This is a genomic window from Streptomyces sp. NBC_01166, assembly GCF_045039765.1.
Lineage (GTDB): Bacteria > Actinomycetota > Actinomycetes > Streptomycetales > Streptomycetaceae > Streptomyces.
The window spans coordinates 3358022-3415692 of the sequence record NZ_CP108613.1; the positions used below are offsets into that span (position 1 = coordinate 3358022).

The window sequence follows — 57671 nt, forward strand, 5'->3', positions numbered from 1 at the left end:
CGGGGAGGCCTGCTGGACGAGGAGGCCGAGGCGCTCGCGCCGGGCCCGGCGGAGCCGGACGCGGCGGCGCCGTCCGCCGGAGGGGCCACCACGGTGCCCGAGGCCGAGGCGGAGGCGCTGGGCGTCGCTCCGGGGCCCTCGGACACGGCGGCGTCACTCGGAGCGGGCCGCACCTCGATCTCTTCCGCGCGCTTCTCCTCCTGCCCGGAGAGCGGCAGCCAGGGAGCGCTGGAGTTCCCTCCGAGCACGGCGACCACGAGGGTCACGGCGTACACCGCGCAGATCGCGGCGAGCACCCAGCCCACACGCCTGTACGTCTTGCTCCGGCGACCGCTCTCGTCGACGAAGACCGGACCGTCGGACGGGACCGGAGGGCCGGGTTCGACCGGTAGTTCGGAGAGCTGACGCCCGAGCCCGTCCAGTTGGACGGTGACGTCGTTCGGCTCGTGCGTGTGCCCGGTCCGGGTACCTTCGCGCCAATTTTCCACAGGTGATCGCACTTCCCCCACTCAATGAAACAGGTGCGCGGGGAATGACTGGAATCGTGCCATCGGACCGGGCCCCCACCCCGTCCGCGCCACCTGCCACCGAGCACCCGAAACCCCGAATGTAGCGCACGCCGGCGACCGGAAGAGGGCCGTATCACCTGTTGTTCAAGAACAGTGACTCATAAGTGACACATCGGCTTCCGGTAGCCACGATGTCGGTGGCCGTACCATCCATCCTTCTGTCGCGGCGAGTTCGGCCGCTGCCGCACGCAATGCGGAGAGGCCGGGATGGTTGAGCCCCTTGCGCCACACCATCAGCAGCGGCGACAGCGGCACCGGCCGCACGAGCGGGCGCAACACCGTGCCCGGCAGCGGCGGGAAGCCCGCGACGGCGAGCACGGGGTTCCCGGTCTTCGCCATCACCCGCTGGAATTCGGCCACCCCGACGGCGAGCGGCGCAGGTGGGGCCAGGACGACGCCCCACTCCGCGAAGAGCGCGGCCGCGAGATCCGTCCACTCCAGCGTGCGCGCATTGCCCGCCCCGGCGTAGACGGTTTCACCGGTCAGGTCACTCATGGCGACCTCTTCCCGCCCGGCCAGAGGATGACCGTGCGGCAGGAGGACAGCCATCGGTTCGTACCGCACCGGCTGTACGGAGAGCTGGGCGAGCACCCCGGGACCGAGCCCGGCGGCCCGCCCGAAGGAGACGTCCAGCCGCCCGGCGAGCACCTCACCGGCCGCCCAGGTCAGCCCGCTCTCGAAGCGCGCCATCAGCTCGCACTCCGGCGCGAGCTCCCGCGCGCGGGCCAGCACCCGGGCCGCCGTCATCCCGTCGGTGTTGAGGTCGACGAGCAGCGGCCGGTCCGCCGGGTCCGCGAAGGCGGCGGAGAGCGCGGCATGCGCGTCGAGCACCCGGCGGGCGTACGGGACGAGGCGTTCCCCATCGGCGGTGAGCGACACCTGCCGGGTGGTGCGGACGAAGAGCTCCCGGCCCAGCTCCCGCTCCAGTCGGCGGATGTCCCGGCTCAGCGCCTGCTGGGCGACGTAGAGCCGGGCGGCGGCCCGGGTGAAGTGCAGTTCCTCCGCCACCGTGACGAAGGCGCGGAGGAGACGGGGGTCGGTGTCGGTCGCGGCCACGGGGCCAATTTACAACAGAAGTGCGTCAATGGGTTCCCATCAGGTGTTGGACGCCGCGGGCCGCTCGATCCGAGGGTGGACGCGTGCCTCATGAAACCGCTGCCCCGGCCCCGCCCGCCCTCGCCCCCTCCAATCCCTACCTGCGGCTCCTCGCCACCCCCGGAGCGCGCGCGTTCACCGCGGGCAATCTCCTCGCCCGGCTCCCCATGGGCATGTTCAGCGTCAGCGCCGTCATCATGATCGCCGGGGCACACGGCTCGTACGCCCTGGCCGGGGCCGTGACCGCCACCGGACTGGCCGCGACCGCCGTGGTCGCTCCCTGGACGGCGCGCCTCGTCGACCGGTACGGGCAGGCCAGGATCGCGGTGCCCGCCACCGCGGTCGCCGTGCTCGGCTCGCTGTCCCTGGTCCTCTGTGTGCACTACGACGCACCGGTCTGGACGCTCTTCGCCGCCTACGCCGCCACGGCCACCACCCCGAACACCGGCGGCATGTCACGGGCCCGCTGGGCCCATCTGCACCGGGGCGACCCGGCGGCCCTGCACACGGCGAACTCCTTCGAACAGGCCGCCGACGAGCTGTGCTTCATGCTCGGCCCGGTCCTCGCGGCGTCCCTGTGCGGGGCGCTCTTCCCCGAGGCCGGCACGCTCACCGGCGCGATCCTGCTCATGACCGGCGTCCTGGTCTTCGCCGCGCAGCGTGCGACCGAACCGCCGGTGGCCCCCCGCACACGGTCGGCCTCTCCCCTGCGCACCCCGGGCATTCCCGCCCTGCTCGCCGTCTTCCTCGCGACGGGGGCGGTCTTCGGCGCGATGGAGGTCGTCTCGATCGCCCACGCCGGAGGCGCGATCCTCGCACTCCAGGCCGGCGGCTCCTGCGTCGCCGGGCTGCTGTACGGGTCGCTGCGCCCGGCGGCGGCCGTCGGACGCCGGCTGCTGCTCTGCCTGACGGGGATGACCGCGCTGATGTCGCTCCCCCTGATCGCCTCGGCCACGACCGACTCGCTGCTCGTCCTGGCGGGCTGCCTGCTGCTCGCGGGGGCGGCCACGGCTCCCACCATGGTCACCGGCATGACGCTGATCCAGCGGCTCACCCCGCAGGCGCAGCTCAACGAGGGCATGACGCTCGCCGTCACCGCGCTGCTGGGCGGTATAGCGGCGGGGTCGGCGGCGGGCGGCTGGACGGTGGAGCACGCCGGGACGGTGAGCGGTTACGCGGCGCCGGTTTGCGCGGCGGCCCTCGCCCTGGCCGTGGCGTCCGCGGGCACTCGCAGAGCCTGAAGGGCACCAGAGTAAAGAACGAGGACCCGAAAAAACGAGGACCCCGCTGCCAGGGGCAACGGGGTCCTCGTTCACATGGGAATTGTGGAGATGGCGGGAATCGAACCCGCGTCCAACGGTGCGGAACCAGGGCTTCTCCGAGTGCAGTTCGCTACGCTTTTCTCGGCCCCGGAGGTCACGCGAACAAGCCTCCGACAGGCCCAGTCACTGTTTGATTTCCTTCCAAGCCCCGTGACCGGGCTTAGAAGTTTAGATCCCTAGTTGATGCCAGGATCCGGGTCGGGATCAACCCCGGGCTGACACTCCGCAGAGTCTTCGCTTAGCTGCTAATTAGGCAGCGAGGGCGAAGGCGGAGGAATCGCGCTTGGAATTGGCGATTATTGTTTGCGACATATGGTTTACGAGATCATTGCCGCTTCCTCGACTCGCTTCCCCTGCTTCGACATCCGCTGTCGAAACCGATCATCCCCATGTTGTTTTTTCAAATGTGCACACCCTCTGTGGGGTGCACGGCCCATCGTACGTGACCAACGCACGCGGATGCCACTGTATTCCGGCGAGCTCCGGGGCGCGGGCCCCGGCCACGCGCCGCGCCGGCCCGGCTACGCGCTGCGCTGACGCCTGCGGGCCGCCGAGATCGCGCGGTTGGTCTCCCGCGTGTCCTGCTTCTCGCGCAGCGTCTGGCGCTTGTCGTACTCCTTCTTGCCCTTCGCGAGCGCGATCTCGACCTTGACGCGGCTGTCCTTGAAGTACAGCGCGAGCGGCACGATCGTGTGGCCCGTCTCCTGCGACTTGGACGCCAGCTTGTCGATCTCGGCCCTGTGCAGGAGCAGCTTGCGCTTGCGCTTGGCCGAGTGGTTGGTCCAGGTGCCCTGGACGTACTCCGGGACGTGGATGTTGTGCAGCCACGCCTCCCCGTTGTCGATCTGGACGAAGCCGTCGACCAGCGACGCCCTGCCCATCCGCAGCGACTTGACCTCCGTGCCCATGAGCACGAGACCGCACTCGTAGGTGTCGAGGACGTGGTAGTCGTGCCGCGCCTTCTTGTTCTGCGCAATCATCTTGCGCCCGGTGTCTTTTTCCTTGGCCATAGTGCGGTCATTTTCGCACTACGACCCACCCCCGAGGCCACTCAATACCGTTTCGCCCCGCTGCTGGGCCTCCGGACCCGCTCCGACGTCCGGCGTGATGCCGCTCCCCTCGACGGTGCGGCCCGCCGGGGTGCGGTAGTGCCCGACGGTCAGCTCGGCCACCGAACCGCCCGGGAGCTTGCTGGGCAGCTGCACTGAGCCCTTGCCGAAAGTGCGTGATCCCACGGTCACCGCCCTCCCCCGGTCCTGCAGCGCCCCGGTCAGCAGCTCGGCGGCGCTCATCGTGCCGCCGTCCACCAGGACGACCACGGGCCGGCCGGTGTCCCCGCCGGACTCGGCGTACAGGGCGTGCTGCTCACCGTGCACGTCGTAGGTGGCGACGAGCCCGCCGTCCAGGAAGGCCGAGGAGGCGGTGACGGCCTCGCTGACCAGGCCGCCCGCGTTGGCCCGGAGGTCCAGGAGGATCCCGGCGTCCCCGGGCGCCTCGTCCACGGCGTCGCGGACCGCGGTGCCGGTGCCCTTGGTGAACGCGGCGACCTTGATCAGGACAGCGGCGGAGGGGTCCCGGCCGAGGCGCCGGACGCTCACCGGATCCGTGCTGAGCCTGGCCCTGCGCAGGCTCGTGTCCCAGGAGTGCCCGTCCCGGCTCAGTCCGAGGACCACGGAGGAGCCTTCCGCCGCCTTCGTCCGGTCCCCGCGCAACAGCGCGACCACCTCGGCGACGGGGCGCTTCTCGACCGGACGGCCGTCCACGGTGCGCAGCAGGTCGCCCTTGCGGACCCCTGCCCGTTCCGCCGGTCCGCCGGTCCGGACCCCGGTCACGGTGACCTCGCCGCGGGCCGAGCGGCGGGCGGAGATCCCCACCCCGGTGTACGAGCCGTCGAGGGCCTGCTCGAACTCCTCGTACTCCCGCTCGTCGTAGACCGCGCCCCAGCGGTCCCCGCTGCGGCTGACGACCTCCTCGGCGGCATCCGTACCGGACTTGCCGTCGGCCTCCGCCTCGGCGACCGCGTCCGCGATCTCCTCGCGGTCCACGGAACCGACGTCGGAGGACACCGCACGGGCCTCTATGTCCGTGCCCGCACCGTCCTCACGGGGCAGGGACCCGGTGGCCGCGGCGGTGGCCAGCACGCTCGCGAAAACCAACGTCAGGGCCGCCCCGCGGCAGAGACCGCGGGGTTTCAAATGGTACGTAAGGCCCGGCATGTGGCCGAGTGTAGGACAACGCCCCGGCCGCACACGGTCCGTTGGCCGCATGCGGGACGGGGCGCTCGTCACACCTTGAGGTACTTGCGCAACGCGAAGAGAGCCGCAACGGCGGGCATCAGCAGCCCGATCGCGAGGACCAGCGGGAGCTTCGTGAGAACCGCTTCCCAGCCGATGAAGTCGATCAGGTTCAGCTTCTCCTGGAGCGCGAGTCCGCCGTCGATCAGGAAGTACCGTGCCGCTATCAGGATCACGCAGGCGAGCAGCCCGCCGATCAGGCCGGCGAAGGCGGCCTCCATGATGAACGGCATCTGGATGTAGAAGCCCGAGGCCCCCACCAGCCGCATGATGCCCGTCTCACGTCTCCGGCTGAACGCCGAGACGCGGACGGTGTTCACGATGAGCATCAGCGCAATGACCAGCATCAGCCCCATCAGGAAGATCGCGGCCACATTCATGCCGTTCATCAGCCCGAAGAGGTTGTCCAGGATGCTCCGCTGGTCCTGGACCGACTGCACCCCGTCACGGCCCGCGAAGGCGGTCGCGACGACCTTGTACTTCTGCGGGTCCTTCAGCTTGACGCGGAACGACTCCTGCATCTGGTCCGGCGTGATGTTGCCGGCCATCGGCGAGTCGCCGAACTGCTCCTGGTAGTGCTTGTACGCCTGGTCGACCGTCTCGAAGAGGACCGGCTTCTCGACGGCCTCCATCTTCTCCAGGTCGGCCTTGATCTCCTTCTTCTGCTCGGCCGTGACGGCGCCCTTGGCGCACTTGGGCACGTCCTTGGCGTCGTTCTTGTTGCAGAGGAAGATCGAGACGTTGACCTTGTCGTACCAGTAGGTCTTCATCGAGCTGACCTGCTCGCGCATCAACAGCGCACCGCCGAACAGGGCGAGCGAGAGGGCGACGGAGATCACGACCGCGAAGGTCATCGTGAGGTTACGACGAAGACCGACGCCGATCTCCGACAGGACGAACTGGGCGCGCATGGCGTCCTTTCAGTACTCGATGCTCAGTGCTGGTAGCCGTAGACGCCACGCGCCTGGTCACGGACGAGACGGCCCTGCTCGAGCTCGATGACGCGCTTGCGCATCTGGTCGACGATGTTCTGGTCGTGGGTCGCCATGATCACGGTGGTGCCGGTCCGGTTGATCCGGTCCAGCAGCTTCATGATGCCCACGGAGGTCTGCGGGTCGAGGTTTCCGGTCGGCTCGTCCGCGATCAGCAGCATCGGGCGGTTGACGAACGCCCGCGCGATCGCGACACGTTGCTGCTCACCACCGGAGAGCTGACCGGGCATACGGTCCTCCTTGCCCCCGAGGCCCACGAGGTCGAGAACCTGCGGCACGGCCTTGCGGATCTCACCGCGCGGCTTGCCGATGACCTCCTGCGCGAAGGCGACGTTCTCGGCGACGGTCTTGTTGGGGAGGAGCCGGAAGTCCTGGAAGACCGTGCCCAGCTGGCGGCGCATCTGCGGCACCTTCCAGTTGGACAGCCGCGCGAGGTCCTTGCCGAGCACATGGACCATGCCCTGACTGGCGCGCTCCTCGCGGAGGATGAGCCGCATGAAGGTGGACTTGCCGGAGCCGGAGGAGCCCACCAGGAAGACGAACTCACCCTTCTCGATGTCGAGTGAGACGTCCCGGAGAGCTGGACGGCTCTGCTTCGGGTAGGTCTTGGAGACGTTGTCGAATCGGATCACGGATGCACCACGGTCGGCCGGGAGTAGGTGAGCGTGACCATACGCGAACCGGACTCACGCGTGCAGTCGGCGTCCGGCAATGGGCGTTATGTAACGGAACGCGACGGCGCACGAACCGGGGCGTGCCGGACCCGCACCCGCGAGCCGCGCCGAAACCCCCGCGACCTGGCACAGTGGTAGGGGGAACGGTTGGGTTCCCCGGAGCGTTGTGCGGAGAGAAAGCGTAGGCGGCTCCGCCGCGCGGGAGGAGGAAAGCGCATGACCTATGACCGACTGGTGTGCGCGAACTGCGCGGCTCCCGTCAGTGAAGGCCGGTGCAGCGTCTGCCGGGCGAGCCGGGAGCGCATGCAGGAGGACGGCCCGTTCGCAGGGCTGAACCCGGCGATGCTCATCGCCCTGATGGTGATCCTCACGGCCGCCCTGGCCCTGCTCGTACACCAGGCCGTGTGACCGGGCGGTCGCACCCGGTCACTAATCCTTCTCACTCCTCTGCCGCGAGCACCCGCGGGAGCACCTGCTCCAGCAGCTCGGCGGCCCGCACCTTGCCCGTCGGGCTGTACGGGATCGACGCGACCGGCAGCACATGGGCGGGCAGGCAGGGCACCCGGCCGGCGCAGGCGGCCCGGACGGCCCGCCGGCCCCCGGGCTCACGCTCCGCGGAGACCGGGACGAAGGGCACCACCAGCGCGTCACCGAGCGTGGGCAGGTCGACACGGAGGACCACCGTGTCCCGCACGCAGGGCAGGTCCATCAGGTCGTACTCGAGACCGAAGACGTTCACGTCCAGCGGCGCAGTCTCGTCCACCTTGGAGACACCGTCCGTACGGCCGGTGAGTTCGAGGTGCCCCTGTGCGTCGAGCACCCCGCTGTCGCCGGTGAGCAGGAAGCGCCGTGGTCCGTCGCCGTCGCCCGGGTCGAGGTCCAGGAACACGGGCTGCGCGTTGGCGTAGTCGTCCATGAGCTGGTAGCTCGCGATGGCGACACGGCCCCGCACGCCCGGCGGGAGCAGATGCCCCTGGGAGTCGACCACCGCGAGGGTGCTGCCCTCCCAGGCCCGCCCGGCCCTGCCGGGGACGGTGTGCAGCTCGTCCGGGGTGATCAGGGTGTTCAGACCGGTCTCGGTGGTGCCGTAGTACAGGTGCAGCACCGGCCCGAGGCGCTCCCAGGCCCTGCCGATCAGCCACCGGTTGAGCTGCCGCCCGCCGGAGAGCACGAACCGCAGCCGGGACGTGGCGGCCAGGTCCTGGGAGTCGGGGTGCGAGACCAGCGACGCGAGAACCGGCGGAACCATCAGGCTGGTGGTGACACCCTCCGTCCGGATCAGCCGGGCCATGTCCGCCCCGTCCCCCTCCGGGCACAGGACGATTCTGCCGCCGAGCGCCAGGAAGACCCGCGCCCAGCCGGGCCCCGAGGAGTGGTAGAGCGGGACCGTCACCAGATGCACGTCGTCGGGGCCGAACGCGAATTGGTCGACCAGCGCGGTGAGTCGGCGTTCCTCGAAGGAGAAGTTCCGGATCACCATCTTGGGCGTACCGCTCGTACCCGAGGTGAAGCAGTAGGTCGCGAACGGCTGTTCCACGGGCTTCACTTCGCGTGGGCCGGTGGCCGCGAGGGAGGCGTACGTCGGGGCTCCCTCGGTGGAGCCGTCCAGATGGACGGTGAGCACGTCGTCACGGTCGAGGTCGGGTACGCCCGCGCTCTCCAGGAGCGGCCGGCACCTGGTGGTGCTGATCAGCACGGTGGGCCGCAGTTGCTCCAGGGCGCGCGCCGTCGCCTCGGGGGAAGCGGTGTAGTCGAGGCCGACGCAGGGGATGCCGAGGCTCGCACAGGCGGCCATGACGACCACCAGCTGCCAGCTGTTCTCGGCGACGAACGCCGCCCGGGCCGGGCGGCCGGGAGGCAGGACCGCGTGCAGTCCGGCCGTCACACGGGCCGTCCGGTCCTCGAACTGCTGCCAGGTCAGCCGGTCCCGGCCGTCGACGATCGCTGTGTCGTCCGGGCGCCGGGCGGCGTTCCTGCGAATGTCCGCGAGTTTGAGCATCTGTTCACTCCATATCCGCTGTGGCCGCCGTGTCCGCCGTTCCGCCGAGGGGGGCGACCGCCGCTGTGCGTCCCTGGCGCAACGTGTAGATCTCGACCCCGCTGGTGCGCAGCGCGTCGAGCTCGCCGCGGGTCCGGTCCGAGAGCTTCTCGCCGGGCACGGTGATCGGGATGCCCGGCGGGTACGCGATGATGAAGTGCTCGGCGACATCCCCCGCCAGGGCCTCGGAAGCGGCCCGGTAGGTGCGCTGGACGGTGCGCAGGGCGTCCAGCAGCCGCAGGAGTATTCCCTCGTCGACGCCGATGTGGACGTGGAAGACGACGGCGTCGCCGCTCTCCCGCGCGACGTACAGGGCGTACTCGTCGAACAGGATGCGGCGGAACTCCGCCGCGGTGATACCCAGCGCGCCTATGTCCACCAGGACGCGGGTGGGGTCGTCGTGGACCAGCAGGCCCGGTTCGCCCAGATGTCCCTCGGGTCCGAGCGTGCGGTAGGCCGAGAGCCGGGGGTCCGTCCGGATCTCGGTGCGCAGGGTTCTGGCCAGGTTCAGCGAGCGGTCCAGCAGGGCCTCGCCCTCCACCTCTGCCTGCAGCCTGGCCAGGTCGAGGCTGGCCAGCACGGGCCAGCTCGGCGAGGTGGTGTGGAACTGGAACAGCGTCTGGGCGATCCGCTCCTGCATCTCGCCGTCGCCCATCAGATGCAGGTACGAGCCCTGCCGCAGCGCCGACATGGACTTGTGTGCGGAGTGGGTGACCGCGACGGTCATCGGCAGCCCGGGGTCCGACTCGCGCAGTTGCCTCACCGCCTCCAGGGCGGTCAGCGGCTGGAGCCGCGGATGGTAGCGGTGGACGGCGCCCCAGGCCTCGTCGACCAGGACGGACACGGCGGGGTGCAGTTCGGCCAGGGCGCCCAGCAGCGCCGGCATGTCGTAGCGGACGCCGTCGTAGGAGACGGCGGACAGCACGACCGTGTCGTACGGCACGCCTTCGGCGACGGCGAGGGCGAACATGTCGAGCAGCTGCCGCAGGTCGGCGAAGGTCCGCGGGCAGTCGGCGCAGCAGCGGCGCATCGGCGCGTACTCCGTCGTTGCGTTCATGTCCCCGAGCGCGAAGTGCACGGACTGGTGGCAGCTGCGGTCTGCGAGCACCCGGCCGCCGGGCGGCACCAGGGCGCCGAGCGCGACCCGGTTGGCGGTGCTGGTCCCGGCGGACAGGAAGATGGTGGAGTCCGCACCGAAGCTCGCCGCGGCGAGCTGTTGGGCGGCGCGCAGCGGTCCGCGCGGCCGGAAGAACGAGTCGAGCATCGTGCCGCTGTACGACACCTCCGAGGCGAGTTGCGCCTGCCCGAACAGCGCCTCGTAGACATCACGGATCTTCGAGTTCCTGATGGAACCCCCGTGCGACAGGGGAAGGGCGTGGAACGAGGCGATGTCCCGACGGGCGACGGAGAGCACCGCCTCGGCGAGCGGTGCACCGCTCGCCGAGGCGGGCAGGGCCCCGGGCCCCGGACGTACTGCGGTACCGCTGCCGGCTTCTGGCATGGCAGTGCTCCAGGAGGTGAGGGAACACCCGCGAGGGTGCCGTGGACCCACTCTGCGTAAGCCCGCCGGGGTGCGACAGCGCCGCGGCCCGGCCCCGTCAGATGCGGGTGACTTCGTCAGGTGTTCCGTCACTTGCTCCGTCACCTCGGCAGCGGGAGTGGTGGTCACACCACACCCCGCCGGGCCGCAGCTCGCGGGTTCGGGGCCGCGGAAAGCCGGGGTGGTGGTGGTCCGCCCACCATCACCGGGAGCGATCTGGTGCCCGGCGCACCTCGTCGGCCACCACCTTCAGGGGCCACCGTTGACGTATGAGTGGAGACCTGGAACAGACCAAGGATGTGTTCGCCGGATTCCCGGACGGCGCCGAGCCGTCCGATGTGGTCTCCGAACTCGCCGCCGCGGTGTTCTCCGCCTCGCTGCGGAGGAGGGACCAGCGCGCGAAAGGGGAGCAGTACCTGCGCGGGCTGCTGACCGTGGGCGGGCGCAAGACCATGCGCAACATCGCCTCCCTCGTCGGAGGTTCGGCCGCCGAGCAGAGCCTCCAGCACTTCATCTCCAGCTCCACCTGGGACTGGGCGCCGGTCCGGGAGGCGCTGGCCTGCTATGTGCAGCGGACCGTGCCGCCGCAGGCGTGGGTGCTGCAGCAGATGTCCATCCCCAAGGCAGGTGACCAGTCGGTGGGGGTGACCGCGGGTCCGGCGGCGAGCGGCGAGGCGCCCGGACAGCGGGCCTTCGGCCTGTGGTTCGCCTCGGAGGAGATGAGCGTCCCGGTCAACTGGCGGCTGCATCTGCCGGAGTACTGGCTGCAGGACAGCTCCAGGCGCCGGCGCGCGGACATTCCCGCGGAGACCGTCGCGGAGTCGCCGGACGAGTGCGCGGTCGCGACGGTCCTGGAGACGATGAACCGCTGGCCGGTGCCGCGCAGGCCGCTGCTGCTGAACGCCTGTGGGCACGACCTCCCCATGCTGATGCGGGAGTTCGGCGACTCCGGTGTCCCCGTGCTGGCCAGGATCGGTCCGTCGAGCCGGCTGGCCGTGGCCGATCCCGCACTCCCCGGCTACGGCGCCGGCGCGGTGTCGGCACAGCAGATCGTCGAGGCGGTCAAGGGCCTGCGCCACGCGGTGCGCCGGGACGGATCGGGCGCGCTGGTCGTCGCCGTGCCCGTGGCGTTCGCGCAGCGGGCTCCCTTCGCCCGGACCGTCGTGCCGGGGCGGGGGCAGCGCAGCCTGCTGCTGCTCGGGGTGTGGAACGATCCGCTGCGGCCGGCCGGGGAACTGCTGCTCACCGACATGACGCAGGCCCCCGTGCCCGCGCTCCTGCGGATGAGCAGGCTCGCCCGCCGCGTCTCGCGGGACTTCACCGAGGTCGGGGAGCGGGTCGGGCTGCGGGACTTCGAGGGCCGCTCCTTCCGCGGCTGGCACCGGCATATCACCCTGGCCTCCGTGGCCCACGCGGCGGCACTGCTGGGCGGGACGGGCTGGGCCGAGGACACGCTGCGGGCGCCTTTCCCCGTCGCCGCGCCCACCCCGGTCACGATGCCCCACCAGACCTGGTCACGGGACCAGTTGCACTCCACGGGGCCCACGCTGGTGCCCTCCGTCTCCCCCGTGCCGGGGCAGGTCCGCACGGTCCGGCCGGGGCGTATGCCCAGCCCCTATGTCGCGGGCGCCTCGGCGTGAGGCGGCGCGCCGCCCTTGCGGAGCGTGTGCCGGGCGCGGTGCAGCCGTAGGGCGAGCTGGACCTCCAGGGCTCGCACGGGCTCCTGCCAGCCCGCGCCCAGGAGATCGGTGATGCGCTCCAGCCGCCGCGAGACGGTGTTGGGGTGCACATGCAGACTCTCGGCCGCGCGGGTGGGGCTGCTCCCGGCGGCGAAGTAGGCCTCGAGGGTGCGCACCAGCTCGGTGCACTGCTGGGTGTCGTAGTCCAGCACGGGCCCGATGGTGAAGGCGATGAAGGCGACGGTGTCCGGTTGCTCGGACAGGAGCATGCCAAGAAAACCCAGCTCCTGCGGCGACGCGGTGGCGCCGTCACCCCCCAGCGCGGTCAGCGCGTCCAGACAGCGCCGCGCCTCCCGGTACGTCTGGACGATCGTCACGGCGCTGGTGATCGGCCCGGCGGCACCTGCCGTCACCGGATGGCCGAGGACCGAGGACAGCTCGCTCGACACCGCGCGCGCCGCCGCCCCCGGGTCCGTGCCCGGCAGCAGCAGGACGATGCACCCGCCGTCCGTGGTCTTCAGGCCGGAGAGCCGGTAGGCGTACGAGGAGGCCCACACGACGGCCTTGCCCTGCGCCCCGCCCTCCGGGCGTGCCACCACGGCCACATGAGGCTCCGTCAGGTCGACGGCGAGCCTCCGGGCCCGCTCGGCGAGCTGATCCGGTGTGTAGCGCGAGGAGCTGAGCAGCTCGTGGAAGAGCTGGTCCCGCATGTGCCCTTCGGCGGCTGCCGCGCTGCGCTGCACCTGCAGCTGTACGGCGATGGCCTGGGCGACGATCCTCAGCAGCTGGGCGGTGATGTCGGTGGCCGCCTCCCGTGGTTCGAAGACGAGGGTGGCGAGGATCTCGTCACCGGCGGCCGCGGGGCAGCACCAGAGGCCCTCGGCCGAGCGGATCGGAGCCCGCTCGGTGTGCGCGTCGAGGACCGTCTTGAGCAGCGCGTCCTCGTCGAGGGCGGTGACCGCACCGGTGGCCGCCAGATCGCGCCCGGCGACGTCACGCACCAGCAGGGTGCCGTCGAGCGCCCCGGCAGCGGCGGCGGTGAGCTCGTGCAGGTCACGGCCGCGCAGCACGAGGTCGATCAAGCGGCTCTGGGTCTCCCGGAGATGGCGGGCCGCCGAGAAGAAGTCCATGGCACGGGAGGAGTCGAGCTCCAGCTCGGATATCTCGTCCCTGGCCTGGGCGAGCAGCCGGGCCTTCTTGATAGCCACGGAGACCAGGTCGCCGAGCGAGGACATCTGGGTGATCTCGTCGGGCGCGAAGTGCCGCACCTTCCGGTCGGCGACGTACAGCGCCCCGAAGACGTGGTCGCCGTCGTGCAGCGGCACCGACATCAGGGCCCGCAGCCCCTCGGCACGCACCACGTCGTCGATCGCCCCGGAGTGCGGGAAGCCGTCGTCGTCCAGGTAGTCGGGTGACCAGAACGGGATGGACTGCGACCTGGACCGGTTGCCGAGACCGCCGGTCCCGGGGATACGGAAGCCCACGGTGATCGCGGAGGCGTGCCCGTCGGCGGCGCGGACGTACGAACAGTCCTCGGCCGGATCGTGGAAGCTGATCCACGACATGTCGAGGTTGAGCAGCAGCCGGGCGCGGCGGGTGATGACCTTGAGCAGCACGTCGAGCTCGTAGGGCAGGGTCAGTTCCCTCGCGGTGTCGACCAGGGCGGCGAGCCCGGCCTCGCGCTGGTGCCGGCGGGCGAAGAGACTGTGGATGTCCAGGGCGAGGCCCCTCGCCCTGTCGAGCAGCGCGGCCGACTCGGTGTCCGCGGGGTCGGGCAGCGCGGTGCGGATCACTTCCTCGAAGCGCTCCGGGGGTGCTTCCGTCGCCAGTAACTCGAACAGCCTGAACAGAGCCTCACGTACTGAAGGGTCCTCGCTCGGCAATGGTCGTTCCCTCCCCCAGGGCCGCCCCAGGGTCTCCGGGACGAAGGACCGCGAACATCCTTCCGTGAACCTAAAACCTGCGAGCTGGTTCGGTCAACCATCCCAGGGCGGAAGTCAAGCCCCTGGTCAGAGCGGGTCGGGGGTGACCGGGTCACCGCTCCGGTCACCGAGGCTGTGACCGGAGCACCTTCCTGCGGCGATCCGGCCGAAGGCATGGTCATGACCGGGGCGCCGCACCGGGCGCCCGACCGATGACGGACCGGAACGGGGACCCAGGGTGACACAAGCCGGAACACACGTCGTGACACAGGCCGTGCCACGAGTCCAGTGCCACGAGAGATCGTTGCAGCGCAGCCGGGACTCCCTCACCCGGGAGGACCGGCCCGTCGTCTTCCGCATGGCCGGCCATGAGTGGGACCTGATGGACGAGGTGTTCGCACCGGTCTTCTCACCGTCCACGGAGACGGCGCTCGGGTTCCTGGGACTGGCGGACGGACCGCCCGAAGCCCCGAGCGGTTCGTTCCTGGAGATCGGCTGCGGTACGGGGGTCATCGCCGTGCTGAGCGCGCTGGCCGGCTGTACGCGGGTGGTCGCCGCCGACATAAGCCGGCCCGCCGTACGGAACGCGGAGATGAACGCCGCGCGTCATGGCGTGCGGGAGCGGCTCGACGCCGTGCACAGCGACCTGTTCTCCGGGCTGGGCGGCGAGCGGTTCGACACCGTCTTCTGGAGCTCCAACTACGTGCGCGCCCCCGACACGTACTCCTACGGGTCGATCCACGAGGCGGCGTACGTGGATCCGGGCTACCGCGCCCACCGCCGCTTCCTGACCGACGGCCCGGACGCCGTCGCCGCGGACGGCAGGGTGCTGCTGCACTTCAGCGACCGCGGCGACGTCGCACGGCTGTACGAGATCGCCGCCGAGTGCGGTCGCGAGCTGCGCACCGTCGCGAACGAGCGGATCACCGAGGGCGAGTACGGCAGCGACGTGGTGGAGCACATGCTGCTCCAGGTCGTCGCCGCGTCCGGCTGAGGACGGAGCAGGCGTCCTGAGGACGGAGCAGGCGTCCTGAGGACGGAGCGCCCGGCCGGGTCATCCGGCCGGGCGCTCCTGCCTCACCGGGCCCGTGTCCTCCCGGCACTTCTCGCCGAGGACCCGGAACACCTCCGTCATGTCGATGCCCACCTCGTCGAGGGCCGCGAGGGCGGCCCGCCCCGCCTCGTCCGCCTTCAGCAGCGTGTCGCCGTTCGGCACCCCGTGGGCCACGGCCTCCTCCAGTACTTCCACGGACACCGCCTGCGCGGTCCGCCACCCCACCAGTGCGGTCAGCCGGTGCGGCAGGGGCGCCGTCCACACCAGTCGGGGCGGCCGCGCACCGGCGGCGCGGAGCACCCGCCACCACTCGTCGCCCAGCCGCTCCTCACGCATCCGGAACGCCAGCCTGGCGACCGCCAGCGCCGCCGAGCCCCGATGCCGCAGGGCCTCCGGCGACGCCAGCCGGGCCAGCCGGGCGTCGACCTCCGCGTCGATCTCCCCCACCGGCACCGAGATGACGGCGGCCAGCCGGCGCAGGCTCAGCCCCGCGGCGAGAGCCAGCTCCAGTCCGCTGAAGTACGCGTCCATGGCCTCGACACAGCTGTCCAGCGAGCGGACGGGCGACACGTCGACGCCGAGCCCGGCGGCGACCGTCGCGGTGACCGCCCGGAGGCCGGGGCCGTCGGGCGCGATGCGCACCAGCAGATTGGGTCTGTCCACCGCGAGGCTCGTCTCGTGGTCCACGGCGGCGGACACCAGTCCGGCGTCGCCGTCCGCCGCCTCGTACACCCACAGGAGCGCGTCGCAGGCCTCGCGTACGGCGTCGGCGGACCCGGAGGCGGAGAGAAGACCGCTGAAGTTCCCGTCCTCGGCGAACCTGCGCAGCCGGGCCGGTGCGAAGGGTGCCGACGCGTCTTCCGCCAGCCAGCCGGCCACGCCTTCGGCGGCCAGTTGCCGCAACAGCGCGGCTGCCAATGGGCTGATCATGGGAGCCGAGATTAGGGGAGCCCGCACCCACGCGACAGCCGCGCTCCGGCTCTCCGTCAGGTCCGCCGTTCTTCCGTCAGGTCCGCCCTTCTCCGTCAGTCCCGCAGCGCACAGTTGACTTATTCCGGGGCAGTTGACGGAATTCCTCCTCGCCCTTTGCCGCCTCGCCACGGGAACGGGATGTTCGTTGCGGTCACCGGCCCGGTGCCCGACGAGACGAGAGGACCGCAATGCCTGCAACCATTTCCGTACCGCAGTGCCTCGTGTGCGACACGGACTTCGATATCCAGGACGACTGGGAGCGGGGCGAGATAACCGAGTGCGGCGCCTGCGGGCAGGAGCACGAGATCGTCGAGAAGGATGACGCCGTCGTACGCGTCGCCCTGGCCCCCGAGGTCGAAGAGGACTGGGGCGAGTGACCGACGCCCCCGAGGTACTGCTTTCGGTCACCATGCTGCGGCCGGACGAGAAGCTCCTCCTCAACGCACTGCGCGAAGAGGGACTGAACGTCCGGCCGCTGCTGGCGGAGGACCTCGCCGAGGTGGTGTCGGGGGTGACGCCCCCGCCCGCCTTCGCGGTGATCCGCAACCTGTCCCACCGCGAGGCGGTCGGGGTCGCCCGACGACTCGAATTCACCGGCGTGACGGCCCTCAACCGTGCCGCCACCATCGAGACCTGCAACGACAAGGGCCTTCAGGCCCTGCTGTTCGCCCGGCACGGCATTCCGCACCCGGTGTCCCGCCACACCTTCAGCTACGACCAGGTGCGCGGGACCGTGGCGGAACTCGGCATGCCGGCCGTCGTCAAGCCCGTCAGCGGTTCCTGGGGGCGCGGGGTCACCAAGGTGACCGACACCGACTCGCTCGAGGCATGGGTGGGCGGCCGCGAGTCGGCGGACGCCGCAGGCAAGCTGTTCCCGGTCCTGGTGCAGCAGTACATCGACAAGCCCGGTCACGACCTCCGGGTCGTGGTGGTGGGGCGCACCCCCGTGGTCGCCATCCAGCGGGTCTCGGACAACTGGCGCACCAACACCCACCTGGGCGCCAGGATCGAACGACTGGAGATCACCGGCCCGATCGAGAAGCTCTGTGCGCAGGTCGTCGACGCACTGGGCGAGGGCTTCTACGGAATCGATCTCATCGAGGATCTCGCCACCGGCGAGCTCCTGGTCCTCGAAGTGAACGCGAATCCCGATTTCGCCCGTTCCTCCGCCGTACACGGCGTGAACGTGGCAGGCCATCTGGCCGCGTACATCGCGGAACTGTGCAGCGACACCACGCTTCCCGCGGCCGCGTGACACGAAGGAAGACAGATCTCATGGAACTGTTCGACACAGCCACCGTGCTCACCCGGGTGATGACCTCCGGTGTGGTCATGAGCATCGAGAAGAGCGATCGCGAACTGCCCGGCCTGGAACGCCTGCTGACCAAGCGGACCGGGCGCGCCCACGCCGTACTCGTCAACAGCCGCAGCGCAGCCGTGCACGCGGCGCTCGCCGGTCAGGGCATCGGGCACGGAGACACCGTCAGCGTGCCTGAACTGTCGCCCAAGGACGCCGCGTTCCTGAACTGGCTCGGCGTCGGCGTTGCGGAGGAGCCGGGTCCCGCCGTCTTCGAGCACATCTCGCTGGACGCCGGCCGGGCACACCTGCTCGACGAGCAGGCCCGGGCCCTGCGGGCACCGGCCCTGGTCGTCGACCTCACCGGTCTCGGCTTCGGCCCCGCCGCCGCCGTACTGACCGACGACCGCACCGTCTGGGCACGCGCCGAGCGGCTCAAGATCTTCGGCGCCTACGACCTGCGCACGATGTGGACGCAGGAGGAGTCGGAGGCGGACCTGATCCCCGGCGTGCAGTTCAACTACCGGCTGAGCCCGCTCGTAGCGGCCTGCGTCCGCATGGCCCTCAGCCAGGCCGTGCGTCCCCTCACCACCGGAGCCACGTCATGATCACCGACTTTCCCTCCGCCCCGCTTCCGCTGCCCTCCGCCGAGGAGCTCACCTCGGAGCTGGCCGCCCTCGGCGGCGAGGCGCTGATCCCCAAGGAGCTGCGCCGCACACTCTTCCCGATCATCACCAAGGAGGACGTCTTCAACCTGATGCTCTCCCAGCGGAGAGCGCCCGAGAAGGTCGTCGCCGACTTCGCCGAGGCCTACCGCGCCTACGTGGGCGCCGAGTACGCGCTGCCCACCGCGAGCGGCACCTCCAGCCTGCACCTGGCCCTCGTCGGCGCCGGCGTGCAGCCCGGCGACGAGGTCATCGTCCCGGCGTTCACCTTCATCGCCACCGCGCAGGCCGTCGTCGCCGCCCACGCCGTCCCGGTGTTCGTCGACATCGACCCGCGGACGTACTGCATGGACCCCGCGGCGGCTGCGGCAGCGGTCACGGACCGGACCCGCGCCATCATGCCCGTACACGTGCACGGCCTGCCGGCCGACGTACCCGCGCTGCGCGCCCTCGCCGACAAGCACGGCATCGCGCTCGTCGAGGACGCCTCGCACGCCCACTCGGCCCGCATCGGCGGCCGTATCGCCGGTTCGTTCGGCGACGCCGCCGGACAGAGCCTGATGGCCGACAAGAACTTCCCGCTCGGCGGCGAGGGCGGTATCGCCTTCTTCGCCACCGAGGAGGCCCACCGGCGCGCCTCCGACTACACCCTGCGCAACGGCATCGACTACGAGATGTCGTGGGTCGCCGCGGCGTTCGGCCACAGCCAGCTGGAGCGCCTGCCGTACTACGACGAGGTACGGGCCCGCAACGCGCGCCTGATCGCGGACACCATCGACGCCACCGGATTCTTCCGCGCGCCGTACGTCCCCGAGGGCCACGTCCACGCCTACAACATGTACCGGATCACCCTGGTGCCCGAGGCCATCGGTCTCGAGGACCTCCCTGTGTGGGCGGTCAAGGAGGCAGTGCACGAACTGCTCGTCGCCGAGGGCGTGCCGGCCCGCGAGTGGCAGAACACCCCGATCCCCTGCCACCTGCCGTTCGTGCACCGTGCGGGCTTCGGCAACGGCTACCCGTTCACGCTGAACCCGGGTGCCGTACGCGACCACAGGCCCGAGGACTTCCCGGCGACCCTCGCCATGCTCGACTCGACCCTGGTCCTCTGCCGCGAGCTGCGCTCACCGGTCGAGTACGAGCGGGCGCTGCGCTACGCGGACGCCTTCACCAAGGTCGCCCGGCGCCCGGACGCCATCCGCAAGCTCGTCGAGGCCGGCGACTACCGCCGTCCCTATGAGAAGGCGGCCCGCCTTGGCTGAGCAGACGACCTTCCAGAGCACGTTCTCCGACGGGAAGATCCGCGTCGCCGTCATCGGCGCGAGCGGCTACACCGGCGGCGAAGTCATCCGGCTGCTCCTCAACCACCCCCATGTGGAACTCGCGTTCCTGTCCGCCGAGCGCGGTGCGGGCAAGCAGGTGGGCGCCGTCCACCCGTGGCTGCGCAACCATCCGCGGCTCGCCGGCATCAAGCTGCGTCCGCTGGACCAGCTGGGCGAGGTCGACGTGGCGATCACCTGCCTGCCCACCGGCGCCCTGCCCGAGCGGCTCCCGCAGATCGCGGACCGTGCGAAGTACGTGCTCAACCTGGCCGGGGACTTCCGGCTCGACAACCCGCAGGAGCTGGCGAAGCACTACCCGGCATCGGTGGCCCATCCGCCGGCCGACGCCTTCGACTACTTCGTACCGGACCTGTCGGAGTCCCTGCCGGAGGGCAGGTTCATCAACCTGCCCGGCTGCATGGCCGTCGCGACGGTCTACGCGCTGTACCCCCTCTTCGCCGAGGGTCTCGCCGAACAGGACGTGGTGGTCGACGCGAAGACCGGCTCCACCGGCGGCGGCCGCGGCGGCTCCGAGCAGCCGGCGGAGCGCTCCGGGAACTTCCGGGTCCACAAGCTGCACGGACACCGTCATCTGCCGGAGATCACCCAGGCGCTGAAACACTTCACCGGCACGGCACCCGAGCTGCGCTTCTCCACGCACAGCCTGGACGTGCCGCGCGGCATCCTGATCTCGGCGTACAGCCGGCTCAAGGACGGCGTCAGCCCGCTCGACGTCAAGCGCGCCTACGCCAAGGCGTACACGGGCAAGGCGTTCGTGCGGGTGCGGCCGTCGCCGAAGGCCCCGCAGGACTTCCCGATGCTCAAGGCCGTCGTCGGCTCGAACATCGCCGAGGTCGCGGTCTCCGTCGAGGGGAACCAGTGCGTGTCCATCTCCGCCATCGACAATCTCATCAAGGGTGCGGCCGGCCAGGCCGTCCAGGCGATGAACCTGGCCCTCGGCTACACCGAGTGGACCGGTCTCAGCTGCGCGGCGGTGGCGCCGTGACCCGCCCCCTGTACGTGGTCAAGGTCGGCAGCGCCACCCTCGACCGCGGCACCATCCACACCGAACTGGCCGCACTCGTCGCCCGCGGCGCCCGTCTGCTGCTGGTCGCGGGGGGTGCGGTCGGCATCGAGCAGCACTACGCCGCCCTCGGCCGGCCGATGCCCGAACTGCGGCTCGCCAACGGCGACGCGGTGCGCTACTGCCCGCCCGCCGAGATGACGCACCTGGTCGACGCCTACGAGCGGGTCACCCTGCCCGCCGTCGAGGACGGCCTGCGCGCGCTCGGTCTCGACGTGTTCACCGCGGTCGCCGCACGCGGCGGCCTGGTCACCGGCCGCGCCAACCGGCCGCTGAAGACGGTGAGCCCCGAGGGCCGCACCAGGGTGGTCCGCGACCACCGGGCAGGCGTACCGGTCGAGGCGGACACCGCCCGGCTGAAGGCGCTGCTGGAGGCGTACGACGTGGTGTGCCTCTCCGCTCCGGTACGTGACCGGGACGGCGGCGCCCCGCTCAACGTGGACGCCGACGTGCTCGCCGCCGCCCTGTCCAACGCGCTGGGCGCCGACCACCTGCGCCTGGTCACCGGCACCGCGGGGCTGCTCACCGACCCCTCGGACCCGGCCTCGACGCTGCCCCACGCGCACCAGGGCGAAGCGGCCCGGTACGCGGGCGGCAGGATGCGGCAGAAGGTGCGCGCCGCCGAGATGGCACTGGAGGGCGGCAGCGCCGACATCGCCATCACGGGGCCGCACACGCTGGCCGACCCGGCCGGATGGACCCGCTTCTGGCGCGGCAGCGCCCCGGAGACGGACCTGACGCTGCTCGGCCGTGCGGTCGGGGTGCCGTCGGTCTCCGGGGACGAGCACGAACTGGCCGCCTACCTGGTCGACTGGTGCACCGAGCGGGGCATCGACGCCAAGATCGACGCCGCCGGGAACCTGGTGGCCACCAAGGGCGCCGGGGACCGGGGTCTGCTGCTGCTCGGCCATCTGGACACCGTTCCGCACCACTGGCCCGCCGAGTGGCGCGAGGGCGAACTGCACGGCCGCGGCAGCGTGGACGCCAAGGGCAGCCTGGCCGCCTTCCTGGAGGTGCTGGCCACCGCCGAGGTCCCCGCCGACGGCAGGCTGCGGGTGGTGGGCGCGGTCGAGGAGGAGATCTCCTCCTCGAAGGGCGCCTTCCACGCCCGCGACCACTATCCGGCCGACGCCGTCGTCATCGGCGAGCCCAGTGGCAGCGACAAGCTGACGCTCGGCTACTACGGCCTGTTCAAGCTGCGGGTCACGGCCTGGGTCGAGAGCGGCCACTCGGCCGGCATGGACGCCGTCTCCGCCCCCGACACACTGATCCGCGCCGTCGAGTCCATCAGGACCTCGGTGCTGGAGCAGGCTCCGGACGCCCTCAGCGCCGTCATCGACGTCCGCTGCGAGACCGGCCGGGAGCGGCACCGTGCCGTCGGCATCCTCAACTTCCGGGTACCGCCGGGCGCCGACCTCGAAGCCCTGCGCACGGCTGCCCTCTCGCACGGCGGCGACGCCCTCGAGATCGCGGTGGAGCGGGCCACCCCCGGCCACAGCGGAGGCCGCACGAGCTCCCTGGTGAAGGTCTTCTCCCGCGCCTTCGGCCAGGCCGGCATCCGGCCGAGGTTCGTGGTCAAGAAGGGCACCTCCGACATGAACACCCTCGCCACCACCTGGCGTGGGGTGCCGATGGTCGCGTACGGCCCCGGCGACTCCGCGCTCGACCACACCGACGAGGAGCGCATCGGCGCCGAGGAGTACCGCACCGCGCGTTCGCTCCTGGCCGACGCGGTGGCCCGCTGGTTCGCCCTGCCGGAAGGGAGCCGATGATGACCGTACTGACCGACACCCTGGACTCCGCCGACACGGCGGACACCGTGGGCGCCCCCGACGCCGGCCACATCCTGCTGGCCGAGCGGGCGCTGGAGGCCCGCAGGCTCGTCGTCGACATGGCGGCGAGTCCGCGCGGCTGCCACCTCGGCGGCAGCCTCTCCGTGCTGGACATCCTGATCGCGGCGCTGCACCGGGCCTCGTCCGGGGACGGCACCGAGGTGGTCCTCAGCAAGGGCCACGCCGCCGCGGGGCTGTACGCGGCGCTGTACGTGAACGGCGTCCTGCCCGAGAACCCGGCGCCGCTGTACGGCATGGCCGGGCACCCGTACACCGGTCATCCCGGGCCCAAGGTCCCCGGTGTGCGGTTCCCGACCGGGAGCCTCGGACACGGTGTGCCGTACGCGGCCGGCTGGGCGATGTCCCGCAGGCTCGGCCGCAAGCCCGGTCTCGGCATCGCCGTGACGGGCGACGGCGAACTGCAGGAAGGCCTCGTCTGGGAGACCTGCCAGGTCGCGGCCGCCCAGCAGCTGGGCAACTTCGTGCTGGTCGTCGACCGCAACGGCGGCCAGAACGACGGCATGGTCGCGGACGTCTCACCCCTGCCGCAGCTCGCCGAGCGCTTCGCCGCCTTCGGATTCGAGACGGCCGAGGTGGACGGTCACGATCTCGGCGCCCTCACCGAGGTGCTGTCCGGCGACCGTTCGGGCGCCACCCGGCCGCTCGCGGTCGTCGCCGACACGGTGAAGGGCAAGGGCGTGCCCGCCGTGGAGGGCAAGGCCGCCTCCCACTACGTCACCATCGACGCGGCGCGCGCCGCCAAGTGGAAGCGAGCGATCCGATGACGGCGACGATCACGGAGCCCCGCGCGGCGCTCCCGGGCCGGGACGCCTACCGCGACGAGCTCACCAGGATCGCCGAGGAGGACCCCTGGGTGGTCTGCCTGGAGGCGGACCTCGGCGGCAAGAACCATCCGTTCCAGCGGGCCCATCCCGACCGGTTCTTCAACCTGGGCATCGCCGAGGGCGCCATGGTCGACATGGCCGCCGGGCTGGCGGTGGGCGGCTACCGGCCGTTCCTCTCCACCTTCGCACCGTTCGCGGCGCTCAGGGCGGCGGAGAGCCTCAAGCTGACGCTGGGCTATCTGAACGCGGGGGTCACCGTCGTCGCACCGTACGCCGGTGTCTCCGGGGCCTGGTTCGGCACGACGCACCACTGCCTGGAGGACCTGGCCGTCCTGCGCAGCGTGCCCGGCGTGACCATCGCGGCGCCGTACGGCGAGGCCGAGATGCGGGCGGTCGTACGCGCCGCGGCCCGCTCGGGGAAGCCGCACTACATCCGCACCGGACGCAACGCGGCATACACCTCGCTGCCCGGCCAGGACGGCGAACTCCCTCCGGTCGCCTGGGACTCCACCGGTACGCACGGCGAACCCTGCCTGGTCTCCGTGGGCGAGGAGGGCACCCGCCTCGCCCTGGAAGCACGCGAGCGGCACCCGGGCCTCGCCCACGCCCACCTCGTGTACCTGGACCACGACAACCTGACCCGGGCGGCCGCCGAACTGGCCGGGAGCCACAGCCGGTTCGTGGTCGTCGAGGAACACCGGCGCGAGGGCGGTGTCGCCGAGGCCCTGGCGCTGCTGATGCCCCGGTGCGAGGTCGTGGGTGTGAACGCGGGCCATTCCTGGCCGGCCGAGGGCGGCGACCACCACGAGGTGATGTCCCGGCTCGGATTCGATCTGCCCGCCGTCCTCTCCGCCGCGGCCGAGCTGCGCAGGGCTGATCACTAGGCCTCTCCGGAACTCTCCGAACCCCCTTCGAAACTAAGGATTTCTCATGCACATCCTCATGGTCGAATGCAACCCGAACGGCATCGCCGGCATCGCCAACGCGCTGGAGCTGGGCCACGACGTCACCTTCGTCTCCGCCGACCCCGACTTCTACCTCGGCGCCTCGCCGCTGGCCGAGGCGGCCTTCGCACACGACAGGTGCGACGTGATCAAGAGCACCGAGGCCTTCTCCATCGACGAGCTGGAGCGGCTCGCCAAGGAGATCAACGCGCGGAAGCCCGTCCACGGCGTCATGACCTACAGCGAGTACCACACGGTGCACGCCGCTTCGGTGGCCCGTTCGCTCGGCCTGCCCGGGATGAGCGTGGAGGGCGCCCTCAACGCCCGCCACAAGCACCGCACCCGCCTCACGCTGGAGAACACCGACGTACGCCAGCCGCGCTTCGTCGCCGTCTCGGACCCGAAGGACATGGCGGCCGCGGTCCACGAGATCGGCTTCCCCTGCGTGGTGAAGCCGTCCGACGGCACCGCCAGCCTGCACGTGCTCCTCCTCCGCGACGACCAGGAGCTCACCGACTACCTGGCCGAGCTGGCGAAGGTGGACGACTACGGCCGCGGCGTCACCCGCATCCCGGAGATCGTCGTCGAGGAGTTCATCGAGGGCGAGCTGGTCTCGGTCGAGGCGTGCGTGCTGCAGAGCGGTGAGATCGTCAACCTGGGGATCACCGACCGCAACCTGAGCGGCTTCCCGTACTTCATCGAGATGGGTCTCACCTACTTCAGCGGCCACCCGCTGCAGGACGAGCTGTTCGCGATGAACGAGCGGGTGCTCAAGGGGCTCGGTGTCGACTTCGGCTTCATCCACGCCGAGTACTTCCTCGCAGCCGACGGACCCGTCCTCTGCGAGGTGAACGGCCGGCTCACCGGTGGCATCGTGCCGCAGCTGATGGAGCTCTCCAGCGGCGTCAACCCCTACCTGGAGGTCATCCGCCAGGCCCTCGGCGAGACGCCCGAACTGCCCATCCCCGGTGACGTCATCGCAGGCGGCCACTGGTTCGGGTCGCCCGTCGACGGGGAGCTCGTCTCCATCGGCTTCGACAAGCTCAAGGGAACCCCGGGCTTCGAGGAGGCGCTGGCGTACGCCAAGCCCGGCCGCACCGTGTCCCGGCTCTCCAAGAGCAACTTCGACTGGCTCGGCCACCTCATCTACACCGGCAAGGACCGCGACGAGGCCACCGGCCGCGTCCGGGCCGCCCTCGACGACATCGACTTCACCATCAAGGTCCAGGTGGCCCGCTGATGCGCGTCGCGATTCCGGAACTCGATCCGGCCACCCTGTACGAGGTCACCGTCGACGACGGTCACTTCTCCTCCGTCCGGGCCGTCGCCGAGCGCGACGTGAACGACGCGGAAACCCCGGAGCTGTGGCCCGGCTTCACCGAGGCCCACGCCCACCTGGCGCTCCCGGCCAACTTCGACGACTCGCTCGACGACCCGCGCATCTCCGCGATGCAGTACCTCTACCACGGGGTCACGCACGTCGTGGACATGTTCGGCTTCCCGCTGGTCAAGGAGGGCTGGGAGAAGGGCAGGCAGGAGTCCCCCCTCCCCTGGCCCGAGGTGGCCCACTGCGGCTACGCGGCCACGGCGACCAAGGACCTCGACGGCCACTACGGCCACGGCGTCGAATTCCCGGCCCCCGTCTTCATGCTGAGCGTCCAGGAGGACCTGGCCACGGTGCTCGCGGCCAACAAGGCACGCGGCGCGACCTTCCTGAAGGTCATGTACACCGAGGGCGCCGAACAGCCGGAGAGCACCAAGCGCTTCTCCCGGCTCCCGGGCAACCTCCTGGCGCACGTACCCCGGCTCGCCGCCGAGCAGGGCCTGAAGACGGTCATCGACTGCAACACCCGCGACGAGGTGATGCAGGCCTACGCCTTCGGCTTCCGCATCTTCGCCCACCCGGTGCGGGACCTCATGCTCTCTGCCGCGGACTGGCAGGCGCTCGAAGGCGCCCGGTTCGTCTCCACGCTCAGCGGCCTGCGCCCCATGATCATGGAGCGCGAGGACTTCCTGCGCGAGTACGAGAGGCCCGGGTTCCGTGAGACCCAGGACCTCGCCAACCTCGACTACGTGTCGAAGATCGAGGAGCCGTTCGGCATCCAGTACGAGGTCCAGGACACCCGGACCGCGGCGCTGGTCAACATGCGTGACAACAGCCTGGCGGCGCTGGAACGCGGCGCGCTGCTGATCGGCACCGACTGCGGCAACACCGGTGCGTTCCACGGCGACGCGCTCAAGGGCGAGCTGGACCTGCTGGCCGGCGACGACCTGGGCAAGCCCGGTCTGCGCGAGGCGCTGCTGCGTACGGCGACGACCACGGCCCGTGGCTTCTTCGACGAACTGTCCGGACGCGAGCCCGGCACGGATCTCATCGCGGAGGGCCGCCCGGCCACGTTCAACCTGATCGACCCGGCCGCGGCCGGTCAGCCCCTGTCGCAGCTTCCCCGGGCCACGTACGTGCGGGGCGTGGCCGTGGACCGTGCGGCGGTCGTGGCGGCCATCCAGGACCTGCGCGCCACCCCCACCCGAGGAAAGGTCACCGCATGAGCAGCCAGGAACGCCATGTCCTGAGCCCACAGACCCGCAAGGTGCTGCTGGGCGTCAACTCCGGCATCGCGCTCGCCCACATCGGCAACTACATCTGGTTCCCGCATCTGATCTCGACGCTCGGCGTGGAGTACAGCGGCTTCTGGGCCGGGTTCGTGATGTTCCTGACGTACGTGGGACGGCTGAGCGCGACGTTCTTCTACGAGGGTGTCGCCGCCCGGTTCGGAACCCGCGCGAGCATCATCGCGGGCATCGCCGTGGAGGCCCTCGCGCTCGGCGGGATGGGCTTCGCGGACGGGGTGCCGTTCTACAGCCTGCTGGCCTTCTTCGTCGGCTTCGGCTCGGGGATCTCCTTCCCGGGGCTGAAGAACATCCTCGGCACGCTGCCCGAGGCGGACCGGCCCAAGGCCTTCTCCTCGTTCCAGATGTCCTGCCAGCTCGGTGTCATCGCGGGCGCCGTGATCGGCGGTCTGTTCCTCGGCTCCTCGATGACGGTCCTGTTCCTGGTGGTGTTCGTCCTGTTCGCCGGCTACTGCGCGGCGGCGGCCTCGTTCATCCCGGCCGACGCGGGCGGGCAGGCCGCCCCGGCGGCCAAGGACACCCCGCTGGTCAACGTGGCGATCCTCAAGGGCCTGCAGCTCGGCGGGGGCGGCAGCTACTTCCTGCTCTCCAGCGTCTTCTGGATCCTCTCGATCAGCTTCCTGGTCGGCATGCCGCTGCACATGGAGGAGTTCGCCGCGGACCTGCCGGTCTCCACCCCCTTCTGGATCACCGGCCTGGCGCTCCTGGTGCTTCAGTACCCGGCGTTCCGCTACATGTCGAAGCACCTGCGGCCCGGTCAGGTCATGGGTGTCGCGTTCCTCGCCATGGCGGCGGCGTACGCCCTGTTCGGAGCCGGACAGACCTCGGTGTGGGTGGTCGTGGGCTGCCTGGTCGTTGTCTTCGGCGACATCCTGTTCACGCCGTCCTTCGACCTCTGGGTCGCCAACCGGATGCCGGCGGACCGCCTGGCGCGGGCGATGGGCGCGATGCACTTCTTCCGCAGCTTCGGCAACATGGTCGGCACCCTCGCCGCCGGCGCGCTCTACGACCTCTCGCACTCCACCGACATCCCGGGCCTCAACTGGTACGTCGTCGGTGCGATCGCGGTGGTCTGCGCCGCCGTCAGCTTCTCCTCCGCGAAGAAGGAGAGCGCCTCGGCCGAGAGCACTACGGCGTTCGTGAAGGCCGAGGAGCCACCCGCCGCCACGGAGACCCGGCAGGCGGCCGACACCACGGCCTGACGGTTCGATCCATCCCCCCCACACGCCCCCACACGCAGAGGGACCCGGCCCGCGAAAGCGGACCGGGCCCCTCTGTGTGTGCGTGTACCGCCGTCGGCTGCTAGGCGGCCGTACGACCGCCGCCGGCCAGACGCGGCAGGATGCGGAAGCCGATGCCACCGGCGATCATCGTCGCGGCACCGATCAGCAGGAACGTGGTCTCGGCCGCACCGGTCTCGGCGAGCTCGTCCTTGCCCTTGCCCTGCTCGACCGGCTGGTTGCCGATGCTGTCGGTGTCGGTGTTGTCACCGGCATCCGGGTAGGACGGGTCCGACGGCTCAGCGGTGGGCGCACCGGTGTCGCCACCCGAGGTGCCGGGCGTGCCGCCGTCAGCACCACCATCGGCACCGCCGTCAGCACCACCATCGGCACCGCCGTCAGCACCGCCGTCAGCACCACCATCGGCACCGCCGTCAGCACCGCCGTCAGCACCACCATCGGCACCGCCGTCAGCACCACCATCGGCGCCACCGTCAGCACCACCATCGGCGCCACCGTCAGCACCACCATCGGCGCCACCGTCAGCACCACCGTCAGCACCGCCGTCAGCACCACCATCGGCACCGCCGTCGACGCCGCCATCGGCACCGCCGTCGGCACCACCGTCAGCACCGCCGTCAGCACCGCCGTCAACGCCGCCGAGCAGGCCACCGTCAGCACCGCCGTCGGCACCGCCGTCAGCGCCACCGTCAGCACCGCCGTCAGCACCGCCGTCAGCGCCACCATCGGCACCGCCGTCAGTACCGCCGTCAGTACCGCCGTCAACGCCGCCGAGCAGGCCGCCGTCGGTCGTTGCGTTGACCTGCGCGTCGACACCGTTCTCGTCGACACCGATGCCGATGCCGATGCCCACGGCCTGGGCCGCACCAGCGGCCGTGAGCGAGGCACCTGCGGCAATAACCGCACCAGCGGCTATCCGCGCGACGCGGATTCGCGTCTTCTTGGTCATATGTTGCTACCCCCAGTAGCTGATCTCGTCGATGGAGCAGCCATATGCGGTCCACGGCCCTGCGGGGTCACACTCTCTGCAGGGCCACGCCGTACCGTGGTCATCCCGCCCGCCCCCGTTCACACCTGTCCCAGACATACGCGTGCTGCTCTAGCACCCTGTCCAGAGTTAAGGACTACGTCAAGGCCGTTCCGGGGGCATTCGGGCCGCTATGGGGACTCTTGACGGGTATTCGGAATCACGACTGTGACTCATTCACCACAGCTCCCCCTCAACTCCCCTGCCCTCCCGGCGGGATGAGAACACGGAAGGGCCCGGACAGGAAGCCTGTCCGGGCCCGACAGCCTTACGGCCGCCTCTACTTCTCGTTCTGCTTGCGCCAGCGGATGCCCGCCTCGATGAAGCCGTCGATCTCGCCACCGAAGACCGCTTCCGGGTTGCCGATCTCGAACTCCGTACGCAGGTCCTTGACCATCTGGTACGGATGGATGACGTAGGAACGCATCTGGTTGCCCCAGGAGTTTCCGCCGTCACCCTTGAGGGCGTTCATCTTCGCCTGCTCCTCCTGGCGGCGGCGCTCGAGGAGCTTCGCCTGGAGGACGTTCATCGCTGACGCCTTGTTCTGGATCTGCGAACGCTCGTTCTGACAGGAGACGACGATCCCGGTCGGCAGGTGGGTCAGGCGCACCGCGGAGTCCGTGGTGTTGACGCCCTGTCCGCCGGGGCCCGAGGAGCGGTACACGTCGACGCGGAGCTCGGACTCGTCGATCTCGACGTGGTCCGTCTGCTCGACCACGGGCAGCACCTCGACACCCGCGAAGGACGTCTGGCGGCGGCCCTGGTTGTCGAACGGCGAGATCCGGACGAGCCGGTGGGTGCCCTGCTCGACGGAGAGCGTGCCGTAGGCGTACGGGACCTCCACCGCGAAGGTGGTCGACTTGATGCCGGCCTCTTCGGCGTAAGCCGTCTCGTAGACCTCGGTCTTGTAGTTGTGCCGCTCGGCCCAGCGGAGGTACATGCGCTGGAGCTTCTCGGCGAAGTCGGCGGCGTCGACGCCACCGGCCTCGGCACGGATGGTGACCAGGGCCTCGCGCGCGTCGTACTCGCCGGAGAGGAGGGTGCGGACCTCCATCTCGTCCAGCGCCTTGCGCACGGACTCCAGCTCGGCCTCCGCCTCGCCAAGGGCATCGGCGTCACCCTCGTCCTCGGCGAGCTCGAACATGATGCCGAGATCGTCGATCCGGCCACGGAGCGCCTCGGTCTTGCGGACCTCGGCCTGGAGGTGCGAAAGCTTGCTGGTGATCTTCTGCGCCGCCTCCGGGTCGTCCCAGAGGGACGGCGCCGCCGCCTGCTCCTCGAGCGCGGCGATATCAGCCCTCAGCGCATCGAGGTCCAGGACGGCCTCGATCGACCCCATGGTCGAGGAGAGGGACTTCAGCTCTTCGGAAATATCGACGACTGCCACAGGACCAGCCTAACGGCTGGACGAGTGAACCTGCCCCTCCCCCGGATTCCGGCCTTTCGGAGCACCTCTCACGGGGCCGCCGGCGCCGAGTTCCGGGAGTCCTCGGGGGAACCCCCCGAGTCGTCACCGCTCGTGGCGAACCAGCCCCCCACCCCTACCGCCGCACACAGGGCGACAGCCACGACACCCAGGGTGATCCGCCGCTTCCGTACGGCCGCCGACTTGTTCCGGGCCGATCCGGGGCGCGGACGGCCGGGGGCGCGCGGCGCGCGGGCCGTGCCGAGGGGGCCGCCGGAGAGCTCGTCGGGGGCGGGGACGCGCATGCTCGTGTGGGTGTCCCGGTTGGAGTCCGGGGAGGAGCCGGGCACCAGCGGCACCGCGCCGCGGCGGCGGGGCTCCTCGGGGGCCGGCGTGTACTGCTGTTCGTCGTATGCCTGCGGCTCGGTCTCGTTGTCCGGCTCGTCGACGTCCAGCGGGGGTATCCCGGACAGCAGCGGGAGCAGCTCCCTCAGCCGGGTCGCGAGCTCGGAGGCGCGCAGCCGGGAGGCCGGGGCCTTGGCCAGGCACTGGACGAGGAGCTGCCAGAGCTCCTCCGGGATGCCCGGGAGCGGGACGACCGTCTCGGTCACATGGCGGCGCAGGACGGCCCCGGGGTGGCCGCCGCCGAAGGGCGTGAAGCCGGCGAGCAGCTCGTAGAGCACGGTGGCGAGGGCGTAGATGTCCACGGCGGCGCGCGGCGGGAGGCCCTCGACGATCTCGGGGGCCAGGTAGTCCGGCGTACCGATGATCTTGGTGGCCTTGGTGCGGCGCGGGGTGTCGATCAGCTTGGCGACACCGAAGTCGGTGAGCAGCGCGGGGTGCGAACCGCCGGGGCCGAGCGGTCCCTCCATGTCGAGCAGGATGTTCTCCGGCTTGACGTCACGGTGCACCACCCCTGCGCGGTGCGCGGCGGCGAGACCGTCGGCGACGTCCGCGATGATCGCCGCGGCGGCCTCGGGCGCGAGCCGGCGCTCCCGGTCCAGGCGGGTGCGCAGATCGGTGCCCCGCACCAGATCCATCACCAGCGCCAGGTCGGTGCCGTCCACCACGAGGTCGCGGACGGCGACGACGTGCGGATGCCCGAGCCCGAGCAGCGCGGTGCGCTCCTGCACGAAGCGGCCCACGAGCTCCTGGTCGGACGCGAGGTCCTCACGGAGCAGCTTGATGGCGACCGGGCCCTCGGGCCCCTCGCCGAGCCACACCGTGCCGGCGCTGCCGCGCCCCAGGATCTGGTGGGCGGTGTACCGGCTGCCGATATTCCGTGCCAAGACTGCTCCCTCAGCGGCTGGCGTTGACCCCCCGGTCGACAAAGTTACGCGGCGAACGGGGTGTTGCGTGCCCTGGATGGCGCCAACCTTCACTTCTGCGGGCGAATTGGGCCCGCAGAAGTCGACAAAGACACAGAGTGGGGACTGTTACTGGCCGGTCGAGCCGCCGGAGCCGCTTCCGCCGAGGTCCTCGAACCAGCCGGTGACCTCGCCGATCCCGTCCCCTATGGCGTCCCAGAAGCTCTTGCCCTGGGCGACCCAGTCCTGAAGCGGCGTCAGCTCCCAGATGAGCCAGGCGGCGACTACCAGCAGCACCACCGTGAACAGGCACCCCTTGAGGCAGCCGAGGCCGGGGATGCGCATCGGGTTGGCGCTGCGCTGCCGGGGCTGGCGCGGGGCCGGCGCCTGGGGCGGGGGCTGCTGCGGGGGCGCGTACTGCTGCCGCTGCGGCTGCGGCTGTGGGGGCCGCTGCTGCTGGGGCTGCGGCTGGTAGCGCTGGGGCTGCTGCTGCGGGTACTGCTGCGCGCGCTGCGGCTGCTGGCGCTGGGGCTGCCTGTCCTGCGGCGGCTGCTGACGCTGGGGGCGGCGGCGGAGCGGGTCCTGGCTCGGGTCGAGGTACTGGACCTGCGTCTGCTCGTTGCGGTCCCGGGCGGCCCGGAGCTGGGACTGCCACGGGTGCGGCTCGTCGGGTCCCGGCGGACCGTCGGGGCGCGGCGGCACGGGAGGCATCATCGCGGTCGGGTCCGCCTGGCCGCCCCCGCCCGGGGTCTGCTGCATCACGCTGGTCGCGGCCGACGGGTCGTACGAGCCCGCGTTGCTCGGCAGCACCTGGGTCGGGTCGGCGGCGCCCGGGGTCTCCGGGACGGCGGCGGGCGCCGGGTCGGGCGCGAGCAGGGCGCCCACGCCCTCGGCGGCCGCGATCTGCGCCGAGTTCGCGTGCACGCCGACGCCGGCGCCGACCGTACGCAGCGCACGGGCGAGGTTCACGGCGCTGGGCCGCTGGTCCGGGTCCTTGCGCAGGCAGCGCTCTATGACCGTCCACAGCGGCTCCGGGACGGTACCGGGGCGCTGGGGCTCCTCGCTGAGGTGCCGGTGCAGGACCTCCAACGCGGTGCCGCCCGCGAACGGCGGACGGCCGGTGACCAGCTCGTACAGCAGGATGCCCGCGCCGTAGATGTCCACGGCGGAGGTCTGCGGACGGCCCTCGGCCGACTCGGGCGCCACGTAGGCGGGCGTGCCGACGAACTCATGGGTCCGGGTCAGCCCCGGGGAGTCCGCGAGGCGCGCGATACCGAAGTCGGTGAGCATCGGCTTCATGCCGCCGTCGCGCTGGTCGAGCAGCACGTTGGCGGGCTTCAGGTCGCGGTGCACGACGCCGTCGGCGTGGCTCGCGGCCAGCGCGTCCGCGATCTGGGCGGTGAGCAGCGAGGCGGCGACCGGGGTGAGCGGGCCGTTCTCGCGGAGGTACCGGTGCAGGTCGGGTCCGTCGATCAGGTCCATCACCAGGGCGAGGAGATCGCCCTCGACGACGAGGTCCCTGGTGCGCACGATGTTCGCGTGGGTGAGCCGCAGCAGCACGGAACGCTCACGCAGGAACCGCATCACGACATCCGCGTCGTTGGCGAGCTCCTCCTTGAGCACCTTGATCGCAACGGTCTCGCCGGGCTGCCCGGCGACGGCCGCCTCGGCGCCCGCGGTCTCCCGCTGGCGGGCTCGCCAGACGGTGCCCGTGGCGCCGCGTCCGAGCGGCTCCTCGAGCAGGTACTTGCTGCCGACTGGCCGCACGTCACGCGCTCCCTGCTGATCGTTGTGCTCGCGGTCCCCCGGGGCCCGCCGGATGTTCCGGCCCACTCTAATGCCGCCGTACGGGGCACAGGTGGGTCGTCCTCCGGTCGTGTTGCCGCTGTGTTCACGGGAAGACGCCCACACGGAAGAGTTGGTTACCGAACGAGTGTGCAGCACGTCCCCGGCAGGACCAAGCAGGCACTTTTACCCCCACACTCGGCCATTCAAGATCACTTAGCGGCCACCCCCGGGCGTGTTGTCAGTCGCAGGTGCGAGGATGCCTCCAGCACGGAACTGTGGGGTCGGGAGCCTCACGTTCCGTGACGACCTGTACCGGACGACGCGTCCGTGCCGGGTGGGGGGAATCACAGGGCATTTCCCCTGCCGGGCACCCCGCGCAGAAGGGACCGCTGACGGCGATGCAGATCCGGCTGACCGTCCTCGCGCCGCGCAGCGGCCAGACCCCGGCACGCGCCTGCGACGTGCTCGTGACCGCCCCGGCGGGGACGGCTCTCGCGGCCGTCGCATCCGCCCTGGCCACAGCGGTGTCCGGCCCCGAGAACTCCCTGGGCGGCGGCGCCACCGTGCTGTACGTCGGCCGCGAGCGGCTCGACCCGCAGCGCTGCGCCCTCGGCGAGCCGCCCCTGGTGGACGGCACGGTGCTCTCGCTCCAGGTGCCCGGCGAGGACGAGGCGGCCGACGACGCCGTCCCGGCCCGGCTGCACGTGATCGCGGGACCGGATGCCGGCGGGGTCCACCTGCTGCACGGCGGACAGATCCGCATCGGCCGTTCCGCCGACGCGGACGTCCCGCTCGACGACCCCGACGTGTCACGGCTGCACTGCGCGGTGACGGTCTCGGACGACGGCCGCGTCTCCGTCGCCGACCTGGGCTCCACCAACGGCACCTCGCTGGACGGCACGGACGTCCACGACCGCCCGGTCCGGCTCGTCCCCGGTGCCCTGCTGAGGCTCGGTGAGTCGACGCTCCGGCTCACCCCCGGCGACCGCACGCCCACACTGACGACGACGCCGGACGGCGAGGGCCATCTGCGGGTGGCCCGCCCCGCCGCGGGCGGCGCCCCGGGAACGGCCGGGGAGCCCGACGCGGGCCCGGCCGGCGGACACGGCCACGCGTACGGCTCCGCCCCCACCGGGCACGAGGCGTACGACGACGGTCCGTCCGGCCACGACGCCCACCAGGCCGAGCCCTTCGCGCAGGTCACCCACGGCCGCGGCTCCGCACTCGCCCCCGGGGAGGGGCCCAGGCGCGGCATAGGCGCCTGGGCCCGGCGGCTCACCGGTGGCAAGGGCGAGCAGGCGCACGGCATGCCGTCCGGTGACTCACCGGCGGCCGGCCCGGAGCCCGTGTCCGCCTCGCACGCCCCCTCCGTACCCCCGCACTCCCCCTCCGCCCCCGCCGGGACCTGGCCGGACCCCGCGACCGTGCTCCTCACGGCGCTCGGCCCCGGCCCCCGTCTGTGGGAGCGCGACACCGCGCATCCCGAGGCCCTGGTCGTACGGCTCGGGACGACGGAGCGGGCCGATCTACCCGCCGTGCCGGTCACCGTCGGGCTGCGGGAGGCCGGCTCCCTCGGGCTCGCGGGCCCCCGAGCCCGGCTCTCGGGCCTCGCCCGCTCGACGGTGGCGCAGCTCGCCGCGCTGCACTCCCCCTTCGACCTGGAGATCGTGCTGATCAGCACGGACCGGACCCGGAGCCTGGAGGAGCGGCGGCGCGAGTGGTCCTGGCTCGGCTGGCTGCCCCACCTGCGCCCCATGCACGGCCAGGACTGCCGCCTCCTCCTCGCGTACGACCGTGAGCAGGCGGGCGCCCGCGCGGCGGAGCTGGTGCGCCGCCTGGAGGAGGGGCCCCTGGGACACGGCTGGGCGAGCGCCGACCGGACCGCCGTGGCCGAGGCGGCCCGGCTCCACACCGGGCCGTACACCGTGGTGATCGTGGACGGCGACCCCGGCTCGGCGGCCCTGCGCGAGACCACCGCCGGTCTGGCCGGTGCCGGAGCCGCCGCCGGAATCCATCTGATCTGCCTGGCGGAGACCCCGGCCGCCTCCCCGACCTCCCCGGTGGCCGCGACCTACGACACCGCGTGCCGGGCCTCGATCGCCTTCCGCGAGTGCGGTGCGGTGGCCATGCTCAGCGGCGACGTCGCGACCGCGCTGCGGCTCCTGCGCACGGCGGGCGGCCAGGCCGCCGGCCACGGCACGGTCGCCGCGGTGGACGCCGTCTCGGCGGCCTGGGCCGAGCGGTTCGGGCGCGCGCTGGCCCCGCTGCGGGACGAGGGCGCGGCCGCCCTCCCCGGCCGGCCCATAGCTGCGGCCCTGCCGCCCTCCGCGCGCCTGCTGGACGAGCTGGGCCTCGCCAGGGCCACCCCGGCCTCCCTGATGGCCCGCTGGGCCTCCACGGCCGAGGACCAGCCGGGCGCGACGGTGCACACCCCCGCACCGGGCTCCGCGGACCTGGACACGACGAGCTCGGGCCGCACCCTGAGCACCGGGCCGCGGGTGGGCGCGCAGCGCGAGTCCCCCGACTCCGGGCACACCCCGTTCCGGAGCAGCGGGCCGACCAGTTCGGGCTCGGGCCGCTCCGCCTACAGCCCCGCGGCCGGGAGCGGCTCCTCCCCCCGTATCGGCGAGCAGCGACGCGACAGCGGCTCCCCGGAGACCGGACCCGCGCCCACGTCCTCCGGTTACGCGGGCCGGCCCGTGATCGTCCTCGGCGCCGGTCCCAGGGGCCCGCTCTCCGTCGACCTCGCCGACGAGGGACCGCATCTGCTGATCGAGGGCCCCGCGGGCAGCGGGCGTACGGAGCTGCTGCGCGCCGCCGCCGCCTCCCTGGCCTCCGCCGCCCGCCCCGACCGGCTCGGCATCCTGCTCATCGACGGAGAGGGCGGCGAGCGCGGGGAGCGGAGCGAGGGACTGCGCCCCTGCACGGAGCTCCCGCACGTCTTCACACACCTGGCGGCCTCCGACCCCGTACGGATGCGGGAGTTCGCCCAGGCGCTGGGCGGCGAGCTGAAGCGCCGGGCGGAGCTGCTCGGCACGCTGGACTTCGCCGAATGGCATGCGCGGTACGAGGAGTCGCAGGGGCTCACCGGCCGTCGCGCCGTCGGCTCCGCCGAACAGCGCGGCGACCTGGAATCGCCCGCCAGCGGCACTCTGCGGCTGCGGCCCGCCGCGGCCCGCCCGGTGGACCCCGGGCCCTCCCCCCTTCCGAGGCTGGTCGTCCTGGCCGACGACTTCGACGCCCTGGTGGCCCCGGCACTGGGGAGTCCGGGCCGCCCGTCCGCCGGGTCCGTCGTCCGGGTGCTGGAGGCCGTGGCCAGGGACGGCGGGCGGCTCGGCGTTCATCTGGTCGCCACCTCCGCCCGCCCGGACCGCACCGAGGACACGGAGCTGGCCCGGGGCGCCCGGCTGCGCATCGTGCTCGACCCGCCGGTCGTCCCCCCGTCCCCGGACGAGGCGTCCCCCGGCCGGGGGAGGCTGGGGCACCCGGACGGCCGGGTGACGCCGTTCCAGGGCGGCCGTGTCACCGGCCGTATCCCGCGCACGGCGACCCTGCGCCCCACCGTCGTACCGCTGGAGTGGGAGCGGATGGGGGATCCGCCGACCCGCCGGCCGGTCCGCGAGCTGGGCAACGGCCCCACCGACCTGGCCCTGCTGGCCAGTGCCCTGGAGAGGGCGGCCCGTTCGGTGAACGCGGAGCCTCTCCCTCCGCTGATTCCCCAGGTGTATTGACCCGCAGAGTCCCGCCGTACGCCCGGAGGGCGTGGCCCGCGGCGTCGGGTGCGTGCAGTCGCAAGGCGGAGTGTCGGCCTCGTACTGAACGTACCCGGCCGATACGACGACGCAGCGAATGTGCGTGCCGGGCGTCGCGGGCCGGGCGGGACTTTGCGGACAGGGCCTGGAAGCCCCGCCTGCGTCCCGCGCGACGTCACGAGCCCATCACGATCACGGAGTTGGCCCAGGCGGCGGTATTGCGGCCCCGGGGTGCCGGGCATAGGACTGTGCGCACGGACGACGTGAACCGCACGATGTGAGACGTGAACGGCACCGCAAGGTCCCACCGTTGGTGCCGGTCGACGCTCATGCGCGCGCAGGAGAGACGGGGCAGGGATGCGCACAACCCTTCGAATGCGTAGGGCCGCACTGGTGTTCACCGCGATCGGGGCGCTGGCCCTCGCCGGATGCAGCGGCGACAGCGACAGCAAGGACAAGGCCGGCGAGAAATCCGGCAAGAGCGAGGACAGCCCGTCGAGCGTCAACCTCCCGAAGCTGGACGGCGAGAAGATATCGGTCGCCGCGGTCTGGACCGGACCCGAGCAGGCCAACTTCACCAAGGTCCTCGACGAGTTCGAGAAGCGGACGGGTGCCACGGTCACCTTCGTCCCGGCACAGGACCCGATCGTCAACTTCCTCGGTACGAAGATCGCGGGCGGCCAGCCCCCGGACGTCGCGATGATCCCCCAGGTGGGCGCGATCCAGCAGGCCGTGGCCAAGAAGTGGGCCAAGCCGGTCGGCAACGAGGCGCGGGCCCAGCTGGGCCAGAACTACTCGCAGGTCTGGCAGGACCTCGGCGCGGTCGACGGCACCCAGTACGGCGTCTACTTCAAGGCCGCCAACAAGTCCCTGGTCTGGTACAACACCAAGGCGTTCGAGAACGCGGGCGCGAGCGAGCCGAAGACCTGGAAGGACTTCCTGGCCACGGCCGAGACGGTCTCCGCCTCCGGTGTCACCCCGGTCTCGGTCGGCGGCGCGGACGGCTGGACGCTCACCGACTGGTTCGAGAACGTCTACCTCTCGCAGGCCGGCCCGGAGAAGTACGACCAGCTGGCCAAGCACGAGATCAAGTGGACGGACCCCTCCGTCAAGGACGCCCTGACCACGCTCGCAGAGCTCTTCGGCAAGCCGAGCCTGATCTCCGGCGGCGCGGACGGCGCCCTGCAGACCGAGTTCCCGGCATCCGTCACGCAGACGTTCACCGGCGGCGACCAGCCCAAGGGCGCCATGGTCTTCGAGGGCGACTTCGTCTCCATCAACATCGCGCAGACAGAGGCGAAGATCGGCACGGACGCCAAGGTGTTCCCGTTCCCGGCGGTCGGCGCGGACTCCCCCGTGGTGACGGGCGGGGACGCGGCCGTGGCGCTGAAGGACAGCAAGGGCGCCCAGGCGCTCCTGACCTGGCTGGCCTCGAAGGACTCGGCCAAGATCTGGGCCGAGGCGGGCGGGTTCATCTCGCCCAACAAGTCGCTGGACACCGCGGCGTACCCGAACGACGTGCAGCGCACGATGGCCGAAGCGCTGATCGACGCCGGTGACGACGTCCGGTTCGACATGTCCGACCAGGCCCCGCAGTCGTTCGGCGGGACGCCCGGCAAGGGTGAGTGGAAGACGCTCCAGGACTTCCTGAAGAACCCGAAGGACATCGCGGGGACCCAGGCCAAACTGGAGTCCGACGCGGCCAAGGCGTTCACGAGCTGACGGGATGACCACAGCGACAGCGGGGGGCGCGGACAGCGCGCCCCCCGCCGACAAGCGTCCTGACACGGGAACGGGCCGGGGCAAGCGCCCACGCGGAAGCGTGACCGGCACCCGGAGGGCCGTCGCGGCGGCGTTCCTGCTGCCGGCCCTGGTGCTGCTCGGCTCACTCGTCGTCTATCCGATCGTGTACTCCGTCTACCGCTCGTTCCTCGACCAGTCCGGCACCGGCTTCGCGGGCCTCGACAACTACAAGGCGCTGTTCACGGACGACACCATCCGGACCGCGGTCAAGAACAACGCGATCTGGGTCGTGTTCGCGCCGACGGTCGCCACCGTGCTGGGCCTGATCTTCGCGGTGCTCACCGAACGGATCCGATGGGGTACGGCGTTCAAGCTGATCGTCTTCATGCCGATGGCGATCTCCATGCTGGCCGCCGGCATCATCTTCCGCCTGGTGTACGAACAGGCGCCGGAGCGCGGCGTCGCCAACGCCGTCGCGGTGGGGGTCCACGACACGTTCGCGCAGTCCTCGGGCTTCCCGAAGGCACATCCGCTGCCCGTCCATCCGCTGAAGGCCGGGGGCAGCGGTTCCTTCGTCACGAAGGAACCGGTGCGGGCCGGTGAACCGGTGAGCCTGCCGCTGGTCGGTGTCGTGCCCGCGAAGATGCCGGGCGACGCGAAGCCCGCGAAGGCGGCCACCGCGTCGGGTGAGGGCATCACCGGGACGGCGTGGCTCGACTTCACCAAGGGCGGCGGCGGCAAACCCAACGTCGTCGATCCGAAGGAGCTCGGCCTCAAGGGCATCACCGTCGAGGCGGTGAAGGACGGCAAGGTCGTCGCCTCGGCGACGGCCGGCGCGGACGGGGTGTTCACCCTGCCCGCCTCGGCCGACGGGTCACTGCTCCGGCTGCCGGCGGACAACTTCCGGGAGCCGTACAACGGGGTCGACTGGCTCGGCCCGTCCCTCGTGACGCCGGGGATCATCGGCAGCTACGTCTGGATGTGGGCCGGATTCGCGATGGTGCTGATCGCCGCCGGCCTGGCGGGACTGCCACGCGAACTCCTCGAAGCGGCGCGGGTGGACGGCGCGAACGAGTGGCAGGTGTTCCGCCGGATCACGGTGCCGATGCTGGCGCCCGTGCTCGCGGTGGTCCTTGTCACCCTGATGATCAACGTCCTGAAGATCTTCGACCTGGTCTTCATCATCGCGCCGGGCTCGTCCCAGGACGACGCGAACGTCCTGGCGCTCCAGCTGTACCGCTCCTCGTTCGGCACGGACGCGGATCTCGGGGTCGGCAGCGCCATCGCCGTACTCCTGCTGCTGCTGGTGATCCCGGTGATGCTGTTCAACATCCGCCGCATGCGGAAGGAGGGGCGCCGGTGACGACGACCGAGGCGGTACAGGCCAAGAAGGTCTCCCGGGCCGGTTCGGCCGCGAAGACCGAGCAGTCCCTCGGCGCCCGGATCGCCGCCCGGGCGGGCGGTGGCGCCATGCGGGTCTTCCTCATCCTGGTGGGCCTGTTCTGGCTGATGCCGACCATCGGGCTGCTGCTCTCCTCGCTGCGCGGGCCCGAGGACATCGCGGCGAGCGGCTGGTGGAAGATCTTCACCGCACCCTCCGAGCTCACCTTCGACAACTACCAGCGCCTGCTGGACAACTCGACCATCACCGATTCCCTCTTCAGCACGGTCATGATCACCGTCCCGTCCACCTTCCTGGTGGTCGTCATCGGATCGCTCGCCGGATACGCCTTCGCCTGGATGGAGTTCCCCGGCCGCGACTGGTGGTTCCTGGTGGTCGTGGGGCTGCTGGTGGTCCCCGTGCAGGTCGCCCTGATCCCGGTCTCCGAGCTCTTCGGCACCATCGGGATCTTCGAGACCACCTTCGGCGTGGTCATGTTCCACACGGCGTTCGGCCTGCCGTTCGCCATCTTCCTGCTGCGGAACTTCTTCGCCGAGATCCCGCGCGAACTGCTGGAGGCCGCGCGGCTGGACGGCGCGGGCGAGATACGGCTGTTCACCCGGGTCGTGATGCCGCTCGGCGGCCCGGCGATCGCCTCGCTCGGGATCTTCCAGTTCCTCTGGGTGTGGAACGACATGCTGGTCGCGCTGATCTTCGCGGACTCGGAGTCCCCGCCGATCACCGTGGCCCTGCAGCAGCAGGTCCGGCAGTTCGGCAACAACATCGACGTGCTGGCGCCCGGCGCCTTCGTGTCCATGGTGATCCCGCTGGCGGTGTTCTTCGCCTTCCAGCGGCAGTTCGTCTCCGGCGTGATGGCGGGCGCCGTCAAGTAGCGCGTGGCCGCGAAGCGGCACTTCAGCACATACGTTCGTCAACATCAGGGCGGCCCGTTCACTCGCGATCGGGCCGCCCTACCTCGTACTTCCCCCGAATGCCATATTCCACGTAACCAAGTCACCCCATCGGCCGTTTGCGGGCCACCTGCCCTCCCGCGAACGACCCCTGGATGTGTTGTGCCCCGGTTCAGTGTCATCGTGCCCGCGTACCGGGTCCAGGCGTATCTGCACGCGTGTCTCGACTCCGTGCTGAACCAGTCGTTCAAGGACTACGAGATCATCGTGGTCGACGACTGTTCGCCGGACGCCTGCGGCCCGATCGCCGACGAGTACGCCGTACGCGACCCCCGGGTCAGCGCCGTCCATCTTCCGCGCAACTCCGGCCTGGGACCGGCCCGCAACGCCGGGGTCGCCAGGGCGACCGGGGACTACCTGCTCTTCCTCGACGGCGACGACACCTTCTCCCCCGAGGCGCTCCAGGTCATCGCCGACCGCCTGGAAGCCACCGGCGGCCCCGACGTCCTGGTCTACGACTACGCCCGTACGTACTGGTCGGGCGAGAGCGTACGCAACACCTTCGCCCAGCACCTCGCCGAGACCGGCCCCGCCTCCTTCCGGCTCACGGAGCGGCCCGAGCTGCTCAAGGTCCTGATGGTCGTGTGGAACAAGGCGTACCGCCGCGAGTTCATCGAGGCCGAGGGCTTCACCTTTCCGCCCGGCTACTACGAGGACACCCCCTGGACCTACCCGGTGCTGATGGCCGCCGGGTCGATCGCCGTGCTGGACAGCGTCTGCGTGCAGTACCGCCAGCGGCGCCGGGGCAACATCCTCTCCACCACCACCCACCGGCACTTCGACGTCTTCGACCAGTACGACCGGGTCTTCGCCTTCATCGACGCCCGCCCCGAACTCGCCGTCTGGCGGCCGGTGATGTTCCGCCGGATGCTCGACCACTTCTCGACCCTCTTCACCTCCCGGGGCCGGCTGCCGCGCGGCAGCCGGGCCCAGTTCTTCCGCCGCGCCCGCGCCCACTGCCGCCGCTACCGCGCCCCCGGCGCCCCCGTGTCCCGCCGTACCCGGGTGCGGCACGCGCTGTTCCGGCTGGGCGCCCACCGCACGTACCGCGCCCTGTGGGCCGCACAGCGGCTGCACGGCAGGCTCGGGCGCGCGGCCTCGGCGGCCCGCCGGGCCGTGCGGGCGGCGGCGCTCCAGCTGCACTACCGCGTCCAGCTGCGGCTGCCCGTCCGGAGCGGGGACGCCGTGTTCGCCGCCTACTGGCACCGCGGCTACACCTGCAGCCCCGCCGCGCTGGAGGCCACGGCCAGGGCCCTCGTGCCCGGGCTGCGCACGTCCTGGATCTGCCGCCCGGAGGACGCCCACTCGGTGCCGGAGGCGACCCGCGTGCTGCACCCGGGGACGGCCGCCTACTGGACGGCGCTGGCACGCTCCAAGTACCTCGTGAACAACGTCAACTTCGACCGCAGGCTCGTGAAGAGACGCGGCCAGGTGCTGCTGCAGACCCATCACGGGACCCCGCTGAAGACCATGGGGACCGACCTCGTGCACCGCCCGGCGGCGGCCGGCTCCATGGACTTCGACCAGCTGCTGCGCAACGTCGATAAATGGGACTACTCGCTCTCGGCCAACCAGCACTCCACGCTCGTCTGGGAGCGCACCTACCCGTCGGGCTACACCACGCTGGAGTACGGCAGCCCGCGCAACGACGTCTTCTGCCGCACGACACCCGAGGAGGCCGCGCGGCTGCGCGAGCGCCTGGGGGTCCCGGAGGGCAGCACCGCCCTGCTGTACGCGCCGACCCACCGGGACTACCGGCGTGCCCAGCGGCACTCCCTGGACCTGGAACAGCTGGCCCGCGTCCTGGGACCGCACTTCGTGATCCTGGCCCGCTCCCACTACCTGGACGCGACGGCCCGGGCCACCGCCGGTCACCTCCGGCACCCGCGGATCATCGACGTCAGCGCCCACCCGTCCGTCGAGGAACTCTGTCTCGCCTCCGACGGGCTGATCACGGACTACTCGTCACTGATGTTCGACTACGTCAACCTGGACCGGCCGGTCGTCCTGCACCTGGAGGACGCGCAGGCGTACGAGGCGGCCCGTGGCACGTACTTCGATCCGGCGGCCTTCCCGCCCGGCGCGGTCGCCCGTGACCAGGAGGAGCTGCACGAGATCTTCGCCACGGACCACTGGCGCGGGCCCCGATCCGCGCAGCGCCGGGCCGCGTTCCGGGCCAGGTTCTGCCCGTACGACGACGGGCACGCGGCGGAGCGGGTGGTGCGCCGGGTCTTCCTGGAAGACACCTCGGGCCTGCCGCTGCCCGCCCCTCAGCCGAGCTGCGGGCCCACGGGGGTCCCCCGGCAGGTGACCGTCCGGGAGTACAGCAACGGTTGAGGCCCTGCCCCGGGGTGTCGGACACCCCGGGGCCCGCCCGGCACCCCCGGGGCGTTCAGCGCTCCAGGAACGCGAACAGCTCTTCCCAGCGGCCCATGATCTCCGCCTCGGAGAACCGCTGGACGTTGGTCCGCGCCCGGTCCCCCATCGCGTCCCGCATCCGGGGGTTGCCGGTGAGCCGGAGCAGCCGGTCGGCGAGCGCGCCGACGTCACCCGCGGGCGCGAGCAGCCCGTCCTCACCGTCCCGCACGATCTCCCGTACGCCCGGCGCGCAGTCGAACGCCGCGCACGGCACCCCGCTCGCCATGGCCTCCAGGAGCGCCAGGGGGAAGCCCTCGCCGCGTGAGGACTGGACGAAGACGGAGGAGGCGGCGAGCGCCCCGGGGACGTCGTCGGTGCGCCCCCGCCACCCGACCGAGGAATCGAGCCCCAGTCCGGTGCACTGCGCCCTGAGGTCCGCCTCGTCCTCTCCGGCCCCGTACACGTCCAGCCGCCAGTCCGGCCGGTGCGGAGCAACCAGCGCCCAGGTGTCCAGGAGCATGTCGATGCCCTTCTGGTCGGTGAGCCGTCCGATGCTCGCGACCGACTTCTCCCGGCGCGGGGAGGGCACTTCGGGCAGGGCGGCCAGGGCGTTGGGCATGAAGCCCACGTTGTTCATCCCGTCGCCCGCCCACTTGTCGGCGTCCTCCTCCGTGAGGACGAGCCAACGGTCGAGCGGCGGATAGTGGTTCTTGATCCAGCGGTAGCGATGACTCGCCCGGGAGTAGTCGTAGGACTCGTGGCTCATCCCGATCACCCGCAGACCGCCGGTGTCCGCCTCGCCGACCCACTCCATCGCCCAGACCTGGCTGACGATCACCACTCCTCCGGGCCGGGCCGCCCGGAAGATCTCCGAGAGCTGGTCGACCGCCAGCCGCTTCCGCGCCGCACGGCCTGCCTCCGCGCGCCGGGCGGCGAACCGGAAGCGGTCCCGGACGCCCTTCGGCGCCCAGGGCGTCGGCGGATGCGCGGGGTACAGGGCGGTCACCGGGTAACCCGGCGGCTCCGGCAGGGCCATCTTCCGCTCGGAGGCGTGGATGCCGATGGTGTGCACCCGGTGGCCGGCCTCCTGGAACAGCTGGGCGGTCCGGTGCATCCAGCCGGTCACACCGCCGAGTTCGTCGGTGCTGTTGGAGACGATGAAGACATCACGGCTGCGGTTCATCGACGGGGCTCCCCGGTGCGAGCGGTACGGGACGGGACGAGATGCCGGGCGAACACGGTGTCGACGACCGCCCGGGCCGCGTCCCCCCGGTCGTACGCTCCGAACTCCTCGGCGAAGGCGGCGCGTCGTTCCTGGAAGCCGGTGTCCGCGGTCTTCAGCCGGGCCAGCACGGCGAACAGCTCCTCCTCGGTCGCCGCCACCGGGCCCGGCGCCTTCTCACGCAGGTCGAAATAGCTGCCCCGCTCGGCGGCGTAGGCGTCGAGATCGGGGGCGAAGAGGACGATCGGGCGGTCCAGGAGGGCGTAGTCGAACATGATCGACGAGTAGTCCGTGACCAGGACGTCCGCGAGCGCGAGGAGTTCGCTGACGTCGTGGTGGCGCGAGACGTCCACGACCGTCCCGGGCGGGCAGGCCGGCAGGCTCGCCGCCTCCAGGTAGTGCGCCCGCACCAGCAGCGTGTACGTGTCGCCGAAGCGCTCCGCGAAGCGCGCCGCGTCCAGGAGCAGCCGCTGCCGCTTGCGCTTGCCCGGCCCGCCCCGGAAGGTCGGCGCGTACAGCACGACCTTGCGGTGGTCGGGCAGCCCGAGCTCGGCCGCGAGCGCCGGGCGCGGCAGCCTCCCCTGGGTCTCGTCCCGAGCCCGCGCGGCGAGCAACGCGTCGTTGCGCGGGTAGCCGGTGCGCAGCAGTGCGCTTCCGGGCAGCCGGTAGGCGCGGGCCAGCGTGCGCTCGTCGTGCTCGGACCGTACGAGGAAGTGGTCGAACCGGTGCACGGCCTGCTGGAGCCGCTCGCGCTGCGGGGCGTTCTGCATGCGCACCCGGGTCTCGTCGAACCCCATGCGCTTGTACGCCGACCCGTGCCAGGTCTGGAGGTATGCCGTGCCGGAGGGCTTGTCGAGGTGCTGGGGGAACCCCTGGTTGTCGACCCAGTACTCCGCCCGCGCCAGGGCCCACAGATAGCGCCAGGACCAGCGGCGGACCAGCCTGGCGTCCGCGGGGAACCCGGCCGGGGAATCGGCGTACGACCAGACGCAGCGCAGCGGGAGCCCTCGCGCGCGTACCTCCTCGTGGACGGCCCGGGGGCTGTCGCCGTAGCAGGTGCCCATGTGGCTCTCGAAGACCACGGAGCCCCTGCGCACGGGCAGCCGGAGCAGCCACGAGCGGTAGACGGACACCTTGAAGCCCCTGGCGTGCAGCCTGTCCCGGCGCTTACGCAGAGCCCGCAGCAGGAGCCTGGCCCGGCGGGCGGGGCGGAAGTGGGTGGCGTAGTGGACCAGCCTGCGGGCCGTACGGGCGGGCCGCAGGCGGGCTTCGAGCCGCAGCGCCAGATGGTCCCGGAGCGTGATGTACGGCTGCCAGGTGTCCCCGGTCGTCCTGCCCAGCCGGGGCGAGGCGGGGGAACGGTCGGACGGGCCGACGAGGTCGTGGGCGGCGAAGAGATCGCTCACCGAACGGGTTCGCCCGTCCTCCACGACCATCCGCGCGTCCCACACCGTGTCGCGGGGGCCGAAGGGGCGCAGCAGGCGCGTGAGGTCGGCCCGGACGGACCAGCCGATCCCGGTCGCGTCCGGCCGCAGTTCGTGGACCGGGGCGCGGAACGCGCGGGAGCCGTCGCGTACGCGGAACTCCAGATGGGCCGTGAGGGGCCCCTCCGGGTCGGGCCCGGTGTGAGCGGGCAGCACGAGCCGGCCCTCGATCAGGACCCGGCGGCCGTCGGCCTCGTAGCGAGTGAGCCTGTTCATCAGCTTCAGCTCGCCGAACGCCCGGTACTGATGGCCGAGTTCGGTGACGTCCAGCACGGGGTCCGGGCCACCCGGCCAGTACACCCGCCCGTTGTCCGCCGTGGTGAGGGGCGCGGCCACGACTCCCCTCCTGCGCAGCGCGTACGCCGCGGTGAGCACCCCGTCCTCGTCCCCCCGCTCCAGCAGCCGGACGCCGACGCGCTCGACGGGCGGGAGGGTGAGCAGGACCGGCTCGGGGACGGAGCCGGGCAGCACCCGGGCCGCCGTCGCCGCGACGCGTTCGCGTGCCGCGGCGGGCAGTTCGGGGAAGCTGCGCACCAGCGGCACCAGGTGGTCCAGGAGGAAGGCGCCGTCCCGCTGCTCACGCAGTTCAGTCAGCCCCTGGGCCACCAGCACGTGGCAGACACGCCGGTGCGCCTCGACGAGCCCGGCGAGGTCCCGGCCGGCGTCGGGCACGGCCCGACCGGAGACGATCCGACGGCGTACGAGAGCGATCCGGCCGACCACGGACGCCGCCAGGGGGCCGAACAGGATCCCGCTGTGGGTGAGGTCCTCGTCGTAGCGCAGCGCGTGCCGTTCCAATGCCGCGCGCCGCACGCAGAACCCGGTCACCAGGGCGTCCCGCACGGCCAGTTCGGGCGCCTCGGAGAACCGGACGACCGTACGTGAGCGGAGGAACAGCGGATGCTGCCAGGAGGGTTCCCGTTCCTTCGTCCCCTCACCGGTGAGCCGGGCCCAGCGCCCGGCGATCAGGTCGGCGCGGGTCCGCGTTCCGGCCTCCCAGAGGTTGCGGCACGCGTGCCGCTGGAGGCGCTCGCCGACGTCGAGCACGAGGACGTACGTGCCGCGCGCCGCGTCCAGGCCGGCGTTGCGCAGCGAGGCGACGGAGTCCGTACCGGGGTCGAGCACGCGGATGCGGTCCGGGGAGCGCCCGGCGAGCGAGCCGGCCGCACCCCGCAGGGCGGCGGGGGCTCCGGCGGGCAGGACGACGAGGGCCTCGACGGCGCGCAGGCTCTGGTCGAGCACGGACTCCACGGAGGCCGTCAGTGCTGCCTCCCCGCCCTCCGCGGCGGTGATCACACAGCTGAAGTCGGGCGTACTCATGCCTGTGCCCCCTTCAGCATCCGGTCCACTACCTGGGCGGCCGCCGTCCCGTCGTCCAGGTCGCAGAACGACTCCCGGAAGCCGGCGTACGCCTCCCGGTGGCCCGCCGTCGCCGCCTCCGGGTCGCGCAGCGCCTCGACGACGGAGGCCGAGTCGGTGATCAGCGGGCCGGGCGCCCGGTTCTCGAAGTCGAAGCAGAAGCCGCGCAGGGTGTCGCGGTAGTGCTCCAGGTCGTAGGTGTGGAACAGCATCGGGCGTCCCGTCTGCGCGAAGTCGAACATCAGGGACGAGTAGTCCGTGACCAGCACATCGCTGATCAGCATCAGCTCGGCGACATCGGGATGGCGTGACACGTCGCGCACGAAGTCGCTCGAAGGGATGCTCCCGCCGACCAGGTAGTGGCGGCGCACCAGCAGGACGTGGTCGTCCCCGAGCGCCTTCCGTGCCTGTTCCAGGTCGAGTTGGAGATCGAGCCCGTACAGCCCGCTCTGCTTCGGCCGGTCCTCGCGCCAGGTGGGGGCGTACAGGACGACGCGCTTGCTCTCGGGGACGGCGAGCGACTGCCGGACCGCGGCGGCGACCTTCGCACGGTCGGAGGCGTACAGCAGGTCGTTGCGCGGGTAGCCGCACTCCAGCACCTCGCCCGTGTGCCCGAACGCGCGGCGCAGGACAGGCGTGGAGAAGCGGTTCGGCGAGACGAGGACGCTCCACTGGGCGGCCCGCCGGGGCATGGAGTCGATGTACGCGGTGTCCGCGAAAGCAGTGCCCGCCAGGTCACGGCCGATGCGCTTGAGAGGGGTGCCGTGCCACGTCTGGACGACGAACTGCCCCTCCACCCGTTCGAACCACTCGGGCAGCTGGGTGTTGGTGACGATCCACCGGCTGCGGGCGAGCGCCTCGTGCCACTCGGCGCTGTGCAGGGCCACGGCGCGGACCCCGGCGGGCACGACGGCCTGCTGGTCCCGCACCACCCAGAGGTGCTCGACGCCGGTGCCGCGCCGGACCAGCTCCTCGTGGACGGCGCGGGGCGAGTCCGAGTACTGGCGCCCGTCGAAGCTGGAGTACAGCACGGCGTCCCGGAGCTCCCCGCCGCGCGCGCCCACATACCGCTCGCGCAGCCGGCGCTGCCCGTACGCTCCCCGGTCCGCCGGTGGCAGGGCGCTGCCCGACCGCAGGGAGAGCCGGTCGTGGAAGCGCCGCTCCAGGGTGAAGAGGCGACCTCCCGACTCGCGCCCGATCGGCAGTTCCGCGTGCAGCTGGTGCACCACGCGCAGCGGCAGGTAGAGCTCCGGGGCGGTCTCACCGCGCTCCCGGAGGAACGGGTACCACCGGCCCTCGGCGAGCGGCAGGGTGCCGCCCGCCCCGTCGACCGCCCCGGGGGTCAGCACCGTACGGAAACCGGCACCCGTCCGCTCCAGGGCGAAGGTGTGCTCCTCCTGGTGGCCGCTGTGGCGCAGGACGAGCTCGGCCGGCTCGTACCGCACCGCCGGGAAGGCCCCATCCAGGACCAGGCCGGCGTCGTCCGTCCATGACACACGCGTGACGACGGGCCGCACGTCCCGGTCGGTGAGCACCAGGTCCCCGGAGGGATTGGCGGCGGCGTAGACCTCACGGCCGCCGGGCAGCGGATACCGGCCGGCGTCTGTCTCCGGACGGGCCGCGACCGCGAGCCGTCGCGCACCGCCGGTCAGTTGGACACCCCAGTCGCCGTCGGAACCCCCGAACGCCACCAGCGGCACCTCGGCGAGGAGGGTACGGCCGTCGGTGTCCACACCGGGCACCAGCGGGAACTCGCGGGTCTCCTTCGTACGCCACTCCTGGATCCGCAGAGCCGTCGGCGCGTCCTGGCCCAGCAGCCGCACCGCGATCCGGATCCCGTCCCCGGCCTCCGTCGGACCGTGTCCGGCGAGCACGGCGTCCACCCGCTCGGCGCGCAGCTCCAGCTTGTTCCCGGAGAGCAGCGGGACGACCCGGGTGCGCTCGTCGACGTAACGCACGGCGGGCGCGGCCGGATTGCCGAGCAGCCGCATCGGGCCGCGTCGCGGGCGCCCCGCGCCGATGACGACGGATTCCAGCTTCCAGAGCGTGCGGGTGCCCCGTGCGGTGCCCCGGGTGACGAGCCGGCGCGGGTCGACGACGGTCTCGAAGCCGGACCGCTCGTAGCGGTGCAGCGAGCGGCCCGACCCGGCCGTCGCCTCGTCCGTCGCCGTCCTGCGCAGCCGCAGGGGGATCAGCCGGCGGCCCGACCTCAGCCAGCCGGCCCCGGCAGACCTCCCAGGGGCGTTGCGGACGTACGCGTACCCCTTGAGGTGCAGCAGCCCGTCCCTCCACACGGCCTCGGTGAGGTGCGCGTGCACGGGGAGATCCTCGGCGGACAGTGCGGCCACCCTGTGCGGGAGGGGGGCGTCGACTCCCGGGTACTGGGCCCTGGGCCGCAGCCGCCCCCGGACGTGGAAGGTGTCGCGGTCGGCGGACTCGTGGGCCAGGAGCTCGAGCAGCTCCGCCGTCCTGCGCTCCCGGATGAGCTGCCACTTGACCCGCAGATGCAGGGGCAGCGCGTCGAGGACCGCGGGTTCGACCGTCGAGGCGAAGGCGTTGGCGTGGGTGAGGAAGGCCTCGTGGAAGCTCTCGTCACCGTCCGGGAGCGCCTCGATGAAGAGCCACAGGTCGCCGGAGAGCGCGTGCTCGTCGTAACGCCGCTTCGCCTCCGTCATGCCCCGGTCGGCGAGGAACCGGCTGACCGTGGAGACCGCCGTGACCCGGTCGCGGATGCCCCGGGCCACCGCGCGCCGGGTGGTGATCGAGCCGTCGCGGTCCCGCCAGTGGTAGACGGGCTCCTCCACGACGTCGACGCTCCGGGCCAGGAAGTGGGCCGGCAGGACCACGGCGATGTCCTCGTACAGGACCCCGGTCGGGAAGGCGAAGGCGTGCTGGTCCCAGAAGGACCTGCGGAACACCTTGTTGCACGCGATGCGGTCGCCGAGCAGGATCCAGTCCCGGGTGACATGGGTGGCCCGGCGGGGCTTCTCCATCGGCCGGCGGAACATGGGGGACTGTTCGAGCACCCCGTTCGCCCGGAGCCTGAGCACGTTTCCTGTCGCGAAGTCCGAGCCCGAGGCGTCCAGTTCACCGAGCATCCTGGCGAATGCGCCCGGCGGCACGACGTCGTCGCTGTCGACGAACGCCAGGAAGTCCGCGTCCGGGTGGGCCTGTCCGGCGCCCGCGTTGCGCGCGGCCCCCAGGCCGGCGTTCTTCTGCCGGATCAGCCGGAAGCGGGTGTCCTGCCGGGCGAACCGCAGCGCCACATCGGCGCTGCCGTCCGTCGAACCGTCGTCGACCATGACGACTTCCAGGTCGGCCATGGTCTGCCCGGCGAGCGAGTCCAGGCAGGCTCCGAGGTACTCCTCGACGTTGAAGAGCGGGACGACGACGGTGAGACGGGGTGCCATGACGCTGCGCACGATCCTTCCGGACGGACGAACGGACTTCCTCTGTATGGAACGAGCCCCGTGCCGGGGAGGCACGGGGCTCGCAACGGGGCGCTGCACCTAGGGTTTGACGGCGATGCGGCCCTCGTCCATGCGCAGGAGCAGAAGCTGTTCCCCGGTCTCCTCCAGGAATTCGTCCACTGCCTGGCGTGATCCCTGCCAGTAGCCGTAGTCGTCGATCAGCAGCACCCCGCCGCTCACCAGACGCCCGTACAGGTGTGTGAGCTCGTGCTTCGTGGATGCGTACCAGTCGGTGTCCAGGCGGAGGATGGAGATCTTCTCCGGCGCCTGCCCGGGGACGGTGTCCTCGACCTTGCCCTGCACGTAGTGGATGCGGTCCTTCGGGTACGGGACCTGCTCGAACCCGGCCTGTACGTCCTCCAGGGAGGCCACGGCCCAGATGGGCCGGTCCTTGCCCTGTGCGTCCAGCAGCTCCTGGGCCGGCCTGCCGTCCCGCCGCAGGTCCTCCGCGGTGGGCGGCGTCATGCCCTCGTACGTGTCGAAGAGGTAGAGGTCGCGCTCCGTCTCACCCAGCGACAGCAGTGTCCTGGCGCAGGCCTGCATGGAACCGCCGCGCCACACCCCGCACTCGACGATGTCGCCCGGGATGCCGTGCTTGACGACGTGCCGCGTCGCGAGGACGAAGGCGTTGAGCCGCTCCGGGGAGGTCATCGTGTACGGCTTGACCGCGCGGATGACGTCCTTCGCCTCGTCGTCGTAGTCCGCGGGGAACTGCGGCGGCTTCTTGGCCGCCGCCTTCCGGGCCGGCGGCGCGGGCGGCGTCGGCACCGCGGCCGGGGGCCCCGTGGGGGCGGAGCGGGGAGCGGGCAGGCTCGCGCGCCTGAGCTGGTATCCGGTGAGTTGCTGAAGGACGCCGTTGACGGCGTTGCGCCAAGCCATGGGGCCGGACAGTACGCGCGTTTTGCGGCTCATGTCATCTTTCGTCAACCTGTGGTTGATGGGACCGTACGGCTGTCCGGACGCCCGCACCGCTCCCGTCCGTCCAGCGGGCGCGGCAGCGGCACGCGGTCCACTCCGCCGGCCCGGTTGGCCCACCACACGGCCGTCTCCCGCACGGCGAGGTCCGCCAGGCTGTTCTTCAGCCGGGTCACCGGCCGGCGGTGGGGCAGCGGCCGGCGGAAGACGCCCACGGAGTCGCCCCAGTAGGCGGCCTTGGTGTCGATGGAGGCGTAGTCGTGCCAGATGCCGTTGGCGGGCGGGAAGTCCGTGTACGCCTCGCAGAGTTCGAGGCGGGAGTGGGCGGCCATCGCGCGGAAGCCGTCGGGGTAGTAGCGCCAGCAGTCCTGCGCGTCGTGGGCGTGGCCGCGCGAGGGCGCGGTGATGAAGGCGTAGCCGCCGGGCCTGAGCACCCGGGCGATCTCCATCATCGACACCCAGAAGAAGGGGATGTGCTCGAACGCCTGGCCCGACAGCACCACATCGGCGCTGCGCGACTTGGCGGGGATCCGGTAGGGCTGCTCCATGACCGCGTCGACGTTGGGACCGTCGAGGACGTCGACCCCGAAGTAGTCGATGTCGTGGTCGGCCAGGAGCCCGCGGTGGGTCCGGGTCTGCTTGCCGGAGATCCGGGATCCGAGGTCCACGACGCGGTGCCTGCGGGTCCTGGGCAGATACTCCTCGATGCAGAGCTGCATCTGCTCGTAGGCGGACCGGTGCATGAGCTTCTCCCAACGTTGCCGTGTGCGCGCGCTGTTGAGCACAACGACGGTGGCGTACGGAGGGAGCGCCCCGTACGGGTGATACCGGTGTTCAGTTCGAACCCACAGGGAAGACCCTGCGCACCACGCGCTCCGCCGCGTGCCCGTCGTCGTACGGGCAGAAGCGGCGGCGGAAAGCGGCGCGCAGCGCGTCGGCGTCCCGGGACCTCCAGGCTCCGCTCACCAGCACCTCGCGCAGCTCGTCCTCCGTGGTGGCGACCGCCCCGGGGGTGTCGCCCGGGCGGCCGGACAGCAGGTCGACGTAGGTGCCGCGGGCGGCCCGGTAGGCCTCCCAGTCGGGCACGTAGGTGATGATCGGGCGGTCCAGGCAGGCGTAGTCGAACATCAGGGACGAGTAGTCCGTGATCAACGCGTCGGAGGCGAGGAAGAGTTCTTCCACGACGGGATGGCCTGTGACGTCGACGACCCGGCCCCCCACCGCTGTCCCGGCCGATCGCCCGTAGAAGTAGTGGGCGCGCACCAGCAGCACACAGCCGGGCCCCAGATCACGCGCGAGACGCTCCAGGTCGAGCAGCGGGAGGAAGCCCTCCCGGTAGTCGCGGTGGGTCGGCGCGTACAGCAGCACGGTCGATCCGGGGGCGATGCCGAGCTCCGCACGGATCTTGCCGGTCTGCTCGGCTGTGGCGTTGCACAGGACGTCGTTGCGCGGGTACCCGTACGGCAGTTGTTCGTACGAGGACGGGTAGACCCGGTCCCAGACCTCTGTGCTGTGCGGGTTGGCGGAGAGACTGAAGTCCCACTGGTCGGTGTGCGCGACGATCCGTTCGAAGCTGACGCCCTTGGTGAGTGCGGGGTACGGGAGCTGGTCCAGGCCCATCGTCTTCAGCGGGGTCCCGTGGTGGGTCTGGAGGTAGACCTGTCCGGGGCGTTTGGTGAAACCGCCGGGGAAGCTGGAGTTGTTGACGAGGTACGTCGCGGTGGCCATCGTCCGCCAGTAGGCGCGGGACCCCTCGATGACGTACGGCACTCCGGGCGGCATCCGGTCGCGGTGGCGCGAGGAGACGACCCAGACCCCGCGGATGTGCGGGACCAGCTCGCGGGCCTTGGCGTAGACGGCGGCCGGATTGCAGGCGACGCCCCGGTTCCAGTAGGCCCCGTAGACGGCGAGGCGGGGATCCAGCGGCCGGCGCAGATCGGCGCGGTAGAGGGCCCGCATCACGCGGGCGCGCAGCGACTTCCTGCCCGCCCGCGCGGTGGCTCGCGCCCGGGCACGCACGGCGCGGACCACTCCCCTGCTCCGGTGGGCCGCGTACCGGCCGGGGAGCCCCGCCGCCCGGAAGAAGGCGGCGCGGTCGCCCGGGGCGATCCGGCCGGGGTCGTCGAGCACGGCGGTCAGGTGCGCGGTGCGCGCGGCCGGGATCCGCGGGTCGCCCCCCGTCTCGGCGGTCAGCCGCTCGTAGGCGCCGATGACCGCGAAGTGCGCACGGCCCGGTGTAGTGGCCGACGTGCCGGTACGGCGCACCCGGTGGCGCACACAGACCCGGTCGAGCGAGGCGAGGGAGCCCGCGTCGGAGGCGAGGAAGTGCGCACGGTGGACGGGCACGACGTCGTCGTACGGCCCCTCGGTGAAGCGGAGCCGGTGGGCGTCCCGGAAGGCGCGGCGGAAGAGCTGGTTCCGTGCGGCCGGGAGGGCGTCACCCGGCTCCACCGTGCCCCACCAGTCGACCCGGTCGTGGCCCAGGCGCAGCACGTCGGGCCGGTCCTCCGCCAGCCGTGCGGAGATCGCCGCCACCGCTCCGGGGAGGAGCAGGTCGTCACCGTCGAGGAAGAGCAGATAGGTCCCACGCGCCGCCTCCGCACCGGTGTTGCGGGCCGCACCCGTCTCCCAGGGGCCGTCGGGGACGCTCACACGCACCCGGGGGTCACGCCCGGCGAACTCCCGTGCGATGGCGAGTTCCAGCTCGCCGTCGGGGGCGCAGACCACGACCAGCTCGAGGTCCGTCTGCCCGTTCTCCGGCGACGGCTGCTCGGTCACGGACTCCAGGGCCGCCCTCAGGTATCCCTGAACGCGATGGGCGGACACGACGACGGTGAGCAGCATGGCAGCCGAGCGTAGTGGTGACCGTACGGCCGGCCCCAGGGATCGTCACCCGTTCGGGTCAGTGGCGTGACCCGGGGCGCTCCCCCGGGTTGAGCCGTACATGAAGCCACTCCTCAGCGTCGTCGTCCCGGTGCACAACGTCGAGGACTATCTGGAGGAGTGCCTCGTCTCGCTGGCCGGGCAGACCCTGAAGGACATCGAGGTGGTGCTCGTCGACGACGGCTCGACGGACGGGAGCCGCCGTATCGCGGAGGACTTCGCCGCCCGGGACGGCCGCTTCCGCTGCGTCCACCAGCCCAACGCGGGCCTGAGCGCCGCCCGCAACACCGGGATCACCCGCACCACCGGCGGAGTGCCCTACCTGGCGTTCGCCGACAGCGACGACGTCCTCGTCCCCGACGCGTACGAACGGATGCTGGCGTCCCTGGAGTCGACCGGCTCCGATCTGGTGACAGGAAATGTGTGGCGGCTCAACGAGCAGGGAAGGCAGCAGGCCTGGCAGTACCGCTGGCTGACCGCCGACCGCCCCCGCACCCACATCACCCGCGATGCCCGGCTGCTGGCCGACCGCGTCGCCTGGAACAAGGTGTTCAGGCGCTCCTTCTGGGACCGGCACGCCTTCTCCTTCCCGGTGGGCAAGCTCTACGAGGACACCCCGGTGATGATCCCGGCGCACTACCTCGCCGGTTCGGTGGACGTGCTGCGCGAACACGTCTACTACTGGCGGGTGCGGGAGGGTTCGATCACGCGGCGGCGTACTGACGTCCGGGGTGTACGGGACCGGATCGCCGCCTGTGAACAGGTCAGCGCCTTCCTCGCGGACCGCGACCCCGCACAGCGGCTGCGCTACGACGCCTCGTGCCTGCGCGACGACTTCGTGTACTTCCTGGAGGGGCTGCCGATGGGCGGGTCCGCCTACCGCTCCGCGTTCATGGCGGACGCGGGTGCCTTCCTCGACCGGGCGGGCGACGCGGCCCTGGCCGGGCTGCCCGCCGAGGCGCGCATCCGCTGGCAGTTGGTGCGTGAGCGCCGCGTCGACGATCTGCTGGCGGTCCTGGAGTCCGAACGGGCCAACGGGACGGGCACGTTCGCCGTCGCGGGCCTGCCGGGAAGGCGGCGCGCCGTGCACCCGGGGGCCGGCGGCGGCGCCTCGGCGCGCCTCGGCCGGGGCGATCTGCCCGCCGTGGCACGGCTGGTGGAGTCGGCGTGGGGCGAGGACGGCAGGCTGCGGCTCCGCGGATACGCGTACATCCGCAACCTCCCGGCCCGGGCGGCCCGGCACTCGCTGAAGGCGGGCCTGGTGCGGGAGGCGGGGGGCGGACGGCCGCGTGCCGTCCCTGTGCGCTCGGTGCGGACGGACCGCGCGACCGCCGACTCGGGTCAGGAGCTGCACAGCTACGACCACGCGGGCTTCGACATGTTCCTCGACCCCGGGCGACTGGGGCCGGGCAACTGGCTGGTGGGCGTGGTGGTGGCCGGCCACGGCGTCGTACGGCGGGCGGCGGTGCGGGCCGTGGAGGCGGCGGCCGCGCAGCCGCTGGTCCACGACCTGGGCGGCGGGAGGCGCGCGGTGCTCGGCTACCGGGACGGCCGGCTGGAGCTGGCCGTGTCCCGGCTGCCCGCGGTGGCCACCGGCCACGACGGCGGACCGGACACCCTGGAGCTGACCGGCAGGCTGTACGGGGACGCCCGGCCGACAGCCCTCGTCCTGACCCGTGAGGGGGGCGCGGAGCACGTCTGCCCGGTGTCGTGCGGCGACGGGGGTGGCTTCAGCGCCCGTATCCCGCTCGCCGCCCTCGCCGCGGCGGCGGCACCGGCCTCCGGCGGGCCCCATGAGCCCGCCCCGGGGGGCGGGGCACGGTGGCGGGCGGCGCTCCTGACCGACGGCGTCCGCGTGCCGCTCGCTGCGGCCACGGACCTGCCGCCGCCCGCCTTCGCGGACGCGGCGGGCCACCTGGTGGTGGACGTGTCCGGGGAGCCGCGCGTGGACCGCGCCGGACCCGCTCCGGACGGCGGGCTGCGCATCGAGGGGACCGGGACCGGCGCACTCGAACTGCGGCACGGCGTCCTCGGGGAGACGGTGGCCGTTCCCCCGGAGCACTTCGCCGGAGCGGACGAGGACCGCTTCGCCGCCGTGCTCGCGGCCCCTCCCCGCGAGGGCGACTGGGAGGTGTTCCTGGACGGCCGGCCCGTGCGTGTGGGAGCGGCGCTCGCCGCACTCCTGCCGGCGAGCGCCCCAGGCGCCCGCTTCCGCCTCGACCGCCGGCACGGTGACCGGCTGGCCGTGCACTGCGCGCCGGCGCTCGACGACGCGGAGCGGAGCGCGTACCGCCAGGGAATTCTGCGGACGGCGCACCACCCGGCTCAGCGCCGGCTGCCGCTCCGGGACGTCGTGCTCTACACCGGAGAGGGCCCCCCGCGCGCCGTGCACGCCGAGCTCGTGCGCCGGGGCACCGATGCCGAGCACCTGTGGGTCACCGACGGCTCCCCAGGGGCCGCGACTCGCGTCCCGTCCACCGCGATCCCCGTCGTGGCCCACAGCACCGCCTGGTACGAGGCGCTGGCGCGGGCCCGCCGGATCGTGGCGGCAGGTCAGCTGCCCGCATGGTTCGAGCGCCGCCCGGACCAGACGGTCG

General features: G+C 71.8%; 41 protein-coding genes and 1 other RNA gene (2 of these 42 running past the window's edge). 21 read left to right on the top strand and 21 right to left on the bottom strand.

The features are described 5' to 3' along the window. Both OG379_RS15490 and OG379_RS15495 read right to left on the bottom strand, forming a co-directional pair. Positions 1 to 500: the 5' portion of a hypothetical protein gene (locus OG379_RS15490; protein WP_405663117.1), read on the bottom strand. The gene continues 166 nt to the left of window position 1, outside the view; 500 of the gene's 666 nt are visible here — the first part of the coding sequence; it begins with the start codon at positions 498 to 500; its stop codon lies beyond the left edge, outside the window. Positions 501 to 653: 153 nt separating this feature from the next. Further along, complete coding sequence (locus tag OG379_RS15495; protein WP_405663119.1) at positions 654 to 1625, bottom strand: LysR family transcriptional regulator; 972 nt, start codon at positions 1623 to 1625, stop codon at positions 654 to 656. An 83-nt stretch (positions 1626 to 1708) separates the two neighbouring features. Between OG379_RS15495 and OG379_RS15500 the strand changes: the two genes are divergently transcribed. Next, positions 1709 to 2905, top strand: coding sequence for an MFS transporter (locus OG379_RS15500; RefSeq protein WP_405663121.1), 1197 nt, complete (start codon positions 1709 to 1711; stop codon positions 2903 to 2905). Positions 2906 to 2987: 82 nt separating this feature from the next. Here the strand turns inward: OG379_RS15500 and ssrA are convergent. The 5 genes from ssrA to ftsE all read right to left on the bottom strand — a co-directional run bounded on the left by ssrA (position 2988) and on the right by ftsE (position 6904). Continuing rightward, positions 2988 to 3375, bottom strand: a transfer-messenger RNA (tmRNA) gene (ssrA, locus tag OG379_RS15505). Positions 3376 to 3507: 132 nt separating this feature from the next. Continuing rightward, a complete protein-coding gene (smpB, locus tag OG379_RS15510; RefSeq protein WP_393765722.1) occupies positions 3508 to 3996 on the bottom strand; it encodes an SsrA-binding protein SmpB in 489 nt (162 codons plus the stop codon). Positions 3997 to 4014: 18 nt separating this feature from the next. After that, a complete protein-coding gene (locus OG379_RS15515) occupies positions 4015 to 5202 on the bottom strand; it encodes a S41 family peptidase (protein ID WP_405663125.1) in 1188 nt (395 codons plus the stop codon). A gap of 68 nt (positions 5203 to 5270) precedes the next feature. Beyond that, positions 5271 to 6191: a permease-like cell division protein FtsX gene (ftsX, locus tag OG379_RS15520; protein WP_356708698.1), complete on the bottom strand. Its 921-nt coding sequence runs from the start codon at positions 6189 to 6191 to the stop codon at positions 5271 to 5273. Between the two features lie 23 nt (positions 6192 to 6214). Further along, positions 6215 to 6904, bottom strand: a complete 690-nt coding sequence (ftsE, locus tag OG379_RS15525) for a cell division ATP-binding protein FtsE (protein WP_031100680.1) — start codon at positions 6902 to 6904, stop codon at positions 6215 to 6217. A 258-nt stretch (positions 6905 to 7162) separates the two neighbouring features. On the opposite strand from ftsE, the gene OG379_RS15530 reads away from it, so the two are divergent. Beyond that, the gene (locus OG379_RS15530) at positions 7163 to 7354 is read left to right on the top strand and encodes a hypothetical protein (protein WP_104786324.1); all 192 of its coding nucleotides are present in this window, start codon (positions 7163 to 7165) and stop codon (positions 7352 to 7354) included. A 31-nt stretch (positions 7355 to 7385) separates the two neighbouring features. Here the strand turns inward: OG379_RS15530 and OG379_RS15535 are convergent, their stop codons facing one another. After that, complete coding sequence (locus OG379_RS15535; RefSeq protein ID WP_405663129.1) at positions 7386 to 8945, bottom strand: class I adenylate-forming enzyme family protein; 1560 nt, start codon at positions 8943 to 8945, stop codon at positions 7386 to 7388. 4 nt (positions 8946 to 8949) lie between these two features. Next, positions 8950 to 10485 carry an arginine decarboxylase gene (locus OG379_RS15540; RefSeq protein ID WP_405663131.1) on the bottom strand — a complete coding sequence of 512 codons (1536 nt, stop codon included), beginning with the start codon at positions 10483 to 10485 and terminating at the stop codon, positions 8950 to 8952. Between the two features lie 308 nt (positions 10486 to 10793). On the opposite strand from OG379_RS15540, the gene OG379_RS15545 reads away from it, so the two are divergent. Continuing rightward, entirely contained in the window at positions 10794 to 12164 is a 1371-nt protein-coding gene (locus tag OG379_RS15545) for an IS701 family transposase (RefSeq protein ID WP_405663133.1), read from the top strand. On the opposite strand, the gene OG379_RS15550 is transcribed toward OG379_RS15545, so the two are convergent. Further along, positions 12140 to 14086: a helix-turn-helix domain-containing protein gene (locus OG379_RS15550; protein ID WP_405663136.1), complete on the bottom strand. Its 1947-nt coding sequence runs from the start codon at positions 14084 to 14086 to the stop codon at positions 12140 to 12142. The genes OG379_RS15545 and OG379_RS15550 overlap by 25 nt on opposite strands. A 343-nt stretch (positions 14087 to 14429) precedes the next feature. On the opposite strand from OG379_RS15550, the gene OG379_RS15555 reads away from it, so the two are divergent. Then, positions 14430 to 15119, top strand: coding sequence for a 50S ribosomal protein L11 methyltransferase (locus tag OG379_RS15555; RefSeq protein ID WP_405663138.1), 690 nt, complete (start codon positions 14430 to 14432; stop codon positions 15117 to 15119). Positions 15120 to 15179: 60 nt separating this feature from the next. On the opposite strand, the gene OG379_RS15560 is transcribed toward OG379_RS15555, so the two are convergent. Beyond that, positions 15180 to 16109 carry a hypothetical protein gene (locus tag OG379_RS15560; RefSeq protein ID WP_393765715.1) on the bottom strand — a complete coding sequence of 310 codons (930 nt, stop codon included), beginning with the start codon at positions 16107 to 16109 and terminating at the stop codon, positions 15180 to 15182. A gap of 230 nt (positions 16110 to 16339) precedes the next feature. Here OG379_RS15560 and OG379_RS15565 point away from each other — a divergent pair, with 230 nt between their 5' ends. Genes OG379_RS15565 through OG379_RS15615 form a run of 11 tightly spaced genes read left to right on the top strand, consistent with a single transcriptional unit; the run spans position 16340 to position 27970 of the window. After that, positions 16340 to 16528, top strand: a complete 189-nt coding sequence (locus tag OG379_RS15565; protein WP_104786329.1) for a lysine biosynthesis protein LysW — start codon at positions 16340 to 16342, stop codon at positions 16526 to 16528. Then, the gene (locus tag OG379_RS15570; RefSeq protein ID WP_405663140.1) at positions 16525 to 17406 is read left to right on the top strand and encodes a RimK family alpha-L-glutamate ligase; all 882 of its coding nucleotides are present in this window, start codon (positions 16525 to 16527) and stop codon (positions 17404 to 17406) included. The genes OG379_RS15565 and OG379_RS15570 overlap by 4 nt, the downstream gene beginning before the upstream one ends. A gap of 20 nt (positions 17407 to 17426) precedes the next feature. Further along, the gene (locus OG379_RS15575) at positions 17427 to 18056 is read left to right on the top strand and encodes a DegT/DnrJ/EryC1/StrS family aminotransferase (RefSeq protein WP_393765713.1); all 630 of its coding nucleotides are present in this window, start codon (positions 17427 to 17429) and stop codon (positions 18054 to 18056) included. Then, positions 18053 to 19372: an aminotransferase class I/II-fold pyridoxal phosphate-dependent enzyme gene (locus tag OG379_RS15580; RefSeq protein ID WP_393765712.1), complete on the top strand. Its 1320-nt coding sequence runs from the start codon at positions 18053 to 18055 to the stop codon at positions 19370 to 19372. The genes OG379_RS15575 and OG379_RS15580 overlap by 4 nt, the downstream gene beginning before the upstream one ends. Continuing rightward, a complete protein-coding gene (gene argC, locus OG379_RS15585; RefSeq protein ID WP_393765711.1) occupies positions 19365 to 20438 on the top strand; it encodes an N-acetyl-gamma-glutamyl-phosphate reductase in 1074 nt (357 codons plus the stop codon). The genes OG379_RS15580 and argC overlap by 8 nt, the downstream gene beginning before the upstream one ends. Next, a complete protein-coding gene (locus OG379_RS15590) occupies positions 20435 to 22288 on the top strand; it encodes a M20/M25/M40 family metallo-hydrolase (RefSeq protein WP_405663145.1) in 1854 nt (617 codons plus the stop codon). Before argC ends, OG379_RS15590 begins: the two co-directional genes overlap by 4 nt. Further along, positions 22288 to 23133 (top strand): thiamine pyrophosphate-dependent enzyme, encoded by an 846-nt coding sequence (locus OG379_RS15595; protein WP_405663147.1) that lies wholly within the window; start codon positions 22288 to 22290, stop codon positions 23131 to 23133. Before OG379_RS15590 ends, OG379_RS15595 begins: the two co-directional genes overlap by 1 nt. Then, on the top strand, positions 23130 to 24077 hold the full coding sequence (locus OG379_RS15600) for a transketolase family protein (RefSeq protein ID WP_405663149.1): 948 nt from the start codon (positions 23130 to 23132) through the stop codon (positions 24075 to 24077). The genes OG379_RS15595 and OG379_RS15600 overlap by 4 nt, the downstream gene beginning before the upstream one ends. Positions 24078 to 24123: 46 nt before the next feature. After that, positions 24124 to 25377 (top strand): ATP-grasp domain-containing protein, encoded by a 1254-nt coding sequence (locus OG379_RS15605; protein ID WP_393765707.1) that lies wholly within the window; start codon positions 24124 to 24126, stop codon positions 25375 to 25377. Next, a complete protein-coding gene (locus OG379_RS15610; RefSeq protein ID WP_405663151.1) occupies positions 25377 to 26687 on the top strand; it encodes a hydrolase in 1311 nt (436 codons plus the stop codon). Before OG379_RS15605 ends, OG379_RS15610 begins: the two co-directional genes overlap by 1 nt. Continuing rightward, entirely contained in the window at positions 26684 to 27970 is a 1287-nt protein-coding gene (locus OG379_RS15615) for an MFS transporter (RefSeq protein WP_405663153.1), read from the top strand. The genes OG379_RS15610 and OG379_RS15615 overlap by 4 nt, the downstream gene beginning before the upstream one ends. Positions 27971 to 28070: 100 nt before the next feature. On the opposite strand, the gene OG379_RS15620 is transcribed toward OG379_RS15615, so the two are convergent. From OG379_RS15620 to OG379_RS15635, 4 genes are all read right to left on the bottom strand, one after another. Continuing rightward, the gene (locus OG379_RS15620) at positions 28071 to 28958 is read right to left on the bottom strand and encodes an LPXTG cell wall anchor domain-containing protein (protein ID WP_405663155.1); all 888 of its coding nucleotides are present in this window, start codon (positions 28956 to 28958) and stop codon (positions 28071 to 28073) included. 358 nt (positions 28959 to 29316) lie between these two features. Then, on the bottom strand, positions 29317 to 30423 hold the full coding sequence (prfB, locus tag OG379_RS15625; protein WP_393765703.1) for a peptide chain release factor 2: 1107 nt from the start codon (positions 30421 to 30423) through the stop codon (positions 29317 to 29319). A gap of 68 nt (positions 30424 to 30491) precedes the next feature. Then, positions 30492 to 31730, bottom strand: a complete 1239-nt coding sequence (locus OG379_RS15630; RefSeq protein ID WP_405663158.1) for a serine/threonine-protein kinase — start codon at positions 31728 to 31730, stop codon at positions 30492 to 30494. Positions 31731 to 31877: 147 nt separating this feature from the next. Continuing rightward, positions 31878 to 33515 (bottom strand): serine/threonine-protein kinase, encoded by a 1638-nt coding sequence (locus tag OG379_RS15635; RefSeq protein WP_405663161.1) that lies wholly within the window; start codon positions 33513 to 33515, stop codon positions 31878 to 31880. A gap of 419 nt (positions 33516 to 33934) precedes the next feature. On the opposite strand from OG379_RS15635, the gene OG379_RS15640 reads away from it, so the two are divergent. The 5 genes from OG379_RS15640 (at position 33935) to OG379_RS15660 (ending at position 43720) form a co-directional block, all read left to right on the top strand. Next, entirely contained in the window at positions 33935 to 37267 is a 3333-nt protein-coding gene (locus tag OG379_RS15640) for an FHA domain-containing protein (RefSeq protein ID WP_405663163.1), read from the top strand. A 378-nt stretch (positions 37268 to 37645) separates the two neighbouring features. Next, positions 37646 to 39010, top strand: a complete 1365-nt coding sequence (locus OG379_RS15645; RefSeq protein WP_393765699.1) for an ABC transporter substrate-binding protein — start codon at positions 37646 to 37648, stop codon at positions 39008 to 39010. A gap of 4 nt (positions 39011 to 39014) precedes the next feature. After that, complete coding sequence (locus OG379_RS15650) at positions 39015 to 40394, top strand: carbohydrate ABC transporter permease (protein ID WP_405663166.1); 1380 nt, start codon at positions 39015 to 39017, stop codon at positions 40392 to 40394. Continuing rightward, entirely contained in the window at positions 40391 to 41305 is a 915-nt protein-coding gene (locus tag OG379_RS15655; RefSeq protein ID WP_405663168.1) for a carbohydrate ABC transporter permease, read from the top strand. Before OG379_RS15650 ends, OG379_RS15655 begins: the two co-directional genes overlap by 4 nt. 180 nt (positions 41306 to 41485) lie before the next feature. After that, positions 41486 to 43720: a CDP-glycerol glycerophosphotransferase family protein gene (locus OG379_RS15660; protein ID WP_405663171.1), complete on the top strand. Its 2235-nt coding sequence runs from the start codon at positions 41486 to 41488 to the stop codon at positions 43718 to 43720. A 55-nt stretch (positions 43721 to 43775) separates the two neighbouring features. Here OG379_RS15660 and OG379_RS15665 read toward each other — a convergent pair whose 3' ends face one another. From OG379_RS15665 to OG379_RS15690, 6 genes are all read right to left on the bottom strand, one after another. Beyond that, positions 43776 to 44924, bottom strand: a complete 1149-nt coding sequence (locus OG379_RS15665) for a glycosyltransferase (RefSeq protein ID WP_405663173.1) — start codon at positions 44922 to 44924, stop codon at positions 43776 to 43778. Next, positions 44921 to 47767, bottom strand: a complete 2847-nt coding sequence (locus OG379_RS15670) for a CDP-glycerol glycerophosphotransferase family protein (RefSeq protein WP_405663175.1) — start codon at positions 47765 to 47767, stop codon at positions 44921 to 44923. Before OG379_RS15670 ends, OG379_RS15665 begins: the two co-directional genes overlap by 4 nt. Further along, positions 47764 to 51216, bottom strand: a complete 3453-nt coding sequence (locus OG379_RS15675) for a CDP-glycerol glycerophosphotransferase family protein (protein ID WP_405663177.1) — start codon at positions 51214 to 51216, stop codon at positions 47764 to 47766. Before OG379_RS15675 ends, OG379_RS15670 begins: the two co-directional genes overlap by 4 nt. A gap of 99 nt (positions 51217 to 51315) precedes the next feature. Then, the gene (locus OG379_RS15680) at positions 51316 to 52188 is read right to left on the bottom strand and encodes a TylF/MycF/NovP-related O-methyltransferase (RefSeq protein ID WP_405663179.1); all 873 of its coding nucleotides are present in this window, start codon (positions 52186 to 52188) and stop codon (positions 51316 to 51318) included. An 11-nt stretch (positions 52189 to 52199) separates the two neighbouring features. After that, positions 52200 to 52934: a methyltransferase domain-containing protein gene (locus OG379_RS15685; RefSeq protein ID WP_393765691.1), complete on the bottom strand. Its 735-nt coding sequence runs from the start codon at positions 52932 to 52934 to the stop codon at positions 52200 to 52202. Positions 52935 to 53025: 91 nt separating this feature from the next. Next, the gene (locus OG379_RS15690) at positions 53026 to 55035 is read right to left on the bottom strand and encodes a CDP-glycerol glycerophosphotransferase family protein (protein ID WP_405663182.1); all 2010 of its coding nucleotides are present in this window, start codon (positions 55033 to 55035) and stop codon (positions 53026 to 53028) included. Positions 55036 to 55135: 100 nt separating this feature from the next. Between OG379_RS15690 and OG379_RS15695 the strand changes: the two genes are divergently transcribed. Beyond that, a protein-coding gene (locus OG379_RS15695; RefSeq protein WP_405663184.1) for a CDP-glycerol glycerophosphotransferase family protein crosses the window boundary here: on the top strand, positions 55136 to 57671 show its 5' portion. The gene runs 896 nt beyond the window's last position; 2536 of the gene's 3432 nt are visible here — the first part of the coding sequence; the start codon lies at positions 55136 to 55138; its stop codon lies off the right edge, out of view.

Coding starts and splice junctions, on each gene's coding strand:
- OG379_RS15575 (WP_393765713.1), top strand. CDS start 17,427: ATGGAACTGTTCGACACAGCCACCGTGCTCACCCGGGTGATGACCTCC.
- smpB (WP_393765722.1), bottom strand. CDS start 3,996: ATGGCCAAGGAAAAAGACACCGGGCGCAAGATGATTGCGCAGAACAAG.
- OG379_RS15595 (WP_405663147.1), top strand. CDS start 22,288: ATGACCGTACTGACCGACACCCTGGACTCCGCCGACACGGCGGACACC.
- OG379_RS15640 (WP_405663163.1), top strand. CDS start 33,935: ATGCAGATCCGGCTGACCGTCCTCGCGCCGCGCAGCGGCCAGACCCCG.
- OG379_RS15545 (WP_405663133.1), top strand. CDS start 10,794: ATGAGTGGAGACCTGGAACAGACCAAGGATGTGTTCGCCGGATTCCCG.
- OG379_RS15620 (WP_405663155.1), bottom strand. CDS start 28,958: ATGACCAAGAAGACGCGAATCCGCGTCGCGCGGATAGCCGCTGGTGCG.
- OG379_RS15675 (WP_405663177.1), bottom strand. CDS start 51,216: ATGGCACCCCGTCTCACCGTCGTCGTCCCGCTCTTCAACGTCGAGGAG.
- ftsX (WP_356708698.1), bottom strand. CDS start 6,191: ATGCGCGCCCAGTTCGTCCTGTCGGAGATCGGCGTCGGTCTTCGTCGT.
- OG379_RS15670 (WP_405663175.1), bottom strand. CDS start 47,767: ATGAGTACGCCCGACTTCAGCTGTGTGATCACCGCCGCGGAGGGCGGG.
- OG379_RS15580 (WP_393765712.1), top strand. CDS start 18,053: ATGATCACCGACTTTCCCTCCGCCCCGCTTCCGCTGCCCTCCGCCGAG.
- OG379_RS15685 (WP_393765691.1), bottom strand. CDS start 52,934: ATGCACCGGTCCGCCTACGAGCAGATGCAGCTCTGCATCGAGGAGTAT.
- OG379_RS15560 (WP_393765715.1), bottom strand. CDS start 16,109: ATGATCAGCCCATTGGCAGCCGCGCTGTTGCGGCAACTGGCCGCCGAA.
- OG379_RS15515 (WP_405663125.1), bottom strand. CDS start 5,202: ATGCCGGGCCTTACGTACCATTTGAAACCCCGCGGTCTCTGCCGCGGG.
- OG379_RS15665 (WP_405663173.1), bottom strand. CDS start 44,924: ATGAACCGCAGCCGTGATGTCTTCATCGTCTCCAACAGCACCGACGAA.
- OG379_RS15535 (WP_405663129.1), bottom strand. CDS start 8,945: ATGCTCAAACTCGCGGACATTCGCAGGAACGCCGCCCGGCGCCCGGAC.
- OG379_RS15600 (WP_405663149.1), top strand. CDS start 23,130: ATGACGGCGACGATCACGGAGCCCCGCGCGGCGCTCCCGGGCCGGGAC.
- OG379_RS15565 (WP_104786329.1), top strand. CDS start 16,340: ATGCCTGCAACCATTTCCGTACCGCAGTGCCTCGTGTGCGACACGGAC.
- OG379_RS15690 (WP_405663182.1), bottom strand. CDS start 55,035: ATGCTGCTCACCGTCGTCGTGTCCGCCCATCGCGTTCAGGGATACCTG.
- OG379_RS15610 (WP_405663151.1), top strand. CDS start 25,377: ATGCGCGTCGCGATTCCGGAACTCGATCCGGCCACCCTGTACGAGGTC.
- OG379_RS15540 (WP_405663131.1), bottom strand. CDS start 10,485: ATGCCAGAAGCCGGCAGCGGTACCGCAGTACGTCCGGGGCCCGGGGCC.
- OG379_RS15605 (WP_393765707.1), top strand. CDS start 24,124: ATGCACATCCTCATGGTCGAATGCAACCCGAACGGCATCGCCGGCATC.
- OG379_RS15615 (WP_405663153.1), top strand. CDS start 26,684: ATGAGCAGCCAGGAACGCCATGTCCTGAGCCCACAGACCCGCAAGGTG.
- OG379_RS15680 (WP_405663179.1), bottom strand. CDS start 52,188: ATGAGCCGCAAAACGCGCGTACTGTCCGGCCCCATGGCTTGGCGCAAC.
- OG379_RS15645 (WP_393765699.1), top strand. CDS start 37,646: ATGCGCACAACCCTTCGAATGCGTAGGGCCGCACTGGTGTTCACCGCG.
- OG379_RS15530 (WP_104786324.1), top strand. CDS start 7,163: ATGACCTATGACCGACTGGTGTGCGCGAACTGCGCGGCTCCCGTCAGT.
- OG379_RS15650 (WP_405663166.1), top strand. CDS start 39,015: ATGACCACAGCGACAGCGGGGGGCGCGGACAGCGCGCCCCCCGCCGAC.